This window comes from Kurthia massiliensis, assembly GCF_000285555.1.
GTDB classification, from domain to species: domain Bacteria; phylum Bacillota; class Bacilli; order Bacillales_A; family Planococcaceae; genus Kurthia; species Kurthia massiliensis.
In genome coordinates this window covers 314,860-372,530 of record NZ_HE610997.1, presented here as the reverse complement: position 1 = coordinate 372,530, position 57,671 = coordinate 314,860, and the positions used below count along the sequence as shown (strand labels likewise).

63 protein-coding genes and 2 riboswitches (1 of these 65 running past the window's edge) are annotated in these 57,671 nt (G+C 39.6%); of the genes, 53 read left to right on the top strand and 10 right to left on the bottom strand.

Annotation, left to right across the window (positions count from 1 at the left end; all coding sequences use genetic code 11):
- The 6 genes in view from KMHG_RS06200 to recO are tightly spaced (at most 32 nt apart) and all read left to right on the top strand, a layout consistent with a single transcriptional unit that may run on beyond the window.
- Positions 1-804, top strand: the 3' portion of a protein-coding gene (locus KMHG_RS06200) for a PhoH family protein (protein ID WP_010287975.1). The gene continues 156 nt to the left of window position 1, outside the view; 804 of the gene's 960 nt are visible here — the last part of the coding sequence; its start codon lies off the left edge, out of view; it ends in the stop codon at positions 802-804.
- Positions 805-836: 32 nt separating this feature from the next.
- A complete protein-coding gene (locus KMHG_RS06195; RefSeq protein ID WP_010287973.1) occupies positions 837-2,960 on the top strand; it encodes an HD family phosphohydrolase in 2,124 nt (707 codons plus the stop codon).
- A gap of 31 nt (positions 2,961-2,991) precedes the next feature.
- On the top strand, positions 2,992-3,477 hold the full coding sequence (gene ybeY, locus KMHG_RS06190) for an rRNA maturation RNase YbeY (RefSeq protein WP_010287972.1): 486 nt from the start codon (positions 2,992-2,994) through the stop codon (positions 3,475-3,477).
- The gene (locus KMHG_RS06185; RefSeq protein ID WP_026022019.1) at positions 3,464-3,814 is read left to right on the top strand and encodes a diacylglycerol kinase family protein; all 351 of its coding nucleotides are present in this window, start codon (positions 3,464-3,466) and stop codon (positions 3,812-3,814) included. Before ybeY ends, KMHG_RS06185 begins: the two co-directional genes overlap by 14 nt.
- Positions 3,815-3,835: 21 nt before the next feature.
- Positions 3,836-4,738, top strand: a complete 903-nt coding sequence (gene era / locus KMHG_RS06180; RefSeq protein ID WP_010287960.1) for a GTPase Era — start codon at positions 3,836-3,838, stop codon at positions 4,736-4,738.
- Positions 4,739-4,755: 17 nt separating this feature from the next.
- A complete protein-coding gene (gene recO, locus KMHG_RS06175) occupies positions 4,756-5,523 on the top strand; it encodes a DNA repair protein RecO (RefSeq protein ID WP_010287959.1) in 768 nt (255 codons plus the stop codon).
- A 14-nt stretch (positions 5,524-5,537) separates the two neighbouring features.
- Here the strand turns inward: recO and KMHG_RS06170 are convergent, their stop codons facing one another.
- Positions 5,538-5,936: a hypothetical protein gene (locus KMHG_RS06170; protein WP_010287958.1), complete on the bottom strand. Its 399-nt coding sequence runs from the start codon at positions 5,934-5,936 to the stop codon at positions 5,538-5,540.
- Positions 5,937-6,104: 168 nt separating this feature from the next.
- On the opposite strand from KMHG_RS06170, the gene KMHG_RS06165 reads away from it, so the two are divergent.
- The 4 genes from KMHG_RS06165 to KMHG_RS06150 are packed head-to-tail and all read left to right on the top strand — an operon-like array spanning position 6,105 to position 9,608.
- Positions 6,105-6,827 (top strand): GTP cyclohydrolase II, encoded by a 723-nt coding sequence (locus KMHG_RS06165; RefSeq protein WP_010287957.1) that lies wholly within the window; start codon positions 6,105-6,107, stop codon positions 6,825-6,827.
- A gap of 21 nt (positions 6,828-6,848) precedes the next feature.
- Entirely contained in the window at positions 6,849-7,949 is a 1,101-nt protein-coding gene (ribD, locus tag KMHG_RS06160) for a bifunctional diaminohydroxyphosphoribosylaminopyrimidine deaminase/5-amino-6-(5-phosphoribosylamino)uracil reductase RibD (protein ID WP_010287955.1), read from the top strand.
- A 12-nt stretch (positions 7,950-7,961) separates the two neighbouring features.
- Positions 7,962-9,041 (top strand): FAD-dependent monooxygenase, encoded by a 1,080-nt coding sequence (locus KMHG_RS06155; RefSeq protein WP_010287952.1) that lies wholly within the window; start codon positions 7,962-7,964, stop codon positions 9,039-9,041.
- A 9-nt stretch (positions 9,042-9,050) separates the two neighbouring features.
- Positions 9,051-9,608: a 5' nucleotidase, NT5C type gene (locus tag KMHG_RS06150; protein ID WP_010287951.1), complete on the top strand. Its 558-nt coding sequence runs from the start codon at positions 9,051-9,053 to the stop codon at positions 9,606-9,608.
- Between the two features lie 38 nt (positions 9,609-9,646).
- Here the strand turns inward: KMHG_RS06150 and KMHG_RS06145 are convergent, their stop codons facing one another.
- Positions 9,647-10,465: an MBL fold metallo-hydrolase gene (locus KMHG_RS06145; RefSeq protein WP_010287949.1), complete on the bottom strand. Its 819-nt coding sequence runs from the start codon at positions 10,463-10,465 to the stop codon at positions 9,647-9,649.
- Positions 10,466-10,759: 294 nt separating this feature from the next.
- Positions 10,760-12,148, bottom strand: a complete 1,389-nt coding sequence (locus KMHG_RS06140) for a glycine--tRNA ligase (RefSeq protein ID WP_010287948.1) — start codon at positions 12,146-12,148, stop codon at positions 10,760-10,762.
- Positions 12,149-12,487: 339 nt separating this feature from the next.
- On the opposite strand from KMHG_RS06140, the gene ccpN reads away from it, so the two are divergent.
- The 7 genes from ccpN to KMHG_RS06105 all read left to right on the top strand — a co-directional run bounded on the left by ccpN (position 12,488) and on the right by KMHG_RS06105 (position 19,726).
- The gene (ccpN, locus tag KMHG_RS06135; protein WP_010287947.1) at positions 12,488-13,126 is read left to right on the top strand and encodes a transcriptional regulator CcpN; all 639 of its coding nucleotides are present in this window, start codon (positions 12,488-12,490) and stop codon (positions 13,124-13,126) included.
- 14 nt (positions 13,127-13,140) lie between these two features.
- Positions 13,141-13,947, top strand: a complete 807-nt coding sequence (locus tag KMHG_RS06130) for a pyruvate, water dikinase regulatory protein (protein ID WP_010287945.1) — start codon at positions 13,141-13,143, stop codon at positions 13,945-13,947.
- Positions 13,948-14,155: 208 nt separating this feature from the next.
- Positions 14,156-15,973 carry a DNA primase gene (dnaG, locus tag KMHG_RS06125; protein WP_010287943.1) on the top strand — a complete coding sequence of 606 codons (1,818 nt, stop codon included), beginning with the start codon at positions 14,156-14,158 and terminating at the stop codon, positions 15,971-15,973.
- A 30-nt stretch (positions 15,974-16,003) separates the two neighbouring features.
- On the top strand, positions 16,004-17,131 hold the full coding sequence (gene rpoD / locus KMHG_RS06120; protein WP_010287942.1) for an RNA polymerase sigma factor RpoD: 1,128 nt from the start codon (positions 16,004-16,006) through the stop codon (positions 17,129-17,131).
- 125 nt (positions 17,132-17,256) lie between these two features.
- Entirely contained in the window at positions 17,257-17,796 is a 540-nt protein-coding gene (locus KMHG_RS06115) for a hypothetical protein (protein ID WP_010287941.1), read from the top strand.
- 113 nt (positions 17,797-17,909) lie between these two features.
- Positions 17,910-18,605 (top strand): tRNA (adenine(22)-N(1))-methyltransferase, encoded by a 696-nt coding sequence (locus KMHG_RS06110; protein WP_010287940.1) that lies wholly within the window; start codon positions 17,910-17,912, stop codon positions 18,603-18,605.
- Positions 18,605-19,726: a Nif3-like dinuclear metal center hexameric protein gene (locus tag KMHG_RS06105; RefSeq protein WP_010287938.1), complete on the top strand. Its 1,122-nt coding sequence runs from the start codon at positions 18,605-18,607 to the stop codon at positions 19,724-19,726. Before KMHG_RS06110 ends, KMHG_RS06105 begins: the two co-directional genes overlap by 1 nt.
- A 46-nt stretch (positions 19,727-19,772) precedes the next feature.
- On the opposite strand, the gene KMHG_RS06100 is transcribed toward KMHG_RS06105, so the two are convergent.
- Complete coding sequence (locus KMHG_RS06100; RefSeq protein ID WP_010287937.1) at positions 19,773-20,741, bottom strand: 4-hydroxy-3-methylbut-2-enyl diphosphate reductase; 969 nt, start codon at positions 20,739-20,741, stop codon at positions 19,773-19,775.
- Positions 20,742-20,948: 207 nt separating this feature from the next.
- Between KMHG_RS06100 and KMHG_RS06095 the strand changes: the two genes are divergently transcribed.
- From KMHG_RS06095 to KMHG_RS17425, 7 genes are all read left to right on the top strand, one after another.
- Positions 20,949-22,250: a DEAD/DEAH box helicase gene (locus tag KMHG_RS06095; protein WP_010287936.1), complete on the top strand. Its 1,302-nt coding sequence runs from the start codon at positions 20,949-20,951 to the stop codon at positions 22,248-22,250.
- A gap of 108 nt (positions 22,251-22,358) precedes the next feature.
- A complete protein-coding gene (locus KMHG_RS06090; RefSeq protein WP_010287935.1) occupies positions 22,359-23,243 on the top strand; it encodes a deoxyribonuclease IV in 885 nt (294 codons plus the stop codon).
- Positions 23,244-23,377: 134 nt separating this feature from the next.
- Positions 23,378-24,127, top strand: a complete 750-nt coding sequence (locus KMHG_RS06085; RefSeq protein WP_026022016.1) for a metal ABC transporter ATP-binding protein — start codon at positions 23,378-23,380, stop codon at positions 24,125-24,127.
- Complete coding sequence (locus KMHG_RS06080; protein ID WP_010287932.1) at positions 24,124-24,966, top strand: metal ABC transporter permease; 843 nt, start codon at positions 24,124-24,126, stop codon at positions 24,964-24,966. The genes KMHG_RS06085 and KMHG_RS06080 overlap by 4 nt, the downstream gene beginning before the upstream one ends.
- Positions 24,967-24,981: 15 nt before the next feature.
- Positions 24,982-25,395, top strand: coding sequence for a Fur family transcriptional regulator (locus KMHG_RS06075; protein ID WP_010287930.1), 414 nt, complete (start codon positions 24,982-24,984; stop codon positions 25,393-25,395).
- 314 nt (positions 25,396-25,709) lie between these two features.
- Positions 25,710-26,141, top strand: coding sequence for a hypothetical protein (locus KMHG_RS17430; RefSeq protein WP_010287926.1), 432 nt, complete (start codon positions 25,710-25,712; stop codon positions 26,139-26,141).
- A 5-nt stretch (positions 26,142-26,146) separates the two neighbouring features.
- Entirely contained in the window at positions 26,147-26,857 is a 711-nt protein-coding gene (locus KMHG_RS17425) for a transglutaminase domain-containing protein (protein WP_161601006.1), read from the top strand.
- 77 nt (positions 26,858-26,934) lie between these two features.
- Here KMHG_RS17425 and KMHG_RS06065 read toward each other — a convergent pair whose 3' ends face one another.
- A complete protein-coding gene (locus KMHG_RS06065) occupies positions 26,935-27,507 on the bottom strand; it encodes a 5' nucleotidase, NT5C type (RefSeq protein ID WP_010287924.1) in 573 nt (190 codons plus the stop codon).
- Positions 27,508-27,525: 18 nt separating this feature from the next.
- Positions 27,526-28,635: a flavodoxin-dependent (E)-4-hydroxy-3-methylbut-2-enyl-diphosphate synthase gene (ispG, locus tag KMHG_RS06060; protein ID WP_010287923.1), complete on the bottom strand. Its 1,110-nt coding sequence runs from the start codon at positions 28,633-28,635 to the stop codon at positions 27,526-27,528.
- A gap of 322 nt (positions 28,636-28,957) precedes the next feature.
- Between ispG and KMHG_RS06055 the strand changes: the two genes are divergently transcribed.
- From KMHG_RS06055 to pstB, 8 genes are all read left to right on the top strand, one after another.
- A complete protein-coding gene (locus KMHG_RS06055; protein ID WP_010287922.1) occupies positions 28,958-30,580 on the top strand; it encodes a Na/Pi cotransporter family protein in 1,623 nt (540 codons plus the stop codon).
- 10 nt (positions 30,581-30,590) lie between these two features.
- A complete protein-coding gene (locus KMHG_RS06050; protein ID WP_010287921.1) occupies positions 30,591-31,070 on the top strand; it encodes a DUF456 domain-containing protein in 480 nt (159 codons plus the stop codon).
- Positions 31,071-31,209: 139 nt separating this feature from the next.
- Positions 31,210-31,818 (top strand): superoxide dismutase, encoded by a 609-nt coding sequence (locus KMHG_RS06045; protein WP_010287920.1) that lies wholly within the window; start codon positions 31,210-31,212, stop codon positions 31,816-31,818.
- A 261-nt stretch (positions 31,819-32,079) separates the two neighbouring features.
- Entirely contained in the window at positions 32,080-34,227 is a 2,148-nt protein-coding gene (locus tag KMHG_RS06040; protein WP_010287916.1) for a peptidoglycan D,D-transpeptidase FtsI family protein, read from the top strand.
- 160 nt (positions 34,228-34,387) lie between these two features.
- Positions 34,388-35,344 carry a PstS family phosphate ABC transporter substrate-binding protein gene (locus KMHG_RS06035; protein WP_010287914.1) on the top strand — a complete coding sequence of 319 codons (957 nt, stop codon included), beginning with the start codon at positions 34,388-34,390 and terminating at the stop codon, positions 35,342-35,344.
- 22 nt (positions 35,345-35,366) lie between these two features.
- Entirely contained in the window at positions 35,367-36,314 is a 948-nt protein-coding gene (gene pstC / locus KMHG_RS06030) for a phosphate ABC transporter permease subunit PstC (protein WP_010287913.1), read from the top strand.
- A complete protein-coding gene (gene pstA / locus KMHG_RS06025) occupies positions 36,311-37,189 on the top strand; it encodes a phosphate ABC transporter permease PstA (RefSeq protein WP_010287912.1) in 879 nt (292 codons plus the stop codon). Before pstC ends, pstA begins: the two co-directional genes overlap by 4 nt.
- A gap of 50 nt (positions 37,190-37,239) precedes the next feature.
- Positions 37,240-38,016: a phosphate ABC transporter ATP-binding protein PstB gene (gene pstB / locus KMHG_RS06020; protein WP_390618815.1), complete on the top strand. Its 777-nt coding sequence runs from the start codon at positions 37,240-37,242 to the stop codon at positions 38,014-38,016.
- A gap of 39 nt (positions 38,017-38,055) precedes the next feature.
- Here pstB and KMHG_RS06015 read toward each other — a convergent pair whose 3' ends face one another.
- Positions 38,056-38,544 (bottom strand): MltG/YceG/YrrL family protein, encoded by a 489-nt coding sequence (locus tag KMHG_RS06015; RefSeq protein WP_010287910.1) that lies wholly within the window; start codon positions 38,542-38,544, stop codon positions 38,056-38,058.
- A 2-nt stretch (positions 38,545-38,546) separates the two neighbouring features.
- The gene (locus KMHG_RS06010) at positions 38,547-38,897 is read right to left on the bottom strand and encodes a hypothetical protein (RefSeq protein ID WP_010287909.1); all 351 of its coding nucleotides are present in this window, start codon (positions 38,895-38,897) and stop codon (positions 38,547-38,549) included.
- 189 nt (positions 38,898-39,086) lie between these two features.
- On the opposite strand from KMHG_RS06010, the gene rpmG reads away from it, so the two are divergent.
- The 5 genes from rpmG to KMHG_RS05985 all read left to right on the top strand — a co-directional run bounded on the left by rpmG (position 39,087) and on the right by KMHG_RS05985 (position 42,963).
- The gene (gene rpmG, locus KMHG_RS06005) at positions 39,087-39,236 is read left to right on the top strand and encodes a 50S ribosomal protein L33 (RefSeq protein WP_010287907.1); all 150 of its coding nucleotides are present in this window, start codon (positions 39,087-39,089) and stop codon (positions 39,234-39,236) included.
- Between the two features lie 60 nt (positions 39,237-39,296).
- Positions 39,297-39,887 carry a 5-formyltetrahydrofolate cyclo-ligase gene (locus KMHG_RS06000; protein WP_010287900.1) on the top strand — a complete coding sequence of 197 codons (591 nt, stop codon included), beginning with the start codon at positions 39,297-39,299 and terminating at the stop codon, positions 39,885-39,887.
- Positions 39,880-40,119, top strand: coding sequence for a YqgQ family protein (locus KMHG_RS05995; RefSeq protein WP_010287897.1), 240 nt, complete (start codon positions 39,880-39,882; stop codon positions 40,117-40,119). Before KMHG_RS06000 ends, KMHG_RS05995 begins: the two co-directional genes overlap by 8 nt.
- A 205-nt stretch (positions 40,120-40,324) precedes the next feature.
- Positions 40,325-42,253 (top strand): LTA synthase family protein, encoded by a 1,929-nt coding sequence (locus tag KMHG_RS05990; protein ID WP_010287888.1) that lies wholly within the window; start codon positions 40,325-40,327, stop codon positions 42,251-42,253.
- Between the two features lie 71 nt (positions 42,254-42,324).
- Positions 42,325-42,963: an MBL fold metallo-hydrolase gene (locus tag KMHG_RS05985; protein WP_010287884.1), complete on the top strand. Its 639-nt coding sequence runs from the start codon at positions 42,325-42,327 to the stop codon at positions 42,961-42,963.
- A 328-nt stretch (positions 42,964-43,291) separates the two neighbouring features.
- On the opposite strand, the gene KMHG_RS05980 is transcribed toward KMHG_RS05985, so the two are convergent.
- Complete coding sequence (locus KMHG_RS05980; protein WP_010287882.1) at positions 43,292-43,987, bottom strand: helix-turn-helix transcriptional regulator; 696 nt, start codon at positions 43,985-43,987, stop codon at positions 43,292-43,294.
- Between the two features lie 236 nt (positions 43,988-44,223).
- Here KMHG_RS05980 and comGA point away from each other — a divergent pair, with 236 nt between their 5' ends.
- The 13 genes from comGA to KMHG_RS05915 all read left to right on the top strand — a co-directional run bounded on the left by comGA (position 44,224) and on the right by KMHG_RS05915 (position 55,264).
- Positions 44,224-45,261, top strand: a complete 1,038-nt coding sequence (gene comGA, locus KMHG_RS05975) for a competence type IV pilus ATPase ComGA (RefSeq protein WP_010287881.1) — start codon at positions 44,224-44,226, stop codon at positions 45,259-45,261.
- Positions 45,203-46,273, top strand: coding sequence for a competence type IV pilus assembly protein ComGB (gene comGB / locus KMHG_RS05970; RefSeq protein WP_238984672.1), 1,071 nt, complete (start codon positions 45,203-45,205; stop codon positions 46,271-46,273). The genes comGA and comGB overlap by 59 nt, the downstream gene beginning before the upstream one ends.
- Positions 46,274-46,288: 15 nt before the next feature.
- The gene (gene comGC, locus KMHG_RS05965) at positions 46,289-46,597 is read left to right on the top strand and encodes a competence type IV pilus major pilin ComGC (protein WP_010287879.1); all 309 of its coding nucleotides are present in this window, start codon (positions 46,289-46,291) and stop codon (positions 46,595-46,597) included.
- Positions 46,584-47,039: a competence type IV pilus minor pilin ComGD gene (gene comGD, locus KMHG_RS05960; RefSeq protein WP_010287878.1), complete on the top strand. Its 456-nt coding sequence runs from the start codon at positions 46,584-46,586 to the stop codon at positions 47,037-47,039. The genes comGC and comGD overlap by 14 nt, the downstream gene beginning before the upstream one ends.
- Positions 47,040-47,077: 38 nt before the next feature.
- Positions 47,078-47,344 carry a hypothetical protein gene (locus KMHG_RS05955; RefSeq protein ID WP_026022014.1) on the top strand — a complete coding sequence of 89 codons (267 nt, stop codon included), beginning with the start codon at positions 47,078-47,080 and terminating at the stop codon, positions 47,342-47,344.
- Positions 47,331-47,768 (top strand): competence type IV pilus minor pilin ComGF, encoded by a 438-nt coding sequence (locus KMHG_RS05950; RefSeq protein WP_010287876.1) that lies wholly within the window; start codon positions 47,331-47,333, stop codon positions 47,766-47,768. Before KMHG_RS05955 ends, KMHG_RS05950 begins: the two co-directional genes overlap by 14 nt.
- A 16-nt stretch (positions 47,769-47,784) precedes the next feature.
- Positions 47,785-47,964, top strand: coding sequence for a hypothetical protein (locus KMHG_RS05945; RefSeq protein WP_026022013.1), 180 nt, complete (start codon positions 47,785-47,787; stop codon positions 47,962-47,964).
- A 136-nt stretch (positions 47,965-48,100) separates the two neighbouring features.
- Positions 48,101-48,613 carry a shikimate kinase gene (locus tag KMHG_RS05940; RefSeq protein WP_010287875.1) on the top strand — a complete coding sequence of 171 codons (513 nt, stop codon included), beginning with the start codon at positions 48,101-48,103 and terminating at the stop codon, positions 48,611-48,613.
- Between the two features lie 127 nt (positions 48,614-48,740).
- Positions 48,741-48,833, top strand: a riboswitch (glycine riboswitch).
- Between the two features lie 3 nt (positions 48,834-48,836).
- A riboswitch (glycine riboswitch) is annotated at positions 48,837-48,915 on the top strand.
- 61 nt (positions 48,916-48,976) lie between these two features.
- Positions 48,977-50,068: a glycine cleavage system aminomethyltransferase GcvT gene (gene gcvT, locus KMHG_RS05935; RefSeq protein WP_010287873.1), complete on the top strand. Its 1,092-nt coding sequence runs from the start codon at positions 48,977-48,979 to the stop codon at positions 50,066-50,068.
- 27 nt (positions 50,069-50,095) lie between these two features.
- On the top strand, positions 50,096-51,463 hold the full coding sequence (gene gcvPA, locus KMHG_RS05930) for an aminomethyl-transferring glycine dehydrogenase subunit GcvPA (RefSeq protein ID WP_010287872.1): 1,368 nt from the start codon (positions 50,096-50,098) through the stop codon (positions 51,461-51,463).
- On the top strand, positions 51,456-52,919 hold the full coding sequence (gene gcvPB / locus KMHG_RS05925; RefSeq protein WP_010287871.1) for an aminomethyl-transferring glycine dehydrogenase subunit GcvPB: 1,464 nt from the start codon (positions 51,456-51,458) through the stop codon (positions 52,917-52,919). Before gcvPA ends, gcvPB begins: the two co-directional genes overlap by 8 nt.
- Positions 52,920-53,078: 159 nt before the next feature.
- A complete protein-coding gene (locus KMHG_RS05920; protein WP_010287870.1) occupies positions 53,079-53,828 on the top strand; it encodes a hypothetical protein in 750 nt (249 codons plus the stop codon).
- Positions 53,825-55,264, top strand: a complete 1,440-nt coding sequence (locus KMHG_RS05915) for a phytoene desaturase family protein (RefSeq protein WP_010287869.1) — start codon at positions 53,825-53,827, stop codon at positions 55,262-55,264. Before KMHG_RS05920 ends, KMHG_RS05915 begins: the two co-directional genes overlap by 4 nt.
- 42 nt (positions 55,265-55,306) lie before the next feature.
- Here the strand turns inward: KMHG_RS05915 and KMHG_RS05910 are convergent, their stop codons facing one another.
- On the bottom strand, positions 55,307-55,693 hold the full coding sequence (locus tag KMHG_RS05910) for a rhodanese-like domain-containing protein (RefSeq protein ID WP_010287868.1): 387 nt from the start codon (positions 55,691-55,693) through the stop codon (positions 55,307-55,309).
- 107 nt (positions 55,694-55,800) lie between these two features.
- Between KMHG_RS05910 and KMHG_RS05905 the strand changes: the two genes are divergently transcribed.
- Genes KMHG_RS05905 through KMHG_RS05895 form a run of 3 tightly spaced genes read left to right on the top strand, consistent with a single transcriptional unit; the run spans position 55,801 to position 57,642 of the window.
- Complete coding sequence (locus tag KMHG_RS05905; RefSeq protein WP_010287867.1) at positions 55,801-56,634, top strand: lipoate--protein ligase family protein; 834 nt, start codon at positions 55,801-55,803, stop codon at positions 56,632-56,634.
- 42 nt (positions 56,635-56,676) lie between these two features.
- The gene (locus tag KMHG_RS05900; protein WP_010287865.1) at positions 56,677-57,252 is read left to right on the top strand and encodes an HAD-IA family hydrolase; all 576 of its coding nucleotides are present in this window, start codon (positions 56,677-56,679) and stop codon (positions 57,250-57,252) included.
- 45 nt (positions 57,253-57,297) lie between these two features.
- Positions 57,298-57,642: a hypothetical protein gene (locus tag KMHG_RS05895; protein WP_010287860.1), complete on the top strand. Its 345-nt coding sequence runs from the start codon at positions 57,298-57,300 to the stop codon at positions 57,640-57,642.
- Positions 57,643-57,671: the final 29 nt, after the last annotated feature.

The window sequence follows — 57,671 nt, the reverse complement described above, 5'->3', positions numbered from 1 at the left end:
GACAATAAGCAATTAGCTGCATCTTTGATTGATCAACTACTGCGTGTCATTCGTAAAAACATTAATATCGATCAACGTGATGTTGTATCTGCGATTGAACTTGCAAGAGCAGGCAATATTGAATATTTTGCTGAATTGTATAATGAAGCAATTGCAACGACAACGAAAGGGCGTGCGATTCGTGCAAAAACGATCGGTCAGCGTCAATATATTCGTGCGATGCAAAAACATGACCTCGTTTTCGGCATTGGACCTGCAGGGACTGGTAAAACGTATTTAGCAGTCGTTATGGCGGTGCAAGCACTAAAAAATGGTCACGTAAAACGTATTATTTTAACACGTCCAGCAGTAGAAGCTGGAGAGTCACTTGGCTTTTTACCAGGCGATTTAAAAGAAAAAGTCGATCCTTACTTACGTCCATTGTACGATTCGCTACACGACGTATTAGGATTGGACCAAACGACGCGTATGATTGAACGTGGCACGATTGAAATTGCGCCACTTGCATATATGCGTGGTCGTACGTTAGATGATGCATTCGTCATTTTAGATGAAGCGCAAAATACGACGAAAGCACAAATGAAAATGTTTTTAACACGTCTTGGATTTGGCTCAAAAATGGTCATTACCGGCGATAAAACGCAAATCGACTTACCGAACGGTGTCGCTTCAGGCTTAACACATGCAGAACATATGTTAAAAGGAATTAAAGATATTTCATTCCAAGTATTAGAAGCGGGCGATATCGTGCGTCATCCACTCGTAGCGAAAATTATTAAAGCTTACGATGATACAGCCAAGTAATGATTTGCTTTCTTTAGAGGGGAGTGAATGAAGTGACGTCCGTTATACAAAAGTTACAACGATTATTACCATTTCGGATGCTATTAATCGTCGTACTACTCATCATCGGCGTTTTACAATATGCGATGATGACGAGTAATGTGCAAGGTCCTCACTACAATGTCAAATTATTTCAAGTATCACCGGAAACCATTCGTGCTGTAAAGACGATTGAAGATACTGAACAGACGAAATTGGACCGTCAAGCAGCAGCAGAGAGTGTCGCTCCGGTGTATACATATTCGGAAGAAGTCGGAAAAAACCAAGCATCGGTCGTTCGCTCGATTTATGATTATGCGCTCGATGCAAAAAAAATAAAAGCATCAGGCGATGAAGCGAAAGATAAAAAAGCACAGCAAAAAAAGCAACTAAAAGCATTGAAAGCATCCCTTGATAGTAAAGAGCTCAACTTAGAGTTAACCGATGAAGATTTGAAAGTGCTATTAGCAGCTTCAGTCGCAGATTTAACAGAAGCGCGTGATGCAGTCGTCGAAAAAGTGACAACGGTATTAAACGAACCTGTTCGCGAAAGTGAAGTAGCTGAAAAACGAGAATCTATCGGTAATGCCATTCGTCTCATGTATTCGTTTCCGACTGAACTGACGAATGTGAGCATCCGCATCGGTCGCGGTGCAATGGTTGCCAATGAGTTAATGGATGAAGAAGCGACGGAGCAAAAGCGTCGTGAAGCGAGTGAAGGGGTCGACCCGACACGTATTTTACAAGGTCAAATTATCGTGCAAGAAGGCGAAGTGATTGACCGCGATGTGTATCATCAATTAGAAGTGACCGGCATGTTATCGGCACATCAATCAGCGAAGCCATTTATTGGCCTCGGCATCATTATTGGTATTCAACTGCTGTTTTTCTATATGATTTTTACGAATGCGAAAAAAATGAAAGTCGAACATAAAATTCGAAACTTATTGATCGTGTCGATCATTTATTTAGTCAGCCTCGCATTTATGGAACTGTTGAGCATTGTCGATCGTGAGTTTGACGTCTTACTCGGTTTCTTATTCCCAGCTGCGCTAGCGCCAATGCTGATTCGCATGTTAATTGGGGAACGATTGGCCATTCTTGTGACGGTCATGCTTGGCCTATGTGGCGGTGTTATTTTCCAAGAAGGCTATGCGACAGTGATGCAAATGGAAGTTGCGCTGTATATGATTTTAAGCGGTATGAGCTCGCTATATTTCGTTCGCAATATGGAAAAGCGCTCGAAAATTTTACAGACGAGTTTTGGCGTCGCAATCGTGAATATTTTATTTATCGCTTTTTATTTATTAATGACACAATCGAGCTATTCGATGAAAGAGCTTGTCTTTTATTTAGTCGTTGCCGTCGTCTCAGCGATGCTTTCAGGCGCGTTAACAATTGGGACATTGCCATTTATTGAAACGACATTCGGCATTTTATCGAGCTTACGATTAATCGAATTGTCGAGCCCAAATCACCCATTGTTGAAGAAAATTTTAATGGAAGCACCAGGGACGTATCATCATAGTATTATGGTTGCTAATTTAGCCGAAGCAGCGTGTGAGGCAGTTGGAGCTAATGGATTGCTCGCACGTGTCGGCTGTTATTATCATGATATTGGTAAAACGAAAAGACCGGGATTTTTCGTTGAAAACCAATCAAATGGCTTGAATCCACACGATCATTTGCCACCAGAGAAATCTCGCGATATAATTATTGCTCATGCAGAAGATGGGGCACGTATTTTAGAGAAGCATAAAATGCCGAAAGAAATCGTTGATATTGCACGTCAACATCACGGAACGACAGCGGTGAAATTTTTCTACTATAAAGCAAAAGAACAGGACGACTCGGTAAAAGAATCTGATTATCGCTATGCTGGACCGAAGCCACAGACGAAAGAAATTGCTATAATAACAGTAGCGGATAGTGTGGAAGCAGCCGTGCGTTCGATGAAAGATCCGACACCGGAAAAAATTAAACATTTAGTCCATGCCATCGCGCAAGACAAATTGCAAGACGGCCAGTTTGATGAATGTGATTTAACGATTCAAGAATTGCATACGATTGAACAGGTGTTTTGTGAAACATTGAATGGCACATTCCATTCGCGTATTGAATATCCAGAGCCAAACTAGTATAGACTTATGGATTGCTTAGGAGGCACATATGTTAAGTATTGATTTTTTAGATGAAACAGGAAAAGTAACAGAAACAGATTTAGAGCTTGTAGAAGGATTACTTCAGCACGCAGCAAAAATCGAAAATGTAGAGGACGGCACAGAGCTTTCTGTAACGTTCGTCACAAATGAGGCCATTCACGAAATTAACCGTGAATACCGTCATAAAGATGCACCGACAGACGTCATTTCATTCGCACTTGAAGAAATGGGTGAAGGCGAAACAGCAATCGTTGCAGAAGGCATGCCACGTATTTTAGGTGATGTCATTATTTCAATCGACCGTACGCGCGAACAAGCGGAACAATTCGGTCACTCATTTGAACGTGAACTCGGTTTCTTAGCCGTTCATGGACTGCTACACGTATTAGGTTACGACCATATGGTACCTGAAGATGAAAAAATCATGTTTGGTAAACAAGATGAGATTTTAGAATCGTACGGCTTATCACGCGATACGAATGAACGTCACTAAATTTATACGTTCATTTCGCTACGCACTAAGCGGAATGACACAAGCAGCAGCTGAACAGAACTTTCGCGTCGACCTCGTCGCTGCCGTTCTCGTTTTAGCTGTTAGTTTTTTTACAGGATTATCCCGAGTTGAATGGTGCATCATCATTTTACTTATTGCAGGTATGCTTGCGCTCGAAATGGTGAACAGTGCGATTGAGCGCACCGTCGATCTCGTCACGCAAGACTTTCATCCACTCGCAAAAGCGGCAAAAGATATCGCTGCTGGTGCTGTACTCATTTATGCGATTGCGAGTGTCGTCATTGCGTGTATGATCTTTTTACCAAAATGGTTTTAAACAATGGAGGAACTTTATTTTATGACACAATTCAAATCAGGCTTTATTTCAATTATTGGCCGCCCGAATGTTGGAAAATCAACATTCTTAAATCGCGTAATCGGACAAAAAATCGCGATTATGTCGGATAAACCACAAACGACACGTAACAAAGTACAAGGCGTATTAACACAAGATGACGCACAAATGATTTTCATCGATACACCAGGGATTCACAAACCGAAACATAAACTTGGCGAATTCATGTCAAAAGTATCGAAAAATGCATTACGTGAAGTAGATGTGATTATGTTCATGGTCAATGCACAACAAAAATTAGGCGCAGGGGATAAATACGTTATTGAAATGTTAAAAGGTACGAAAACACCTGTTTTCTTAATCATTAACAAAATTGATACGATCCACCCTGATGAAGTATGGAAAATTGTTGATTCTTACAAAGAAGAATATGATTTTGCCGAAATCGTGCCAATTTCAGCGCTACAAGGTAACAACGTCGATAACTTATTAACGACGCTTAAAAAATATTTACCAGAAGGCCCACAATACTATCCAGCAGATCAAGTAACCGATCACCCTGAACGTTTTATCATTTCAGAGCTTATTCGTGAAAAAGCACTACACTTAACACGCGATGAAGTGCCACACTCAATCGCTGTTGAAATCGAGAAAATTCGTCGCGATGAAGAAACAGGTCGCGTCAATGTGAATGCAACGATCATTATCGAACGTGATTCACAAAAAGGGATTATTATCGGTAAACGTGGTGCGATGTTAAAAGAAATCGGTACACGCGCACGTAAAGATATTGAAAACTTATTAGGTTCAAAAGTGTATTTAGAGCTTTGGGTAAAAGTACAAAAAGACTGGCGTGACCGCGCGTCTCAATTACGTGACTACGGTTACCGCGACGACGAATATTAATAAGGGAAGTGGGGCAATTGCTGAATAAATGGGAAGGCATTGTCTTAAAAACGAGACCGTACGGAGAAACGAATAAAGTTGTGACGATTTTAACGCGCGAGGCCGGTAAAGTCGCTGCGATGGCGCGAGGTGCGAAAAAGCCTTCAAGTCGTCTAGCAAGCATTTGTCAGCCATTTATGCACGGTATTTTTATCGTACAACAAGGACGTGGCATGGGGACGTTGCAACAAGGTGAAGCGGTTGAATCAATGCGCCATTTGCAAACGGACATTGAAGCGACAGCTTACGCAAGTTATTGCGTCGAAATTGTCGATCGCTTAACCGAGCAAGACCGTCCCGATGAATACGCGTACAACGTGCTTTCGCAGGCGCTTCATGCAATCGAAGAGGGGTATGACCCTGAAGCGATTTCGTTATTTGTAGAGTGGAAAATGTTGCCGTATACTGGTGTACAACCAACGCTTCATCAATGTGCATCGTGTGGCGCGACAGAAGGAGAATTTGCTTTTTCATTTTCAAGTGGCGGTTTCCTTTGTCACCGTTGTTTCCATCAAGATCCGTACATCATCCGTTTAACACCGACGCAATTAAAACTCATTCGCATGTTTTTCAGCATGCCAATTGAGCAAGTTGGTTCGTTGACATTAAAAAAAGAGACGAAGCGTTTTATAAAAAACATCGTCTCTACAATATATGAAGAGCAAACAGGAATGCGTTTTAAGTCGAAGAAGTTTATCGAACAATTAGAACGCACACCGTTGCTATTTAAAAAAGAGGACGAGTAATCGTCCTCTTTTTGCTATTTTTGGCTATACGCGTCTAAATGTTCGACTTCGCGGTAGCTCATTGAATCCCAGAAAATATTGCTTGATAATACTTTATTGTCATACGGGAATGTATTTGGTTTAATCATGATGTTTTGGCCGTTTAAAATAGATAAATGCATTTGGTGAAGCTCTTTTGTCGATAAAGGCGCCGGTGCAGAGTAGCTGAAAATCGTTTCAACCGTTAAGTTCAGCATATCAGGAGCGATTGACGAAACGACGGATGCTTTCATAATTTTTAATTCAATGTCAAAAAGGCCATTCGATACGATTAATGTTTCATCTAGATCTGTCGATTCAGTAATTGCACCTTTGAAAAGAACAACGACAGTGCCTTGCGCATAAATACGGTACAGTTTATGATGTGGAGTCACCACAATGTTCATCCTCTCTTTTTTTACATACAGTACAGTATAGAGCTTTTTATCAAAAAAATCGACGAAAAAGTTTTGCGGGTGAAATATTTGACATTCTTCACTTACTACAATATAGTAGGTTACGAAAAGTAACAAATAAAATCGATGAGAAATGGGAGACGCCCTATGGAAATGACAACTACAAATTTACACATGATTGAAGAAAAAATGACATTCGTACCGTTGAATGAAACGGAAAATATTTGTCTCGTTGGACCTGTTAAATTACCGGTCAAACAAGGAGATTTTGAAGCGATGTTTAATTGGTATTGCTGGACGACCGTTGCACGTACATCATCTAAAACTGATGTAATCGATCAGTTAAATCAAATGAATTTAGCGTTCGGTCAACAATCATCTGTTCTTATGTACGGTGATTTTGAAAACGAAGACGATGCACTCGTTCGTATGCACAGCATTTGCCATACGGGTGATATTTTCGGTAGCCAACGTTGTGATTGTGGCTATCAATTACATGAATCAATGAAAATGATCGTAGCACATGGTACAGGTGCGATTTTCTACTTAGCAGATCATGAAGGTCGTGGCATTGGTTTATTCTCAAAATCAATGGCATATTTATTACAACAAGAAGGACTAGATACAGTAGAAGCGAATCATGCACTCGGTTTTGAAGATGATACACGTTCATATGAAGAAGCGTTAAAAGTGTTAGAAGCATTGCGTACAAAACCAGTTACGCTCATTACGAACAATCCAAAAAAACTAGCAGCACTTGAAGCACATGGCATGTCAACGCATGGTCACATTCCGTTATGGGGTGGCGAAACAGAAACGAATGCCTTTTATTTAGAAACAAAACGTCAAAAATCAGGACATATGCGATAGTCGTCACAGGGGGAAAGAGTTATGTTGAAAAATGATGCATATTATATGCAATTAGCGTTAGATTTAGCGAGCAGTGCACGTGGCAATACGAATCCAAATCCGATGGTCGGGGCGGTCATTGTCAATAACGGGGTCATTGTAGGCACAGGTTTACACCGAAAAGCTGGAGAGCCACATGCAGAAGTACACGCATTTCGAATGGCAGGAGAACATGCGAAAGGGGCAACGTTATACGTGACGCTTGAGCCATGTTCACATTACGGTAAAACACCGCCTTGTGCTAACTTAGTGAAAGAATCAGGTGTCAAACGTGTGGTCGTTGCGATGAAAGATCCGAATCCGAGCGTCGCAGGACGTGGCATACAATTACTTCGTGATGCAGGTATTGAAGTGGAAGTCGGTGTGCTAGAAGCAGAAGCCTATACGTTAAATGAGCGCTTTATTCATAATATGTTGACAGAACGTCCTTTCGTTGTAGCAAAATATGCGATGACAGCAGATGGTAAAATTGCTACATCAACAGGTGATTCACGTTGGATTACAGCAGACGATGCCCGAGAAGATGTTCATTTATATCGTCACGAAATGGATGGTATTCTCGTCGGTATCGGTACCGTGCTCGCAGATAATCCGTCGCTTACGACACGTTTATTGACGAAGGAAGGGAAAAACCCTGTACGAATCGTACTAGATAGCAACTTACAAACACCACTCTCAGCAAACGTCGCGCAAACGACAGAAGCGCGTACGATGATCATCACTGCAAAAGATGCAGAAGAAAGTCGTGAACAAGCGCTCGTTGCTCAAGGGGTTGAAGTTATTCGTGTCGCACGACAAGCAGACGGATTAGACTTAGATGCAGCGTTACAAGCACTTTATCAGGCTGGTGTGACAGACATTTTAGTGGAAGGCGGCGCTGGTGTACACGCATCATTTTTCCGTCAACAACTCGTACAAAAGGCAATTATTTATATGGCACCGAAAATATTAGGTGGTGCGCACAGTATTACACCGGTAGCAGGTCCAGACGTTACGTGGATGCGTGATGCCATCGATATGGAATTCCGTACAGTAGATTTTGTAGGCAATGATTTACGCATCATTGCGTACCCGAAAAAATAGGAGGCTTTATGCGTGGATAGAAAGACAGATGTTTGTATTGTTGGCGCGGGTCCAGCAGGTGCATTGTTAGCAACATTGCTCGTGCGCCGCGGTTTAGACGTAACGCTCGTTGAAAGCGCAGCGACGCTCGGAAACTTTTTCCGTGGGGAGCATTTAAATGAGCATGGTGAAGCGGTATTAAAAGCACATGGCTTGTACGAAGATTTACGAGCGCGTGGCATTTTACCGATGACACGTCTTGAAAATTGGAAAGATGGTCATTGTTATAGGACGGTGTTGCCCGATCCGGCGATTGGACATCTCGGTATTCACGTACCTCAACGTTTTTTATTACAATCAATTTTAGCACCGATTTTAACGTCGCCGCAGTTTCATTTATATATGTCGACACGTATGCGCGATATTACGTATACGGACGGCCAAGCGACAGGCATTATCGTAGAGCGTGACCATCAACGTTTTTATATCGAAAGTTCGTTGATTGTCGGTGCAGATGGTCGATATTCGACTGTTCGAAAAAAAGCACATATTCCATATGATACGTGGGAGCACGGCTATGATTTATTGTGGGCACGTATTCCACGTCCAGCTAATTGGGAGCCGATTATTCGCATGGCACTCATTGATGGCAAACAGCTTGCGTTATTTACGCAAGCAGAAGGTCGCATACAAGTTGGGTGGAATATTGATAAAGGGAGCTTCCCGATGTGGCGGAAGCAACCGTTTGAACCGTTTATTATACAACTCAAAAAAGCATTTCCAGCGTTAGCAAGCGCTGTCGATACGCACATTACATCGTGGCGAGATTTTGTATTATTAGATGTACATAGCTCGTATGCAAATTGTTGGGGAGAAAATGGTGTCGTGTTGCTCGGTGATGCGGCTCATACGATGACACCAACGGGAGCATTTGGTTTAAATAGTGCACTCGTTGATGCTGCACAATTAGCACAACTCATCAGCATAAATGGAACATTAACGAATGAAGACATTGAACGATTCGAAAAAATGCGCGCACACGATATTCATCAGTTGCAGCACGAACAGCTCTATGAAGAACAGCATTTTGCAGATCAATTTAAAGTCATATAGGAGGCTATTATGAAGTTTGGTTTTGATATTGATGATACGTTAATTGACTTACGACGACATGCATTTCGTTTGTACAATAAAACGTATCATCAACAATTTGGAGATGATGTTTTCGAATCAATCGAACGCGTCGAAATCCATGAACCTTTTGGATTAACAGATGCGGAAGGTTATGAGGCATGGAAAGCGCATTTAGAAGCGATTTATTTTACGGATTGTCCGAGCTATCCGTATGCGAAAGAAACGCTACAACAGCTCGTTAAAGACGGTCATGAAGTGTTTTATATTACGGCTCGTCCGAAAGCTTACGGCGAGCGTACGAAAGCGTGGATGCGTGAACAAGGGTATCCGATAGATGATGCGAAGTTTTTTTATGGCATGGCTGATGAAGAAAAAATTGCGACGATTAAGCAGTTAGATTTAGATGCTTACATCGATGATAAGCCGACCGTTTTGCGCACATTACACGATGTCAAAACAACGCCGATTATTCGCGATCAACCGTATAACCGCAACGAAACATGGGCGCGTTTAACAGATTGGCGTACATTTTTAACACTCGTTTAATAACAAAATGCATCCGCATAATGTGGATGCATTTTTCGTTAGCCTTCATTCATAAATACGCGAACGAGGTGTAGTGCTGACCATTCGCCGTTAGAATGCTCAGTAATCGGATACGTATGTGAGAAAAGTGAAGCGGTAATTTCAAAGACGTCTTTTCCTTGCTGTTGCAACGTTTTGACACGATGCTGCAACGCTAATAAGTAATCCAATTTTGCTGTTAGCATGTCGCGTCCATTTTCAACGACGCCTGCATGATGACAAATCATCGTTTCAAAGTCGAACGTTAATACTTTCTTTAACGAATCAATCGTATCTAATATATTTTCATTAACGAGGACGACTTTCGGCTTTGGGGTAACAAAAAGATCGCCTGTAAATAAATAGCCATGTTGACGATTGTAAAACGACACGTGATCCGCAGTATGACCAGGGGTTTCAATAATGTCCCATATCGAGTTGGCAGAAGTAAACGTCGCATTTAGTTTTTCTGATAAAAAGGGTACTGGTGCGTCGGGGCCCCATACAACTTTACGGTACGTCGGCAAGCGCATTCGTTTTGTCGTGCGCGTCGTACTCATTTGATGAATATGTGCTTCAACACCGAAGCGCTCGATGACATGAGCTGTATTACCGATATGGTCTTCGTGAAGATGCGTATGCAAAATATGGTCAATTTTTTGATTGGAGATAAATTGTTCAAAAGGAATACGCAACGATGGGGCAGCGCTATCAATTAGCACACCGTCAATGACAAAGCTGTAAACGTTCATCGGTGCTTGTGGAATATGCACGGTTCCTTCAAATAGTTGTATTGGACCGTACGTGGAAATTTTACTCGTTTTCTCTACTTGAATCACGATATTCACTCCTTCGGTCGTTTTTAATAGTATAACAACTCCGAAGATGAATAGCTATTCACGATGATATAAAAAAAGAGACATAGCATTAACTATGTCTCTTTTTTCGTTGTTGGTCTTTTGACAGAGGAATCATAGATGGATCAAATCAATCTATAATTACATCGTACATATCATAAAAGCTATTGTTGAAAAATTCAAGTCTTTTAAAGAGAATCGACAATTTTCTCGAAAAATGTCGTCATTTCGATGAATAGACTAGCATTTTCTAGCTTTTTTAAATCAAATCGATCATTAGAATTGTAAATGTGATTCGATGTATGCTTTTACATCAGCGATTGGCATACGTTTTTGTTCCATTGAGTCACGGTGACGAACTGTTACTTGACCGTCTTCTTTAGAATCGAAATCGTATGTGATACAGAATGGTGTACCGATTTCATCTTGACGACGGTAACGTTTACCGATTGATTGAGATTCATCATAGTCTACTGGGAATGCTTTACGTAAGTCAGCCCATACGCCATGTGCTTCTTCAGATAATTTTTTAGATAAAGGAAGTACAGCAGCTTTGAATGGTGCAAGTGCTGGGTGGAAGCGAAGTACTGTACGAGAGTCGCCGCCTTCTAATTCTTCTTCATCGTAAGCGTCGCATAAGAATGCAAGTGTTACACGATCAGCACCTAATGATGGCTCGATGCAGTACGGTACGTAGCGTTCGTTCGTTACAGGATCGATGTAAGTGAAGTCTTCGCTAGAGTGTTCCATATGACGTTTTAAATCGAAGTCTGTACGAGACGCAATGCCCCATAGTTCGCCCCAACCGAATGGGAAGCGGAATTCGATATCTGTTGTTGCGTTAGAGTAGTGAGAAAGTTCTTCTTCACCGTGGTCACGTAGACGCATAGAATCTTCTTTCATAGAAAGGTTTAATAACCAGTTTTTACAGAAATCTTTCCAGTATGCGTGCCATTCTAATTCTTCACCAGGTTTGCAGAAGAATTCTAATTCCATTTGTTCGAATTCACGTGTACGGAATGTGAAGTTACCAGGTGTGATTTCGTTACGGAATGATTTACCGATTTGACCGATACCGAATGGTGTACGTAGACGCATAGAACGTTGTACGTTTTTGAAGTTTACGAAAATACCTTGTGCTGTTTCAGGACGTAGGAAGATTTCGTTTGTTGATTCTTCAGTTACACCTTGGAATGTTTTGAACATTAAATTGAATTGACGGATTTCTGTGAAGTCTTTTGAACCACAGTCTGGGCAAGTTACTTCTAATTCTTCCATTTTTGCTTTCATTTGATCGAAGCTCATACCGTCAACGACGATTTCTTGACCAGTTTTTTCTAAAGAAGCGTCTTCGATTAATTTATCTGCACGGTGGCGAGATTTACAAGATTTACAGTCGATCATAGGGTCGTTGAAGTTACCAACGTGACCAGATGCTGCCCAAGTTTTAGGGTTCATAAGAATTGCTGCATCAAGACCTACATTGTGTTCAGATTCTTGGATGAATTTTTGCCACCAAGCTTTTTTAACGTTGTTTTTAAGTTCAACGCCTAGGGGACCGTAATCCCATGTGTTTGCTAAACCACCGTAAATATCAGAGCCTGGGAAGACAAAGCCACGGTGTTTTGCTAAAGATACTACATTTTCCATTGTTTTTTCTGCCATTAGAAAAACCTCCATTTAAGTAAAATAAAAGATAAAAAGCACCCGTCTCCGGGCAACTTTTTGCCCGGGGACGAGTGCTATACATGCAACCCGCGGTTCCACCCCGATTGATTTTCCATTTAATAGAAGAAAATCCACTTTCTAACCGTTAGCTCCTGAGTGCCTTTTCACGTATGGTGTAGTCTCTCACCGTCACTACTCGCTTTTCGTATACGCTACTTATTGCTCAATCATCGCTTTATATCGTTTGGCAACATTGTACCACGCAATAGTTTTCTTCGCAATATTGAATGAAATAGTATATACTTATTAAGAATAAAGTATATAACATTTAGGGCGGTGAGCGTGATCGAACTCAACAAACGTCAAGAAGAAATAGTCGAAATCGTTAAAGAGAATGGTCCTATTACAGGCGAACAAATTGCGGAACGTTTGTCTTTAACGAGAGCGACATTGCGTCCGGATTTGGCGATCTTAACGATGGCTGGATTTTTAGATGCTCGTCCACGTGTAGGCTATTTTTATTCTGGAAAACAAACAGGGCAAGCAGTCGCAGAAAGCATGACAAACATGAAGGTGAAAGATTTCCAATCGATCCCGGTTGTCATTAGCGAAAATATTTCTGTCTATGATGCGATTTGCCAAATGTTCCTTGAAGATGTAGGAACATTGTTCGTCGTTGATAAAAACTCATACTTAACAGGTGTTTTATCTCGTAAAGACTTGTTACGTACAGCAATTGGTAGTCAAGATTTAAATCATATTCCCGTACATATCATTATGACGAGAATGCCGAATATTGCTTACTGTGTTAAAACAGATAGCTTAATCCAAGCGGCACATAAACTAATCGAAAGACAAATTGATGCATTACCTGTCGTAATCGAACATACAGATGGCCTCGAAGTCATTGGTCGTTTAACGAAAACAAATATTACGCGAGCATTTTTATCACTCGCTGAAAACCATGATCTGTGAGGTGAATACGTAAAATGGAAAAAATTTCAATTTTCATCGTATCCGATTCTGTAGGCGAAACGGGAGAATTAGTAGCGAAGGCGGCGATTAGCCAATTTCGACCAGGCATGCAAGATGTTGCAGTACGTCGTTTTCCGCATGTCGAAAATCATGAGCAGCTAAATGAAATCGTGCAGCTTGCAAAAGTGCAAGACGCGATGGTCGTTTACACGCTCGTGAAAGAAGAAATGCGAGACTTCACAAAGCGTTTATGCGATCGTAAAGGTATTCCAAACATCGACTTAATGGGGCCGACAATGGATATGTTTACAGCTGCGCTACAAGTAGAACCAATCGAAGAGCCAGGTCTCGTACGCAAGCTAGATGATGATTACTTTAAAAAGATCGAAGCGATAGAATTTGCAGTTAAATATGATGATGGTCGTGACCCGCGCGGTTTGTTAAAAGCAGACGTCGTATTAATCGGTGTTTCCCGTACGTCGAAAACGCCATTATCTCAATTTTTAGCGCATAAACGGTTGAAAGTGGCAAACGTACCACTCGTACCGGAAGTAGAGCCACCAGAAGAATTATTTTTAGTTCCGACTGAAAAATGCTTCGGCCTTGTCATTTCACCAGAAAAATTGAATAGCATTCGCAAAGAGCGTTTGATTGCACTCGGTTTAAGCGATCACGCAAACTATGCGAAAGTAGAGCGTATTGACGAAGAAATTAATCATTTCTACCGAATCGTTGAGCGCATCGGTTGTCCAGTCATTGATGTGACAAATAAAGCAGTGGAAGAAACAGCTAACGATATTTTACGTCGTTTAAAAGATTAACGAGCACCCCTTATTTAAGGGGCGTTTTTTTGTCTTTTTCTATGAAAAAAGATATAGAAAAAAATAACGTTATGTTTTATAATGAAGAATTGTGGTAAAAAGAAATTAAGTAATTCATTTAAAGAAAAAAGAAATTTTTTATTCGAGAAAGAAGGATTTTTACGTTAATATCTCGAATTAAAGAGTTAGAAGCAAAGATGGTGATGAAATGGCACAACGAATTCCAGAAGAAACAATAGAGCAAATTCGTTCACAGACCGATATCGTCGATGTGATTGGTGAATATATGCAACTGACGAAACGCGGTCGAAATTATTTTGGTCTGTGCCCATTTCACGGGGAACAGACGCCATCTTTTTCTGTTTCTGTCGATAAACAAATTTTTCACTGCTTTGGCTGCGGTGCAGGTGGGAACGCCATTACATTTTTAATGGATATTGACCATATTTCATTTCAGGAAGCGGTTGCGCAACTTGGTGAAAAGGTCGGTATTGCAGTAGATGTAGCAGAGCACAGTCATTCGCATGTACATCAAGCAAAAGTATCGCCAGAGCAAGAACGAATGTTAGAAGCACACGCTTTTAGTGGTCGCTATTTCCAACATTTATTGTTAAACACAGAAGATGGTGAAGAAGGACTTCAGTATTTAGAAAATCGTGGTTTTACGCGTGACATGATCGAAGCGTACGGTATCGGCTTTGCACTCCCAAACTGGGACGCACTAACGACACTGTTAACACGTAAAGGGTATGATTTGCGTGAAATGGCTGAGGCAGGGCTTGTCATTGAAAAGGAAGACGGTTCAGGGTTTTTCGACCGTTTCCGACGACGTGTAATGTTCCCGATTCGTAATGAGTCAGGTCAAATTATTGGCTTCTCAGGACGCGTGATCGACAGTGATGGCGAAAATGCAAAATATATGAATAGTCCAGAGTCTCCAATATTCCATAAGGGTAAAGTGTTATACAACTTAGATCAAGCACGTCCGATTATTCGTAAAGAACGCAAAGTCGTACTTTTTGAAGGCTTTATGGACGTCCTAAGTGCAAAAACAGCGAACGTACACAACGGCGTCGCGTCGATGGGGACAGCATTAACGCTTGAACATGTACAAAAGCTAAAACGTTTATCGAATGATATCATTGTTTGTTATGACGGAGACAGTGCCGGCTGGGATGCTGCAAAACGCGCTGCGGACTTATTACACGCAGAGAAACTATCTGTTGAAGTGGCAGTTCTCCCAAATGGACTCGATCCAGATGATTATATAAAGCAGTATGGTACGGAGGATTTCCAACGTAAAATTATTGGAGAACCACTCGATTTCACGAGTTTTATGATGAGCTATGCAAAACGCGGCAAAAACTTTCAATACGCAACAGACGTTGAGCAATATGTCGAGGAAGCACTTCATTATGTAGCGCTAGATTCATCAGCTGTAAAGCGAGAATTACACCTAAAGCAATTGCAAGAAGAGACAGGTATTACGCAAGAAACATTAGCGACGCAATTACGTCATAAAGAAGCACAGAAACGAACAGAGCCAGAAAGACGTACGGTTCGTGTCGAGCAAAAGGCAGCACCTGCAAGAAAGCTTACCGCAATCGATCGTGCAGAACGCTTAATATTAGCGCGTATGCTCGAAGATATCGATCTCGTCGAGCGCTTGCAAGAAGACGGGGAAGCACCGCCATTTGTGAGAGATGAATACGTAGCGATCTATATTCACTTACTCAGCTTTTATAACCACCATGACAAACCAGATTTCCAACGTTTTGCGGAAATGTTAAATGATGCAGAACTACGTAAATTGGTCATGGAGGCGGCACTCGTTGATCGTGATGTCGACCATTTAGAAGAAGAATGGGAAGACTGCGTAAAACAAGTGACAAAATATAAAGTACAACAACAAATTGCACAAAAGAAACAACAGCTAAAAGAAGCTGAAAAAATGCATGATTTTAACCGTGCTCTTTCACTTTCAAAAGAAGTTGTAGAGTTAACGAGATCTTTAGCAACGATATAGCTAAAGAGGTTAGAAGGAGGAATACACCTAATGGCAGAAAAGTCTAAACGTACTACAAAAGCTACTAAGGCAGAACAAGAACACACTTTAGAGGAAATGAAAAAAAGCTTGCTTGAAGCAGGTAAAAAAAATGGTGAATTAACGTATGCAGAAATTGCAGATAAATTGCAAACATACGAAATGGAAGCCGATCAAGTCGAAGAATTTATCGACAAATTAGAAGCAAACAACATCGAATTAAACGGTGATAAAGATTCAGATCTTGAACCACTTCTAAAAGAAGCGGAAGAAACGTTTGACTTGAATGATTTAAGTGTGCCACCAGGTGTAAAAATTAACGACCCGGTTCGTATGTACTTAAAAGAAATCGGTCGTGTTGACTTACTTTCAGCAGCAGAAGAAATTGCACTTGCAGAACGTATCGAGCAAGGTGATGAGGAAGCGCGTAAACGTTTAGCTGAAGCAAACTTACGTTTAGTTGTAAGTATCGCCAAACGCTATGTAGGTCGGGGCATGCTATTCCTTGACTTAATCCAAGAAGGTAACATGGGGCTTATTAAAGCGGTTGAAAAATTCGATTACCGTAAAGGTTTCAAATTCTCAACTTATGCTACTTGGTGGATCCGTCAAGCAATTACACGTGCAATCGCTGACCAAGCACGTACAATTCGTATTCCTGTACACATGGTTGAAACAATCAACAAATTAATCCGTGTACAACGTCAATTATTACAAGATTTAGGCCGCGAACCAACACCGGAAGAAATCGGTGAAGAAATGGATTTAACACCAGAAAAAGTTCGTGAAATCTTAAAAATCGCACAAGAGCCTGTATCATTAGAAACACCAATCGGTGAAGAAGATGACTCTCACTTAGGTGATTTCATTGAAGATTCTGAAGCACAATCTCCAGCAGATCACGCTGCTTACGAATTATTAAAAGAGCAATTAGAAGACGTTTTAGACACATTAACAGACCGTGAAGAAAACGTATTACGCTTACGTTTCGGTTTAGATGATGGTCGTACACGTACACTAGAAGAAGTCGGTAAAGTATTCGGCGTAACACGCGAACGTATTCGTCAAATCGAAGCGAAAGCTTTACGTAAATTACGTCACCCTTCTCGCAGTAAACGTTTAAAAGATTTCTTAGAATAAGCGTCTTGAAAAGCTCCCAATATGGGGGCTTTTTTTAATGATTGTTAAAGTTCAAAAGGACTATGCCGATGATATAAGTATGAAGAGAATGTCTAAAAAATCCAATCTGTAGTGGGGGAAGCACATTGCAAGAGGAAAAAAAAGAGACCATTTTAAATGAAATTGATTTTTGGAAAAAAAATAAACTCTTACCAGAGCATTATTGTGATTTCCTAACAACCCTTTACACAGGTGGTGGTGAGGCGGAAGAGACGTCGCGAACGAAAACACGCCCGAATATAAAATCGTGGTTACTATATGTCGTTTGTGCGTTTCTTGCGTTATCGATTATTGTGGCGATGTATGCATTAAGTGCAAAATATATCGCAATACCAGTTGGCATGAGCGTCTTAGCGATTGCTGTCATTTTATATGTGACGTTTAAAGGTACATCAACAAAATTAATGAAAACGTTAACGTATGCAGTAGGGGCATTGTTAATTTTTGCGCTCAGCGTACGACTCGTCAGTATGTTTGCACCAGACAATACGCTCATCATGTATAGCGTACTGATTGCCAACTGCTTGTTATGGCTCATTTCCGGTACAAAAATGCGTTTAATTTATTTTACGATTTCTGGGTACTTAGGACTTGTCGTGATCATTTTATTTGGCTTTTTCTTATAATGGTAATAGCGCCCATGTATTCGTACATGGGTTTTATTTTTTGTGACGTTGAAACGCTATGAAAACGATGTGAAATTCGTTACAATATTATCGAAGGGAGGGCACGTTTTTTTATGAATGCCCAAAAATTATCAAAACGATTAGCAACAGTTGCTGCTTTCGTTCCACAAGAAGCAGTCGTTGCCGATATTGGTTCCGATCATGCATATTTACCATGTTATTTAGTGAATCAAGGAATTATTAATAAAGCTGTCGCAGGTGAGGTCGTAAAAGGTCCTTACGAGTCAGCTTGCCAAGAAGTAAAACGAGAAGGTTTAACAAACAACATTACAGTGCGCCTAGCAAACGGTTTAGAAGCTATTGAACGAGCTGATGGCGTTACAGCAATTACGATTGCTGGTATGGGTGGTCCGTTAATCGCTTCTATTTTAAACCATGCACCGTCACGTCTTGAAGGTGTAGAACGTTTAATTTTACAACCGAATATTCATGCGATTGCAATCCGTGAATGGGCCGTTGCGAACGATTGGATGATTGTCGATGAAGCAATCATTAAAGAAGACGGTAAAATTTACGAAATTTTAGTGCTTGAACGTGGTCAACAACCATTATCATCATTAGAATTATTGCTAGGCCAAAAATTAATGGCAGAACGCAATGCTGTATTCGTTGAGAAATGGACACATGAAATGGAACAGTGGCATAATGTGTTGAAACATATGGAAAAAGCAGAGCAAACACCTGCGATTCTTGAGAAAAAAGCACAGCTACTTGCACAAATTGACGCAGTTAAAGGAGTTCTTGCATAGTGAAACAAACGAATGGTCAACAAATTATTCAAATTTTTGAAAGTTGGTCACCGAAAAAGATCGCCGCAATGGAAAACGATCCGATCGGTTTGGCCGTTGGTACGTTAAACAAAGCAGTAACGAAAGTATTAGTCACACTTGACGTCAACTTAGCCGTTGTCGATGAAGCGATTGCACAAGGTTGTGAGCTCATTATTGCGCATCACCCTCCGATTTTTAGAAAGCTTGCAAACTTGCGTACAGATACACCGCAAGGGCAGCTATTCGAAAAATTAATTAAACATGATATTGCGGTTTACGCGGCGCATACGAATTTAGACGTTGCAGAAGGTGGCGTCAATGATTTATTAGCAGATGCGTTAAACATTCAACAACGACAAGTGCTCATTCCGAGCTATGAGGAAACGATGTATAAATTGGCTGTATTCGTGCCATTAAATGAAGCGGACGCTGTACGACAAGCGCTAGCGGGTGCTGGCGCAGGCCATATCGGTCTTTACGATAGCTGTAGCTTTACTTCAAGCGGAGAAGGTCGCTACCGTGCTCAAGACGGTGCAACACCTTTTGCGGGTGCTGTTGGCAAACTCCATATAGAGCCAGAAGTAAAAGTAGAAGTTGTCGTGCCAGAAACGGCGAAAAATAAAGTATTACGCGCAATGTTTAATGCGCATCCATATGAAGAAGTAGCATTTGATTTATATCCACTAGAAACACCGGCAAAAACGATGGGCTTAGGTCGCATTGGTACATTGCCAGAAAAAATGACATTACAAGCGTTTGCAGAACACGTGAAGCAAAGTTTACACGTGCCTGCAGTACGTGTTGTCGGCGACTTACAAGATACTGTTGAAAAAGTGGCAGTACTTGGCGGAGACGGTAATAAATACGTACAAGCAGCAAAACGCGCTGGCGCAGACGTATATGTGACGGGCGATTTATATTTCCACGTAGCACAAGATGCGGAAGCAATCGGTCTTCACGTTGTTGACCCAGGTCACCACGTAGAAAGTGTGATGAAAGAAGGGGTTGTCCGTAAAATGACAACGCTTTGCGACGCACAAAAACTTGATGTGACATTTATCGCGTCGACACTTTCAACAGAACCATTCCAATTTATTTAAACAACATAAAAACAGCCTCGCAATCGCAAGGCTGTTTTTTGATGCATTAATATGGTTCGATACGTTCTACAGGTTTTGGTGCTTTAATTTTCGGTAAAATTTTATCTAATGTGACGTGACGTTCAATGACATGCGTCGCAGGATCTTCTGGGTCGAATTGGTCTAAAAATTTAATGACTTCTTTGACGATTGGTGTTGGTGTAGAAGCACCCGCTGTAACAGCGACGTTTTCAACGCCTTCTAACCATTCTAATTGTAATTCTGATAAATCTGCGATGCGGTAAGATTTTGTATGTGCGATTTCTTCAGAAACTTGTGTAAGGCGGTTCGAGTTGTTACTACGAGGATCGCCGACAACGATTAGTAAGTCTGCAGCACCAGCTTGATTGGCAACAGCTTCTTGACGCACTTGTGTTGCTAAGCAAATTTCTTCGTGTACTTCGATTGTTGGGAATTTTAGTTTTAACGTTTCCATTAAACTCATAACATCCCATTGACTCATCGTCGTTTGGTTTGTGACAAGCAATTTATCGTTCGTTAAGTTTAATTCTTCGATATCTGCTAAGTTTTGTACTAAGTGAACGCGGTCTGGTGCAACACCGATGGCACCTTCTGGCTCTGGGTGACCTTTTTTACCGATGTAAATAATGTCGTAGCCTTCAGCTGTTTTTTGTTCGATCAGTGTATGTGTGACCGTTACGTCTGGGCAAGTCGCATCGATAGACACTAAGCCTTTTTTACGTGCTAATTCGCGTACTTCTGGAGAAACGCCGTGTGCTGTAAAAATAACAGTACCTGTTTCAACTTGATTTAAAATTTCCATACGGTTTGGACCGTCTAATGTGATGATACCATCTTGTTCGAATGCATCAGTAACGTGCTTGTTATGAACGATCATGCCTAAAATGTAAATCGGACGTGGCAATGATTTATCTAGAGCGGCGTTGCGTGCAATGACCATCGCATCGACGACACCGTAGCAATATCCACGTGGTGTAATTTTTGTGACTTTCATGAGTTAACCCCTTTCGAGTAAAGGCTATAAACGTGCTATATGATAGCCTAATTCTTCAGTTCTATTATATCGAACGTTTTTCGGTTATACAAAGTTTTGTCATTTTAACTATTTTCCGACGTAAAATGTACAAAAATGCGATAATCGGTAAATGGATTATAGAGCAAAAGCATGTTACAATGAGGGAATGAAGTAAGGAGTGACGAAATGTCAAAGTATACAGATTATCAATTCCAACCATTTTTACGCGATGCCATCGCGAAATTAGGCTTTACGGAACCAACACCAATTCAAAAAGAAATGATTCCGTTAATTTTAAAAGGTAAAAGCGCCATTGGACAAGCACATACAGGTACGGGTAAAACACATAGTTTCTTAATCCCGATTGCTCAACGTGTCAATGCTGACAAACAAGAAGTGCAAGCAGTTATCGCTGCACCAACACGTGAATTAGCAACACAAATTCACATCGAACTTTCAAAATTAGTTGAAGGTACAAATATTCATACAAAACTATTCATCGGTGGTACGGATAAACAACGCTCAATCGATAAACTAAAAACGCAACCTCAAATCGTCGTAGGGACACCAGGACGTATTCGCGATTTAGTGAACGAACAAGCGTTACTTGTTCATACAGTTGAAATGCTTGTAGTCGACGAAGCAGATTTAGCCTTTGATTTAGGTTTTATTGAAGAAATCGATCAATTTGCTGGTCAAATGCCAGAAGACCTTGAAATGTATGTGTTCTCTGCAACAGTACCAGAAAGTTTACAACCATTTTTACGCAAATATATGACATCACCTGTGCACATCGAGATGAACGATAAACGCCCAGTAGCTGAAAACTTAGAGTTCTACTTAGTGCCAACACGTTCTAAATCTAAAAACGAACGTTTATTAGATATTACAAAAGTCATCAATCCTTATTTAGGGATTATTTTCGTGAATACACGTAAACAAGCAGACTACGTAGCGAACTTCTTAGGCCATAACGGTATTAAAGCAGGTCGTATTCACGGTGACTTAACACCACGTGAACGTAAAAAAATGATGAAACAAGTACGCGATCTTGAATTCCAATACATCGTTGCAACAGATTTAGCTGCACGTGGTATTGATATTCCAGGCGTATCACACGTTATTAACTACGAACTTCCACAAGATTTAGAATTCTTTGTTCACCGTGTCGGTCGTACAGCACGTGCTGGAAACAAAGGTGTTGCGATTACAATTTTCGAACCATCTGAAGAAGCACGTATCGTTGAAGTCGAAAAATTCGGCATCACGTTCCAACCGAAAGATATTAAAAACGGTGAATTCGTTGATATGAAAGAACGTCACGCACGTGAAAAACGTGAACGTAAAGAAGATGAAATCGATCGTATCGCAAAATCTAAAGTCCGCAAACCGAAAAAAGTAAAACCAGGTTACAAACGTAATATGCGTTGGGAAATGGACAAAATCAAGAAAAAAGAACGTCGTAAACGTGCGCGTAACCGAGGCTAATCGCTTACCGTCAATTGTGATAAATTGCTATAATTAAATAGAAGAAACACGAAACGGAGAATCGATTAGTGTCGATTCTCCGTTTTCGTTAGTATTGGAGGATATGATATGTTAATTGGTTCACACGTTTCAATGAGTGGCAAAAAAATGTTGTTAGGTTCTAGTGAAGAAGCGGCTTCTTATAACGCTTCAGCGATGATGATTTATACAGGTGCACCGCAAAATACGCGCCGTAAAGATATTAATGAATTAAATATCGTACCAGGACAATTACATATGGAAGAGCACGGTATTCAAGAACTTGTCGTGCATGCACCGTACATTATTAATCTTGGTAATACGACAAAACCGAGCGTCTTTGAATTAGGCGTTGAATTTTTACAAAAAGAAATCGAACGTACGGTTGCGCTCGGTGCACGTCAAATCGTTTTACACCCAGGTGCGCACGTTGGAGCAGGTGCTGAGGCAGGGATTGCTAAAATTATTGAAGGTTTAAATGAAGTGCTAACAGTAGATGCACCAGTACAAATCGCTTTAGAAACGATGGCAGGAAAAGGCTCTGAATGTGGTCGTACGTTTGAAGAACTTGCACGCATTTTTGATGGTGTTCATAACAATCACCGTTTATCTGTATGTATGGATACGTGCCACATTCACGATGCAGGCTACGATATCGTAAACGATTTAGATGGTGTACTAGCTGAATTTGAACATTACATCGGTTTAAACAATATTAAAGTGCTACACATCAACGATAGTAAAAACGAACGCGGCGCTCATAAAGACCGCCATGAAAACATCGGCTTCGGCCATATCGGTTTTGATGCATTGCACCGTGTTGTACATCACGAAGCTTTTGAAAACGTACCGAAAATTTTAGAAACACCTTGGGTCGGCGCGGATAAGAAAAAGACGAAAGCCCCTTATTTATACGAAATTGAGATGTTACGTACAGGTCAATTCAAGCCAGAACAAATTGATGCATTGCGTTAATGAACGAAGATCGAGTGAAATTACTCGATCTTTTTTTGTTACAAGAACTTTTACTTTACAAGCGATTCTTTTTTTGTTATACTAAATCGTTGTAAATCGTAACGATTCTGAATTAGAAAGAAGAGAAGTATATGATAAAGCAGCCCTTGATCGAGTTGCAAAATATATCATTTCAATATGACTATACAAAAGTATTAAGCCAGTTATCGCTCACGATTCATGAGGGCGATTACGTCGCGTTGCTTGGTCCAAATGGTTCTGGGAAGTCAACACTACTAAAAATTATGCTCGGCTTATTAAAACCAACAACAGGCCGTATCACACTATTCGGTGAAGATGCCTCAAAATTTAAAAAACGTGAATGGATCGGATACGTCTCTCAAAAAGCGAATGCTTTTAACGGAGGTTTTCCAGCAACGGTAAAAGAAGTCGTTGCAAGTGGTCTAACAAAAAAGCTCGGCCTTTTTAAACGAAAAGCGAAAAATCAAGATGCACTCATTCAAGAAGCATTAGAAGCGGTTGATATGTACCCATATTTAAATCGTAATATTGGTGAGTTATCAGGTGGGCAACAACAACGCGTATTTATCGCACGTGCGCTCATTGCAAAGCCGAAAATGTTGATTTTAGATGAACCGACTGTCGGTATCGATAAAGAAAATGTCGCGATTTTTTATGCGCTAATGGAAAAACTCAATCAAGCAGGTATGACATTACTGATCGTGACGCACGATATGAACGTCATCGAAAATGCAGTGACAGATGTCGCTTGCTTGAATGGGAAAATTCATTATTATGGCCCGAAAGAAGGCTACGAAGCGCTAACGAAAGAACAAGTGAGCGCTTGGTATAGCTATTCGGTTGAACAGGAGGACGCACGATGATCGCATCTATTTTCCAATATGATTTTTTACAGAATGCTTTTTTATCAGGTATGATTATCGGCGTACTCGCACCACTTCTCGGCGTTTTTATCGTCGTTCGAAGATTATCACTAATTGCAGATGCCCTAAGCCATGTAACGCTTGCAGGTATCGCAGGAAGTTTATATTTATCACAAACGTTTACTGCACTTGCACTACTTAATCCGCTTTATTTAGGGATTGCAGCAGCGGTCGGTGGTTCATTGTTAATTGAAAAATTGCGCGGGGTGTATAAGCACTTTGAAGAGCTTGCCATTCCGATTATTATGTCAGCAGGTCTCGGCTTAAGTGCGATTTTCATTTCACTCGCACAAGGCTTTAGCACCGATTTATTTAGTTATTTATTCGGCTCGGTATCTGCAGTAAGCCGCCAAGATTTATGGATTGTCGTTATGATTGCAGTTGTCGTCTTGTTATTTATTTTCTTATTTTATAAAGAGTTGTTCGTGTCATCATTTGATAATGAGTTTGCCACAGCAAGTGGTCTTCGCACGAAACTAGTACATATGCTATTTATGGTCATTACCGCACTTGTCATTGCGGCAAGTATGCGTATCGTCGGCATTTTACTCGTTTCATCACTAATCACATTGCCGGTCGCAGCAGCGATTCGTATGGCGAAAAGTTTTAAACAGACGATTGTATATGCCATTGTATTTGGGGAAACAGCCGTATTGATTGGTCTCGTTTCAGCATTTTATTTAAATTTAGCACCCGGTGGTACAATTGTTGTGACATCGATTATTATTTTATTAATCGTCATGCTTATGAAAAAAATAAGCACGAAGCGTACAGCTTGAAAGGAGTAGTAGACCATGAATGTAGCAAAAGCATGGGAAGTTTTAAAGGAGCAAGGCTTTAAGAAGACAGATAAACGTGAGCAAATTTTAGAAATGTTTGCAGATAGTGAAAAGTATTTAACAGCACGCGACTTATTAGATGTTATGAAAAAGGACTACCCAGGGATGAGCTACGATACGATCTACCGCAACTTATCTACGTTCGTTGGCCTCGGTATTTTAGAAGAAACTGAATTGTCTGGTGAAAAGCATTTCCGGATGCATTGTGAAACGGAACATCACCATCATCACTTTATTTGTATGGAATGTGGCAGTATTCGCGAAATTCATTTATGCCCGATGGACTTTTTACAAGAACAGATACCCGGCTATGAAATTGAAGGACATAAATTTGAGATTTATGGCAAATGTCCACAATGCCAAAAGTAATAAGAGTGTGCTTTAGGACCTGAATTTATATGTTAGGTCCTTTTTTGTATATAGAATTAAGAAAATATGACTGCGCAAGTATATTTGTTATAAAAATAGTAATTTTACTAAGATTAATGACTTAATTGTAAAAGAAAAGTGATAAAAAACGCATTATTTATTAAAAGAATTAAGTGTAAAGCTCTAATTCGGTTCATTGACACCATATGACAATATGGTACATAATAGAAATAAATTATGATTCTAAAGAAATGTTTATAAAATAAGTATGTGCTAATAGGCGTATTTTTTAATTGTTAAAGGGGTCGATCAATATGAAAAAGTCGAAGTGGCTAACGGGTTTGGCAGCCTCGGTCATGCTTATGTGTGCACCGCTCGCTTCTACTGCATCTGCTATAGATGTAAACGATAAAGATAGTTTAGAAAAAGCGATTCAGCAAGCGATGACCAATGCGGACAGTTCATTGCAAATTACATATACAGGCAGTGACGTCGAATCTATTTATCGTAATATCACGCCAATTTCTATGTCTATTGGGAGCAATAATGATGATATTTTAGGTGTGCTAAAAAGTGTTTCTACGAGTTCTTCATTGAAAACGATGAACGGGAAACCTATATCAGCAACTTTTAATTTACAAATTGACTATTTTACGACAAAAGCAAAGAAGCAACAAGCAGATGCCCAACTTAAAAAAGTAGCGGCAACGATTAAAAAAATAACAAAACTGATTTTGCACGTGTGAAAGCAGTGAATGAATATTTAGTATTAAATACGACATATGGTGGCACAACGGAAGATCGTTATACAGCGTATGGATTGTTAAAGAATAAACAAGCAGTGTGCCAAGGTTATGCAACAGCTGCGTATACATTGTTAAAAGCGATGGGCATGGACGTTCGTTACGTCGTTGGTATTGGCTACAATCGTAGTGGTGGCTCAGAGGAGCACGCTTGGAACAAAGTAAAAGTGGACGGAAAATGGTATAACTTAGACGTCACGTGGAATGATCCCGTTCCGAATCGTGCGCATACGGTATCGTATCAATACTTTTTATTAAGTGATAAAACGTTCAATAAAGACCACGTCGCGACAAATCCAAGTTTATATCCAGCTGCAACGGATACGAAATATGACTTTTTAAAAGATACATCTTCGGCAGTCATGAACGGCAATACGATTTATTATGCGAATAATAAACAAAAGCAACAACTTTATTCATACGATATGAAAAAGAAAAAACATAAGCGCGTTGCCGCAGTTCGCGTGCAATATTTAGCGTATTACAACAAAAAACTTTATTTTAGTAACTATTCAAATGCTGGTTATTTAGCAAGTATTAAAACAAACGGCAAATCATTGAAAATTTTAGATAAAAAATTTAGTACCAATTTATACGTTCAAGGTAAGAAATTATATTATGCTGCAAACGGTAAAACGTACAGCAAATCGATTAAATAATCGAATTCGATCTCTATTTAAAAAAAGAGCCTGCGCATTTGCGCAAGCTCTTTTTTCATGTATGTGAAATATGTTTGTTAAATACCGAACTCTTTAGCAACCCATTGTTCAGCTTCTTGCCAGTTATGGACGCGTACGACGTCTTTTGGCAATGTTAAGCGATTGTATGGTGCATCGAATAAAATAATTGGAATGTTTAGCTCTTCATGCAACTGAATCGCATTTTCATACTTATCCTCGAAAAATAAATCAACATGATGTTCTTTCGCAGCAAGTACTTTACTTGTATTGCCGACAATGTTTAACGTATCGATTGGCAATTTCGTTTGTTTAAACCAATTGTTCGTCACATCAAGTGAATTGTTTTGACGCGCCGTAATATAGTTTAATGAAGCATGTGGATGCCATTTTGTGAGCGTTTGTAATGCATGTTGTTGAATTGGTGGATTCGTATACATTTCAATCTCTGTTGCTAAAAACCACTTCTCGAATGCTTTTGCATCGATCGGTAAAACATTCAATAAATTGTATTCTGTAAAATCTTCAAGTGTCACATTCGTTTTAAAGTATTTATTAATATAAGGAATCATAAATTCTTGTGTTGTGACAGTTCCATCGATATCGATCCCAAAGCTATATTGTTTACTCATCGATTGCCTCCTGTGATATTACTGTTGCGCAGCTTTTTTAGCAGCTTGTTTTGCGTAATATTCTTCAGCAAGAATATCGATTTCTTTTTTCAGTTCTTCAACCATTGTTGCTTCAGGTACTTTACGAACGGTTTTACCGTGGCGGAATAATAAACCTTCACCACGTGCACCAGCAATACCGATATCTGCTTCACGTGCTTCACCAGGACCGTTTACAGCACAACCTAGTACAGATACTTTAATCGGTGCTTTAATTGTTTGTAAGTATTCTTCTACTTCGTTGGCGATTGAAATTAAATCGATTTCAATACGACCGCAAGTAGGACAAGAAATTAATGTTGGAATATTAGATGCTAAGCCGAATGTTTTTAATAACTCACGTGCAACTTTGATTTCTTCAACAGGGTCTGCAGATAATGAAATACGTAACGTATTACCGATACCTTTAGAAAGAATCGCACCAAGTCCGGCAGCTGATTTAATCGTACCAGAGAATAATGTACCTGATTCTGTAATCCCTAAGTGAAGCGGGTAATCAAATGCTCTCGCCGCTTTTTCATAAGCTTCGATCGCCAAGTTGACGTCAGATGCTTTCATTGACACGATAATGTCATGGAAATCAAGGTCTTCTAAAATTTTAATGTGGTGTAGTGCAGATTCAACCATACCATCTGCAGTAGGGTAACCGTATTTTTCTAAAATTTTACGTTCTAGAGAACCAGCGTTTACGCCGATACGAATTGGCACACCTTTTGCTTTTGCTGCATTGACGACAGCTTCCACTTTTTCTTTACGACCGATATTACCTGGGTTAATACGGATTTTATCAACGCCGGCTTCAATTGCTTTAAGTGCTAATTTATAGTCGAAGTGGATATCCGCTACAAGCGGAATATGGATGCGCTTTTTAATATCTGCTAATGCATTTGCAGCACGTTCGTCTGGACATGCAACACGGACGATTTGACAGCCAGCTTCTTCTAAACGAAGAATTTCTGCAACTGTTGCCTCTACGTCATGTGTTTTTGTTGTTGTCATACTTTGAATGATGACTTCGTTATTACCACCGATAGTTAAGTCCCCAACACGAACTGGACGTGTTTTTGAACGGTGTGTGATTTCATTCATGAAAACTCTCTCCTTCATAGGCTTTTTGCCTTCACTATCCACTATTTTAGCAGTGTTTTTTAAGAAATGACAACAAAGATACATTTCCTGTACAAAAAAGGTGTGAGATAGCATATTTCTATAGTTTTTGGACGTAAAAATCTGTTTAAATGGCGATGTACTACTATATTATTAACTTTTTTTAAAGAACGAAACGTTTTTCGTTTGAAAAAGTTGCTGAACGATGAAAAAGAAACGTTGTAAAGTTTTGGTAATAACGGTTTACAACAGATTTACAACAAGTTCATAATAATAAGTATAACGGATAAGAGGAGGCAATGACGTGTATGTAGATTGGCAACACGTATTTCAGTTTGTAGGTGGTCTCGGCTTTTTCTTATTTTCATTAAAATATATGAGCCAAGGATTGCAAAATTGGGCTGGGGAACAACTGCGCTTATTGTTGCATCGCTTTACGACACATCCAGCAATCGGTGTGTTAATTGGTATGGCGCTTGCGATGGTTTTACAATCAAGTACTGCAACAATCATCATTACGCTCGGTCTAGTGAGTGCTAATTTTATGACTTTAAGGCAATCAATTGGGCTTATTTTAGGGGCCAATATCGGTACGACGTTGACATCATTTTTACTAGGGTTTCATATCGGAAGTGTGGCTTTTCCGATTATTGCGTGTGGTGCATTTTTAATTTACTTCGCAAAAAAACAATGGCCACAACATATGGGACAATTTTTATTCGGTCTCGGTGGTATGTATATCGGTTTGAATTGGATGACGACGATGATTAAACCTGTCATCGATAGTGAAGTATTTTTAAGATGGAGTACGCATTTGAGTGAAATACCTGTTACAGGTGTCCTTCTCGGTATTATTACGACCGCTATCGTGCAATCAAGTAGTGCAACGGTCGGGTTGCTCCAAGGCTTATATGAAGCGGGCGGGCTACGACTCGATGCAGCATTACCGATTTTATACGGTGAAAATATCGGTACGACATTGACAGTATTGTTCGCATCTCTTAGTATGACGCTCGTAGCGAAACGAGCAGCGATGGCACATGTGTTCATTAATGTCATCGGCACGATCATCTTTTTCATTGGTATGCATCCGTTCATCATATATTTACAATGGCTTGAAACGACGACAACTATGACGCCACGTATGACGATTGCTTTTGCACACGGTACGTTTAATGTCGTGACGACAATTGCATTATTACCATTTATTGGTGTGCTTATTTGGCTTGTTGAAAAATGTGTCCCTGGGGCGAATGCACAAGCAACGTATGCACCGAGTCATTTAGAACATCATTTAATTAAAGCATCACCCGTTTTAGCAATCGGTCAAGCGAAAGAGGAAGCTGTACATATGGCGCATTTATGTGTGCAAGGCTTTCAAGCGATGACGACTTATATTCATACAGGGGATACACATCAACGGACGGCGGCACTTCATATAGAAGATATGATTAATCATGCCGACCAAACAATTACACATTACTTAGTAGCGATTTCTACTCATCAATTGTCAAAAGGGGAATCGGAACGACATCATACGTTGTTAGAAGTCGTCAGAGACTTAGAGCGAATTGGTGACCATATCGAAAATATGATTGAGCTTTATGATGATTTGACGAGACAACGACATGCATTTAGTGATTTCGCAAAAATTGAATTAAACGATATGTTTGATGTGACAGGCGAAGCGCTCCAAAAAGCGATTGCAGTATTTGATGACGTAGACTTATCGTTAATTTCGCACATTATGCTATTAGAAGAACGTATTGATGAAATGGAACGAGCAAATCGTAAAAAACATATTTATCGCCTCAATCATGGTGAATGTTCGGCACATGCGGGTATTATCTTTAGTGAGATGATGAGCAACTTAGAACGAATTGGCGATCATTGCGTTAACATTGCTGAAGCGATGATTGTTAAATAGGAGGGAAACGATGACGATTTTAGCGTGGACGATTATCGTATTATTATTTATTGCAGCTTTTGTAGGGCTCGTATATCCGATTATTCCTGCTGTCATTTGCATCTTCGCAGGATTTATCGTTTATGGCTTGTTTTTTAGCTTTTCTGACTTGCCATGGTGGTTTTGGACGATTGAAATTTTACTAACTGCTTTATTATTTGGTGCAGATGCTGTATCCAATTGGATAGGCGTTAAAAAATTTGGTGGCACAAATGCGGGGATATGGGGTAGTACGATCGGTTTGTTAATAGGTCCATTCGTAATTCCATTTGCTGGTATACTAATAGGCCCATTCCTTGGTGCTATCGTAGCTGAGTGGTTTGTGAGTCGAAAAGGATTTTTAGAAAGTTGTAAAATTGGTTTTGGATCCTTGATCGGTTTCTTAACATCTATTGCTACGAAAGGTATTGTACAGATTGTTATGATTGTAATATTTATAATAGTTGTTTAATACTTGAAGTTTACTAGGATTTCAGTCAAAAGGCTGAAATATACAGATTCAGTGAATTTTATTTGAACAAACGAGGACTTTTTGTTAATCTAAGAGTGTAAAAAATATTATTTACTTATCTCAAGGAGGAATTTGAATTATGGCTTTTGAATTACCACAATTACCTTACGCGTTTGACGCACTAGAACCACACATTGATGCTCGTACTATGGAAATCCACCATGACAAGCACCACAACACTTATGTACAAGGCTTAAACGCTGCATTAGAAGGCAAATCAGAATTCGACGGTAAATCTGTTGAAGAAATCATTGCAAACTTAGATGCAGTTCCTGAAGAAGTACGTACAGCTGTACGCAACAATGGTGGCGGTCACGCAAACCACTCATTATTCTGGACTTTACTTACTCCAAACGGTAAAGGCGCTCCAGAAGGTGAATTAGCTGAAGCTATCGACGCTAAATTTGGTTCTTTCGAAGCATTCAAAGAACAATTCGCTGCTGCTGCAAAAACTCGTTTCGGTTCAGGCTGGGCTTGGTTATCAGTTGCTAACGGCGAATTAGAAATTTCTTCTACTCCAAACCAAGATTCTCCAATCATGGAAGGTAAAACACCAATCCTAGGTCTTGACGTTTGGGAACACGCTTACTACTTAAACTACCAAAACGTACGTCCTAACTACATCGCTGCATTCTGGAACGTTGTAAACTGGGATAAAGTAGCAGAATTATACGCTGCTGCAAAATAATTTCGTTTTCTCTTTACGAGTAAATGATTAAAAGACGTCGCATAAGCGGCGTCTTTTTTTGTGCGTAAAATGTAAAAAGTGGCCGAAACGGCACGTTTAAATATTGTAGGATAAATGGAACAAATCATATGTGTTTCGCGTCATGAATATGCGTGCTTTTTTAATGGACGAAAAAATGCATGAACCATCTAACTCTCTATGTTTTTTAGGGTGAAAAATGATATACTACTTATTGTGAATTGAGCAGGAGGGGGGAATTTGATGCGACGGAAACAAAAAGCTAAAAAAACGCGCGCAGCGAATCCGAAAGCTAAGCTTCGTGCTAGTCTTTCATTTCGAATGAATGTTCTTTTCTTCTCGATTTTCGTACTATTTTCTGTGTTAATTTTACGACTTGGTTACATGCAGATCGTAAAAGGTGAGGAATACGTTAAAGAATTGCAAAAAACAGAGGAAGTAACGGTCAATACAAGTGTACCGCGCGGACGTATTTACGACCGTAACGGTAAAGTACTTGTCGATAACGAGGCGAAAAATGCCATTACGTATACAAAGTATGCGACAACGACACAAAATGAAATGTTAGAAACAGCAACGAAGTTATCGAAATTAATTAAAATCGATACATCTAAATTGACTGAACGAGATAAGCAAGACTATTGGATTAAGCTACATCCGGATGAAGCAGCTAAAAAAGTTAGCAAAGAAGAGCAAAAGGCGATTCAAGCTAAAGGTGGCGAAACATCTGAGATTCAACGTAAGATTGACGATTTAACACGTGATCGTATCACGAAAAAAGAATTAAAATCTTTCACAAAATCTGAATTAAAGGTACTAGCAATTTATAGCAAAATGCGTGCAGGTTATAATTTATCACCACAAATTATTAAAAGTAATGACGTGAGCGATAAAGAGTTTGCGATTGTATCAGAACGCTTAAACGAATTACCAGGCGTAAGCACAACGACTGACTGGGCGCGTAAGAAAAAATCAGATTTAGCGATTTTAGGTAGAACGACGACACCTGAAGAAGGGATCCCAGCAGACAAATTACAGTACTATTTAGCGCGTGATTATTCACGTAATGACCGCGTCGGTAAAAGTTATTTAGAACAACAATATGAAGACTTACTACAAGGTCAAAAAGCGATTGTCAAAAGTGAAACGAACTCACAAGGACAAGTCGTTGATACGAAAACTGTCAGAGAAGGTAAAGCAGGGAAAGACCTTGTTATTACAATCGACAGTAAGTTACAAGAACAAAATGATAAAATTGTTGAAAAATACTTACTACAAACGAAAGCACAAGGAACAGCTGGTCTGCTAGATCGTGCCTTCCTTGTGATGATGGATCCACATACAGGTGAAATTTTATCGATGAGTGGTAAAAAATTAGAAGCAGATGAAAATGGGAAAACGCAAGTAGTAGATTACTCAATCGGTGCTTTCACGTCTTCTTATGAGTGGGGTTCTGCTATTAAACCAAGTACGCTGTTAACAGCGTACTCATATAACGCTATTAACCCTGGACAAATTATCGTCGATGCGCCAATGCGTCTCGGCGGTACAACAAAATCTTCTCTATTCAACAAGTCAGGTTCTGTAGCGATTAGTGACTTAACAGCACTTCAAAAATCATCAAACGTATACATGTTTAAAACAGCATTACAAGTTGCCGGTATTACTTACGGTAAACAAAACATTAATAGCGTCAGCGCAGCCGATTTCCAAAAAATGCGTAATGGGTATGCACGCTTCGGTTTAGGAGTCGAGACAGGTATCGATTTACCAGGTGAATTCACCGGTTTCAAAGGTACAGAATCATTACCAGGTAAATATCTCGATTTATCAATTGGTCAGTACGATACTTACACACCTCTACAGATGGCACAATACGTTTCAACTGTTGCCAATGGTGGGGACCGTATCGCACCACACTTATTAAAAGAAGTGCATGAGCCTTCTGAAGATGGGAAACGCTTAGGCAACTTAGACCAAGAAGTTGAGCCGAATGTATTGAATCATGTTAACAACTCACAATCTGAAATTGATCACGTAAAACAAGGTATGTGGCAAGTTTATAATACGAGTAGCGGTACAGCGAATTCGTTCTTCAGCGACGCGAAATATGAAGCTGCTGGTAAAACAGGTACAGCCGAAGTAATTTACTCAGGTCCTAAAAAAGAAAAATTAGGAACGTATACAATTACAGTATCTCACGTTGGTTTTGCACCGTATGACAATCCAGAAATTGCTTATGCGATTATCGTTCCTTGGATGTCAACAACAGCTAGCCATACGACGCCAAACAACTTGATGGCACGTGAAGCGGTAGATGGTTACTTCAAATTGAAGAAACAAGAAATGAAAAGTAAAAAACAAACGGTTGGTGAAAAAATCAAGCGTTAATCGTTTTACAGAGAGACTGTTCCTTTTGGAGCAGTCTTTTTTGTCTTTACGCACAATTTACAAACCCTTCATAGTTCCTTACAAAAATCATATAGTGCCCTTACAATCATTCTCTATAGTAAAAAGTGTAAACAAACGAAACGTTCAGAGGAGGATTTTAATGAAAAAGTGGCAGTACGTTATGGTGACATCGATGGCAACATCAGCATTATTATTAGGAGCATGTGGTGGTGAACAATCAAACAACAATTCATCTTCTGAAACATCATCAAATGCAGCAGAGCAACTGCAAGGAAGTATTTCAGGAGATGGATCATCGACAGTGGCACCAATCGTTGAAGGAATCGTTGAAGAATATGCGGCGACGCAACGCAACGTACAAGTCGCTGTTGGTGTATCAGGTACAGGTGGCGGCTTCGAAAAATTTATTAATGGGGAAATTGATTTTTCAAATGCTTCACGCCCAATCAAAGATGAGGAAGCGGCGAAATTAAAAGAAAAAGGAATCGATTATACGCAATTTGAAATTGCTTACGATGGTATTTCCATTGTCGTACATAAAGACAATGATTGGCTTCAAGATGTGACGACGAAAGAACTTGAGGAAATCTGGGTCGACAACGGTCAGAAGAAAAAATGGTCAGATATTCGAAAAGGGTGGCCAGATGAGTACATTAAATTTTATTCACCTGGCACTGATTCAGGGACGTACGATTACTTCGTCAATGATGTGTTAGAAGAACAGCAATTGGATAAATCAGCGACGCTATCAGAAGATGATAACGTACTCGTGAAAGGTGTAGAAGCAGATAAATATGCAATTGGCTACTTCGGATTCGCTTATTATGAAGCAAATAAAGAACGTTTGAAAGCGGTGAAAGTCAATGGTGTAGAACCGACGCACGATACGATCCAATCAGGTGACTATACGCCACTCTCACGTCCACTATATATGTATGCGAATAACGAATCGTTAAAAGAACCAGCAATGTATGACTTTATGCAATATACGTTAGAACATGCAGGGGATTTAGCGGAAAGTGTTGGTTATGTACGCTCACCAGAGGGTGTTTATGAAGAGGATATGAAAAAACTAGAAGCTTTCAAGCCTGAATAGACAAAGCAGAAGGAGAGAAGTTATGGTTTCACAAAAGCCATCTACGCCATTGAATGTGCAGCAACTAATTGCGCAACAGCAAAAAAAACGTCGTTTGCGTCGACTTGAAAAAGGTGTTCCAGCCTTATTGTTTATCGCTGCACTTATATCGGTGTTAACGACAATTGGTATTATCGGCACACTCATTTTTGAAACGATTGAATTTTTCAGTCGTGTCAGCATTGTCGAGTATGTGACGGCACGTGAATGGCTCCCATTTGCAGGAGAACCGGTCTATGGTATTTTGCCACTCGTCGTCGGTACGTTGAAAGTGACTGCTATTGCGCTTGTTGTCGCATTACCACTCGGATTAGCAGTTGCGCTATATTTGAGTGAATTTGCGAGCGACCGCGTGCGAACAATTGTGAAGCCAGTGTTAGAAGTACTGGCGGGCATTCCGACAATCGTTTACGGCTTTTTCGCTTTAACGTTCGTCACACCGTTATTGCAACAAATCGTGCCGCAAATTCAAATTTTCAACGCCATTAGTCCAGGTATTATGATTGGCATCATGATTTTACCGACGATTGCTTCATTGTCAGAAGATGCACTTTCTAGCGTTCCTAAATCATTGCGGGAAGGGGCATTTGGATTAGGAGCAACGAAGTTAGAAGTAGCAATGAAAGTTGTACTACCAGCGGCGCTATCAGGCGTCGTCGCCTCTGTCGTATTAGCGATTTCACGTGCGATCGGTGAAACGATGATCGTATCGCTAGCAGGTGGCTCGACACCATTACTAAACTTCGATGTCGCCCAATCGATTCAAACGATGACAGCTTATATTGTGCAAGTATCAACCGGAGATGCAGGGTATGGCACGACGATCTATTATTCAATATATGCAGTTGGGTTTACATTGTTCCTCTTTACGTTTGGTATGAACATCTTAGCCCGTTGGATTTCAAAGCGATTTAGGGAGGCATATGAATGACGTATATACATGAAAAAGCAATCGCGTTGCAAACGAAAAAGCGACGTTTTCGCAATACGTTCTTTCAAGTTTTATTTACGAGTGCGACGATTTTATCGCTCATCATTTTAGTCGTATTACTGTATCGAATGGTGACACAAGGATCAGGCTATTTATCGCTCGACTTTTTACAACAATTTTCATCGCGGTTCCCAGAAAAAGCCGGCGTTTATGCAGGCCTTATCGGCTCGATTGCGATGCTTGCTATCGTCGCACCTGTCGCAGTATCATTCGGTGTCGGTGCAGCAATTTATTTAGAAGAATATGCGAAGAAAAATCGCGTCACATCTTTTATCCAAATGAACATTTCTAATTTAGCAGGTGTACCGTCGATTGTCTTCGGATTGCTCGGTTTAACGATTTTCGTTCGTATGCTTGGCATGGGGAAAAGTGTACTCGCTGCCGCATTAACGATGAGTTTGCTTATTTTACCGGTCATTATCGTTGCAGCGCAAGAAGCGATTCGTTCGGTACCTACGAGCTTACGTGAGGCGAGTTACGGTATGGGTGCAACGAAATGGCAAACGATTTATAAAGTCGTATTACCAGCTGCTTTACCAGGTATTTTAACAGGAAGTATTTTAGGACTGTCTCGCGCAATTGGAGAAACAGCACCACTCGTTGTGATTGGCATACCGGTCATTATTCAATTTTTGCCAGACGGTATTTTTAGTGAATTCACGGCGTTACCGATGCTCATTTTTGATTGGGCGAAGCGACCACAAGAAGAGTTTCAATACGTCGCAGCAGCAGGCATTCTCGTTCTGATGACATTACTCATTTTGATGAACAGCATTGCCGTTTGGATTCGACATAAATTCCAGCATCGCTACTAAGGAGGATATATATGGTTCAAGCAATTGCACAACAGCGTACAACTGAGCAGATGAAAGTCGTATCGGTAGCAGAACGATACGTATATGAGACGAAGCAATTTAATTTATGGTATGGGGATAAGCATGCATTAAAAGACATACATTTGAACATTCCACAGCATGAAGTAACGGCAATTATTGGACCGTCTGGATGTGGGAAATCAACATATTTAAAAGCATTGAATCGTATGGTCGAGCTCGTCCCAGACGTTCGAATGACAGGAGATATTTTATATCGCGATGAACATATATTGGCGAAACATTACCCGGTAGAAATGTTGCGAACGAAAGTTGGGATGGTATTCCAAAAACCGAATCCATTTCCGAAATCTATTTTTGATAATGTCGCTTATGGACCGCGTACACACGGTATTAAAAACAAAAAAATATTACAAGAAATTGTCGAACAGTCGCTACGACGTGCAGCCATTTGGGATGAAGTAAAAGACCGTCTACATGATAATGCGTACAGTTTATCTGGGGGACAACAACAACGTCTTTGCATTGCGAGATGTTTAGCGATTGAACCAGACGTTATTTTAATGGATGAACCGACATCAGCGCTTGATCCTATTTCGACATTAAAAGTAGAAGAGTTGATTCAACAATTAAAACAATCTTATACGATTGTCATCGTCACACATAATATGCAACAAGCAGCACGTATTTCAGATCAAACAGCCTTCTTCTTAAATGGTGAAGTTGTGGAGTTTGACCGGACGACACGCATGTTTTCAAATCCGAAAGATCAGCGGACGAAAGATTACATTAATGGACGTTTTGGGTAATAAAAAAGACGAAATCCTCTACGGGTTCCGTCTTTTTTGCTATTTGGCAATGACGTTTAAAATGTCATCATAACTCATGCCTTTTTTAATGTGAAATGTGCCATTTTGAAGATTTGTTGCTTTATGCTTCGCAATAATATGCTTTTCAAAATCACGTGCATTTGCAATAATTCCTGCTTGTTGCAACTGTGTTGTAATTTCTGTCGAGCCCATCGCAGATGTAATGTTTAAATCATAATCCTTTGCGGCGATATTGCCAGGCTGGTTCTTTTCATGAGAAGCCGTATCGGCTGTTTCTTTTTTTGACGATGCCGTTTTCTCTTTTTGTGTCGATAGCTGTTTTTCTAAGCGTGCGACTTCATCTGTCAATGCCGCATTGCTTTTTTCTAATTTATGAATTGTTGTTTCGTAAGTTGTTTTTGCTTTTTCATCTTGCTGTACAGCAGAACGGTTATCTACTTGTTGATAAATGGTAAAAGCAGCACCTGCAAGAAAAATGCCGATGCCGAATGCGCGTAGCGATTCCATATCTATTTGCCCCTTTGAATAATTTGTTCAATTTGTGCAGGAGATAGCGATGAACGTTCGGCAATTTGTGCGACGTTATATCCTTGGCTATGTAGTGCAAGTACTTGGCTAATTAAAATTTGATGCACACCTTGCATAGACATCGTTTTTGTCGCATTTGCTGGCACAGCTGGCCCTTCAAGCATTAATTCTTCTTCCACTACTTTTAGTCGACGTTTAATTTGTGATGTTTCTTTGTACAATGTGACTGAAAGCTCTTCTAGTTCGCGATCAGCTGTTTTCGAACGACCGATAAAAAACGACAGAATGACGATAATCACACCGACAATCATGATGATAATGGAAAAATCCACGAATCATTCACCTCAATTTGTAAAGTTATAGCGCCAATATAACGGATTCCTCGTTAAATTTGCGAATTGTCTACATTGTAACATAAAAAAAACGAAATACTTGTAGATTTTTATGCTAAATATGATATAATGGGCTAGTCGTATAAATCATGCTCACTAAAAATAAATATGAGTGGGAGGGATAACACAATGCGCGTTAATATTACATTAGCTTGCACAGAATGTGGCGAACGTAACTACATTTCTAAGAAAAACAAACGTAACAATCCAGAACGTTTAGAATTAAAAAAATATTGCTCTCGTGATAACAAAATGACACTTCACCGTGAAACAAAGTAATCACGCTTCTTGCCAGCCTCGCTTCGAGACTGGCTTTTTCTATATAAAGGGGGACTTTTAATGGAGAAAAAAGCTTTACGTAAACAGATGCAACAGCAATTACAACAACTACCTATACATACATACGAGACGTGGAGTGCAAATATTCAAACGCGTCTCTTAACATTGTCTTCTATAGAACAAGCAAATGTCATTGGCTTAACGATTTCAGCATTTCCAGAAGTTGAAACACGCCGATTGATTGAACAGCTTTGGCAGCTCGGAAAACAAGTCGCCGTTCCACGCTGTAAGCCAAAAACCCATGAGATGGACTTTTACATATTTACGAGCTTCGAACAGCTTGAAACGGTTTATATGTCGCTTTTAGAGCCTGTTCCGTCACAAACGGTGCGCGTTGATGCTTTCGAGATAGATGTGATGATTGTGCCAGGCATCATTTTTGATCAAAGCGGGTATAGAATAGGGTATGGCGGCGGCTATTATGACCGCTACTTACCAACGTTTAAAGGTGAGACCATTGCGTTGTGCTTTTCAATGCAGATGGTTGCAAAAGTACCAAAAGATTCGTATGATTATCCTATAGATCGCATTGTGACAGAGAAATCTATTATTTCCTGTGCACATATTCGAAAGGAAGAACAACATGGCTAAACGCGTAACAGATGTTGGACAAATCGAAAATTTGATGGATATCCAACAATATTTAAAACGTTTCGGAACATTTATTTATACGAAAAATCGCATCGGTGATTTGCATATGATGGCAGAAGAAGTTCGTACGTTATATGAAGCAGGCATTTTAGATATTCGCGAATATCAAAAGGCACGTCATATTTTACGTTCAGAAGAAATTCGTCTACAAAAAGAAGGCTACAGTAAATAAGGTTGCCTGACACAAGATTTCATGAAGATGCGCACATGCCGCATCTTTTTGAATTTGTCGACAAAGGCGCCTTTTTCTTCCGATTTTATGTAAGTTTCCTTCATTTTTACATAAATCGGGAATAGTTGCATCTTTTGAAAAATCATATTACGATAATGATTGTTTGAAAATGTAAAACAACTGTGTGGAAAGTGAGGATGTTTGGATGAAAAATTGGAATTGGCCAAAACATTCGATTTTATTAGTAGCGGTTGTGGCGACATGGTTACAAACGTATTTGACGTACCAAACAAGTTTTGATTTAGATATTGAAAACTTTTTACAGCAAATTATTTTGTTTTTAAATCCATTAGCATTTTTACTATTTTTTTATGGGTTTTCACTATTTTTCAAAACGTCGAAAGGTAGCAATCGTTATATTGTAGCAACTAAAGTGATACTGTCGATCGTTTTATATGGCAATGTGTTATTTTATCGCTTTTATAGCGATTTTATTACAATTCCTGTCTTGTTCCAAACGAATAATTTCGGTGACTTAGGTAACTCGGTGACGACATTAATTAATTGGACAGACATTTGGTACTTCTTTGATTTAATCGTGATTTTAATCGCCATTAAATACGTACCGAAAGCATCGCAACAATTTAATATGACAAAAAGTATGCGTAAAACGTATTTTGCATTGTCATTTGCGATTTTATTTTTAAACTGGGGCTTAGCAGAAGTAGCTCGTCCACAATTATTAACGCGTAGTTTCGATCGCGAAGTACTCGTGAAAAATTTAGGCACATATAATTACCATCTATATGACGTATATGTGCAGTCGAAATCGAATGCGCAACGTGCGTTAGCAGATGGTACTGAAGTAACGGACGTTTCAAATTATGCAAAAGCACGTCAAACGAAAAATGATGAATTATTCGGTTTAGCAAAAGGTCGCAATGTCATTATTATTTCGGTTGAATCAACACAAAACTTTGTCATCAATCGTCAAGTAAACGGTCAAGATATTACGCCATTTTTAAATGAATTGACGAAAGATAAAGACACGTTATACTTTAATAACTTCTATCATCAAACCGGTTTAGGAAAGACGTCTGATGCAGAATTTATCGTTGAAAACTCATTGTATGGCACGAACCGTGGCGCTGTATTCTTTACGAATGCCAGTAACAAGTTCCAATCAATGGCGAAACGTTTCAATGAAGCAGGTTATTCAACAAATGTTTTCCATGCGAATACAAAATCATTTTGGAATCGCGACATAATGTATCAATCACTCGGTATTCAAAATTTTTATGACGTCGAATCATACGAAGTGAATGATGATAACTCTGTGAATTGGGGCTTAAAAGATATTCCGTTTTTGGAGCAGTCAGCAGACTTAATGACGCATGTAAAACAACCATTTTATGCGCGTATGTTAACGTTATCGAACCATTTCCCGTTCGTATCAGACAAAGAGGACCAATTGATTGATGCATATGATTCAGGTGATCAAACGGTCGACCAATATTTCCAAACAGTTCGTTATACCGACGAAGCGTTAAAAGTATTTTTTAAGTCACTTAAAGAAAAAGGATTGTATGATAATTCAATGATCATTATGTATGGCGATCATTATGGGATTTCTGAAAATCATAATAAAGCGATGGCGAAATACTTAGAGAAAGATGAGATTACGCCATTTGATAGTGCACAATTACAACAAGTGCCATTCTTCATTCATATTCCACATTCTGATGTGAAACAAAAAGTCGCTGCTTCTACAGGTGCAGATACGACGAGTGAAGTATCTGGCGAATTAGATATCCGTCCGACAGTGCTACATTTAGTCGGTATGGATACGAAAAATGATATTCAAATCGGCACAGATTTATTATCGAAAGACCACGATGATTTCATCGTTTTCCGCGATGGTCGATTCATTACGAAAGACTTCGTTTATGCGGCAGAGACATGTTATGACCGCAAAACAGGAGAAGAATTAGACGTAGATGAAGATGTGGATGATGGTCAAAATGCGTGTACGCCATTAAAAGACGATGCCCAAGAAAAATTAAGCATGTCTGATAAAGTGATCAACGGCGATTTACTCCGCTTTTACGACTATCATACAGGAAAAGTAAAATAGTACGAAAAGAACTTCCAAATGAGTGGAAGTTCTTTTTTTGTGTCGGTATAATGAGCGAGAGGTGAGAGAGTATGTATAATATTAGAAGTTATGTTGTAGGATTAGCACAGGAAAATTGTTATATTATCGCAAACAAACAAAAAGATGCGTTAATTATCGATCCAGGTGACCAAGGAAGTATGCTCATTAAGGAAATTCGTAAACAAGGATTGAAGCCATTAGCTATTTTATTGACGCATACACATTTTGATCATATCGGTGCAGTTGATGAAGTACGTGATGCTTTTCAAATTCCGGTGTACGTGCATAAAAAAGAACAATCATGGTTACAAAAACCTGCATTGAATGGGTCAGGGAAATACCGTGAAATCCCAGACATGATTGTACGCGAAGCGGATGAAATATTGTCAGAAGATGGTTTACTAACAATCGGTGACTTTACGATGGATGTCCGTCATACACCAGGTCATTCGCCGGGAAGTATTTCATTTGTTTTTGAATCAGAAGGGTTTGCTATCGTTGGAGATACGTTGTTCCAAGGTAGTATTGGTCGTACCGATTTAATAGACGGCAATATGAAAGTATTATTGCAATCGATTGATGAGCAATTATTATCATTAGATGAAGATACGATTATTTACCCGGGACATGGTGCGCCGACAACGGTTGGAGAAGAAATGGTGAACAATCCGTTTTTAAATGGATTTTAGTAAACGAATAAGAGGCTGGTACAAAACAGGTTATTTTCCTTTTTTAGCGTTCGTAACAAAAAACCGGAATCGCGCTGTGGCGCGGTTCCGGTTTTTCTTATACTCATTTGAGATCGTGTTTTTGCATAAAAAAAAGAGGCGATGGATGCCTCTTCAACTTGGAAGATATGTGCAAATATCTTCATCTAGGGGATGTTTTCTCACCATATTAAATGGGAGGGATAAAGTTAAGCTACGAGATATATTATAGAACCCTATTAACACTATGTCAATAGTGTTAATACATTTTAAATAAAGAAGGTGTCCCTTGCGGAGCACACTTCTTTATTTAAACACTCACTTGATATGAACAAAATTTACAGTCATGGACCATGCTTTCTACTTGTTTGAATTCTGTAACGTCAAACAATGCTTCGAATTGGCCTTTTAAGTATGCTTCGTGTAAATCACAAATAAAACTACTATGTTTCGCAATACCATTGTGGAATGGACAGTTATACACGGTAAATTTCATTATTTTGCCTTCTGGTGTGTCACGAATAATTGGGATATATCCAATTAAAGCTGCTGTCTCTGTAATTAGATCGACTTTATGTTCGAGTGGTAAATGAACCATTTGTAAACGACGTGCACGTAAAATATTTTGAATAGATTCTAATCCTTTTTTATGGCAAATTTTCTTGCCGACTTCAATTGCTTCTTCGCCGCATGCTTCTAAAATATCCAGTAACCATTCCATAAGTTGACTGTCATCACGATAAGGAAATGACAATGAAACACCATCTTCTGTCGCGCGGTAAAGTCGACCGGGACGGCCACCTTTGCCAGTCTTTTCGAATTCAGCGTGCAATACACCAATGTCAGTTAATTTTTTCAAATGTAGGCGTGCAACATTCGGATGTATGCTGAAAACGTCTGCAATTTCTTGTACAGAAAAAGCTTCTTTATTTTTGATGATATGTTGATAAATTGAATATCTCGTTTCATCTGCGAGTGTGCTAGTGATTTTTAACGGATCGACCATATTAAATGCACCTCCATCATTGATATCTTCATTATAGAACAAACTACCCAAATAGCTATAATAAATTGAAAATCGTCACAAAAATACTATACCTTTCAAAAAAACATGTGGTAATAGGTAGATTTCTAACGGAAAAAGTGCATATGTGAGCGGATTTTCAAATATGTTTACTTGCCTATCTTTTAGATACAGCTGTTTTTATACTGAGATGTAACTTCAACTAAAGGAGGAATTGCATGGAAGAACAATCAATTGCTTTACAAGTAGAGACATTATTAAAAGAAGCGAAAGCTTTTGAAGCAAGTGATATTTTATTTTCCCCGAGTGATACGTCATATGATATTCAATTTCGGAAATTTCAGCGCCTGTTCCCCGTTATGCAGTTGTCATTCGACGTAGCTGACCGGTACATTAGCTATTTGAAATTTCAAGCAGATTTAGATATAGGAGATCAACGCAAACCGCAAAGTGGTGCTTTCACGATGGCGCAAAATGCGTTTGCCTGCCGCATTTCAACGTTACCATCAGCGTTCGGTCGAGAAAGTTTAATCGTCCGAATGATGTATCATCATGAATCAAAGCCATTAGAATCCCTTGCTTTTCATACGCATATGACGCCGATATTACAGGCGATGACGACGTTACGGCAAGGGCTTGTTTTAATGACAGGGGCTACTGGGAGTGGGAAATCGACGACGTTATATGCGCTCGTACAACAATGCGCCATGAAGGAACAAAAACAAGTCATTTCACTTGAAGATCCTGTTGAACATCCGCAGCGCCATTTGTTGCAAGTGCAAGTGAACGAGCGCGCAGGTGTGACGTATGAAGTCGGATTAAAGGCGATTTTAAGACATTCTCCAGACGTCATTATGATTGGGGAAATACGTGACAGTGCGACCGCAAAAATTGCAGTAGAAGCGGCATTAACGGGACACCTCGTCTTTAGTACGATTCATGCGAAAGATTCAGTCGGATGTATTTATCGCTTGCTTGACTTAGGCATTTCACGACAAGATTTACGCCAAACATTAGAAGCAATCGTTGCGCAACGGCTCGTCGGTGTGAAGAAAGATGACTATATCGCTATTCAAGCATTGTTTGAAATTTTACAGCCCGAGCAAATTGCTGCTATTTTATGTGACCCAACACAGTCGTACACACTCCCCGTAGAACAGACTTTGCAATATCAATATGACAAAGGAGTGCAAAGTGGTGTTATTATCGATCCAGCAAGTGTACAACGATCTCCACGAGAAGTGGCAATGTCATAGACGATTGAAGCATAAAGGTGATTTTTTAAAAAAGTTAAGCGTGTTATTACAAGAAGGTTATACGTTTTACGAGTCGATTCATATGCTAGCGCCGTACCATATCGTCGATGAAGAGGAAGGACTTGCATTCGTGGCTCAGCATTTGAATGAAGGACATACGATGACGCGTACGTTAGCTTATTTTGGCATTCCAGCGCGCCATTTAATGATGCTTCAACTTGCGGAACAGCGTGGCCAATTCGAACGAGCATTAGAAACCGTTGCACAACATATGATGCAACAGCAAAAAAATAAACAGACGATGTTTAAGTTGTTGGCGTATCCAGTGACGTTGTTCGTACTACTCATTTGTTTACTCATCGGCTTTCGTCAGTTTTTTCTGCCGCAAATGTCTGCCATGTTTTATACGACAACGACAACTTCTACAATCGAATTAACGATTTCAACGATTTTATTGCACTTGCCAGATATATTACTAGCAACGCTATTCATCGTCATCAGTGCCATTATCATTACGATTTCAATCGTCCTTCAGCGTCAAGTCTCTAGCCAAATGCAGCTCATCTATAAAATATATCCGATTCGTCGTCTCGTACAGCTCATGTTGACGAAACAATTGGCCGCATCGCTCGGTACATTACTCGCGAGTGGGTTGTCGTTACAAGATGCATTGACGATGTTAACGAAACAAACATATCAGCGCTACATTCAATATGTGGCACAGCAATTACGAATGCGCGTAAGCAGTGGTTTTTTGCTGTCTGCAGCGATCCAACAATTACCTTATTTCCAACATGATTTTTACAGTTGTGCACTGCACGGAGAACAAGGTGGCAATTTAGGACGAGAATTAATGATGTATAGTGAACTGTTAGCCGAAAAAGAACAAACTTTTATGAATAGAGCATTACAAGTCATTCAACCGATCTTCTTTAGTTTTATCGCCATTTGTATTTTAGGTGCGTATTTAGCGATATTGCTTCCGATGTATGACATGCTCGATCACGTATAAGAAAGGTGGAACATGATGAAAAGTGAAAAAGGTTTTACATTAATTGAAATGTTAATCGTGTTATTTATTATTACAGTGCTGATTTTAATTGCGATTCCAAACGTTACGAAACACTTTTCGACTGTAGACAATAAAGGATGCGATGCTTATATCAAAATGGCACAAGGACAAGTAGAAGCGTATCGGATTGATAAAGGCGAATATCCGACATCGATTAGTGCGTTAGAAACGGAAGGTTATTTGAAAAATGGCTCCGCTGAAAAAAGTTGTAAAGGAAAAAAACTAGAATTACAGTCAGGAGTTATTACGCTTGCGGGCAAATAAAGGATTTACGTTTATCGAAATGTTAATCGTACTCACAATCGCTTTAATCATCGTAACGGTCACATCACAATATGGTCATCAAAAATGGACACAGTTAGAAGCGACATTATACTTAGAACAAATATTAAAAGATATTCAATACGTCCAAAGCGAGGCAAAAAAGACGGAGACGTATACGGAAATACAATTTGAACAATTAGACAATCGCTGGCAGTACAACATTGTGACGCGCGTTGCAAACAAAGCGAACGTCATAAAAACGCGTCAATTACCTGTTCAAATTCAAGTTGTAACAAGTGATAGTACGACAAATTTTTTTCGATATACCGATACAGGACGACCTAGTTTATCAGGACATATGACATTTCGTACAGCACATCATACGTATCGTTTAACCGTTTATTTAGGAGAGGGGATTGCGAAATTAGAAAAAGAATCATAAATGAAAGAGGGACCTCTTTTGTCGAAGCGATGTTTAGTATGCTCGTCATAGTGCTTATTTTTGGGACGATTGTGCCGATGTTTACGACATTGCTGTTTTCAAAAACAGCTATCGAAAAAGATTATCACGCGTATCGCGTAGCGGATTATGTGTTGACGAAACGACTCATTACGAAAGAAACTTCATCTGGAGCACTGACATACGATGGAGAGACGTACAACTGGCGTGGTAATCAACAACAGCTCTGTGTGAGCTATCAACTGTTTAATACGAAGAAGGATGTATGTTTCCGTGCACAAAAATAAAGGATATACATTAGTAGATGCATTGTTACAGCTGACGATTTTAATGTTATGTATGACATTGTTTGTATCGTTTTATCCGATGCTTTATCGCATGCAAGCGTATATCGTACCTGAAACGCTAGAATGGGAACGGTTTGTGAAACTGCTAACAGAAGAATTAGCCCCATATGAAATAATCGAAGCAACGAATGAAAAAACGATTGGCTATCGTCATGTTGAATGGGACCAGCAATACGTTTCACTACGGAAAAATAATATTTCGTTAACAGGAACTGCTTCAAAACGTCGAAATATCGTTATTTTAACGAAAGTGAAACGTTGGCATTACGACATAAAGGAGGACGAATTGTATATTGAAGTACAGTTTGAACGTACAGGTACGACCCATTCTGCGTCGATTCCATTGCCGAATTATGCGCAATGAACGAGGAACGTTGTTTATGTTTAGCCTTATTTTACTGATGATGATGTCGCTCTATATTACGATTTATATGCAATCGTTTGAAACGTATATAAAAACGCTTGATAACTATCGCGTTATCGAGCGACAAGAAATTGAGCAACGAATGACAGAAGAAGCACCGGATGAAATAAATGAGGACGTGGAAGAACAACGATGACAAGCACTATAAATTTTGTTTGATTTTACGTTGAACTTCGAGAATATCGTTGGAATCCGATTACTTTCATGCTACTATAAATAAAAAAGTGTTGAGTAGCAACGTTGTTGTTTGTCGTCATTAAGAAGGTGAAAAGGTGCGTAAAATTTATTTAGTCGGTTTTATGGGCTCGGGAAAAAGTGCAATCGGTAGAAGGCTTAGCTATTATTTAAAGCTACCTTATTACGACATGGATACAGAAATCGTGCGTCGAGAGAATAAAACCATCCCAGAAATTTTTGCTGACGATGGTGAAGAAGCTTTCCGCAACATTGAAACGGATTTTTTGGAAAATTTCCGCGATGAATTTTGCATCATTGCCACAGGCGGCGGTGCAGCGATGAATCCTGCAAATCGAAAAATTATGCGTGAAACAGGTTTAGTTTTATTTTTAGATGCCACGTTCCCAGATATTTGGAGACGTATTCATAAAGATAAAAATCGCCCGATCGTGCAGCGTTCCACAAAGCAAGAATTAGAAGATTTGTACCATGAACGCAGAAAATACTATAAGCAATGCGCACATATCTCAGTTCGAACAGAAGGACGATCATTAAGACAAATTGTAGAATATTGTGGCTTCCAAGTGAATCGTTTAAAAGGCGAATAAAATTTGCTTTCAAACGAAAAATGTTCGTTTTTAAAATATTTTAACGAATTATATTGCAACATAGATAGGTCAATGTTAGGATATAGACAAGAAATCCTGTTAAAAGACATAATCTATATGGAAGCGGATGAAGGTATGGGGAGAGAACACTTCAATGTGTCGCCGAAGGAGCAAGTAGCTAAGCTATGAATCTCTCAGGCAAAAAGACTCGTACTGGACGCAACTCTGGAGAGCGCTACTTCGGGTAGCCACCCAAGATGACAGCCAAATATTTGGTTAAACTTTCAGGTGCATGGACAGAGAAATCCTTTTTTATAAAGGGATTTCTCTGTTCTTTTTTTTCGACAATAAGGAGGGGTTAATGTGTCAACATTAAAACGTACCCCATTATTCGATTCATACGCTAAATTTGGCGGAAAGACAATCGATTTTGGTGGTTGGGAATTACCAGTACAGTTCAGCTCGATTAAAGAGGAGCATGCAGCAGTGCGTGGGTCTGCTGGTTTATTCGATGTATCACATATGGGAGAAGTATTCGTAGAAGGTTCAGGGGCATTACAATACTTACAAAAACTCGTGACGAACGATGTATCAAAAGTTGCGATTGATCAAACACAATATACGACGATGTGCTATGAAGATGGCGGCGTTGTCGATGATTTATTAATTTATCGCTTAGCGGAAGAAAAATATTTACTCGTTGTAAATGCTGCAAACATTGAAAAAGATGTTGCGTGGATGGAATCTCAAGCATTCGGTGATGTTGTTATCACAAATGATTCAGAAAATTTTGGACAATTGGCGATTCAAGGCCCAAAAGCTATTGAAGCACTGCAACAATTAACGGACTTTACATTAACGGATGTGAAACCATTCCGATTAGCACAAAACGTTGATATTGCAGGCTATACGACATTAATCTCGCGTACGGGTTATACAGGCGAAGATGGTTTTGAAATTTATGCCACACCAGATACAGTCGTAGCACTTTGGGATAAAATTTTAGCATCAGGTGAAGTTGTTCCGTGTGGTTTAGGGGCACGTGACACGTTACGCTTTGAAGCATGCTTACCGCTTTATGGTCAAGAGTTGTCAAAAGATATTACGCCACTTGAAGCAGGGATTAACTTTGTCGTGAAATTAAATAAAGACGTTGATTTCAATGGGAAACCGACGTTACAAGCACAAAAAGAACAAGGCGTACCACGTAAATCAATCGGGATTGAAATGATTGATAAAGGTGTACCACGTCACGGTTATAAAGTGTTTAAAGGCGAAGAAGAAATTGGCGAAGTAACAACGGGTACACAATTACCTGGTTCAAAACGAAATGTCGGCTTAGCTTTAATAAAGTCAGAATATGCTGAATTAGGTGAGGAATTAGAAGTGGCTATTCGTAACCGTCGTTTGAAAGTGAAAACAGTCGAAACACCGTTTTATAAACGTCAAAAATAAATTTTACTAAAAGAGAGGTTTTTTCCAATGAAGCATCGGTACTTACCAATGACTGAGCAAGACCAAAAAGACATGTTAGAGACGATTGGCGTTTCAACAGTCGATGAATTATTTGCAGATATTCCAGAGCGCGTACGCTTCCAAGGGGAATATAATATTAAACCAGCAAAGTCAGAATCAGCATTGCTTAAAGAACTGGCACGCTTAGCAAAGAAAAATGCCAACAGCGATGAATATGCATCATTTTTAGGAGCAGGCGTTTATGATCACTACAAACCTGTTATTGTCGATCACGTCATCTCACGTTCAGAATTTTACACAGCGTATACACCTTATCAGCCTGAAATTTCTCAAGGTGAACTACAGGCAATTTTCGAGTTCCAAACGATGATTGCTGAACTGACAGGTATGGATTTAGCGAACTCATCTATGTACGATGGTGGCACAGCATTAGCAGAAGCAGGTATGCTTGCTGCAGGCGCTACACGTAAAACGAAAATTTTAGTGTCAGAAGCAGTACATCCAATTGCGAAAGATGTCGTGAAAACATATGCGTATGGTCAATCAATCGACGTCGTTGAAGTACCAGCAAAAGACGGTGTAACTGATTTAGCAGCGCTTGAAACCCAAATTGACGACAATACGGCCGCAGTAATGGTGCAATATCCGAACTTCTACGGTCAACTAGAAGACGTTACAAAAGTGTCTGAATTAGTGCACGCAGTAAAAGGTTTATCAATTGTTTCTGCAAATCCATTATCACTTGCAGTACTAACACCTCCAGGTAAAATGGGCGCGGATATTACAGTCGGTGATGCACAACCGTTCGGTATTCCTGAAGGCTTCGGTGGCCCACACTGTGGTTATTTTGCAACGACAAAAAAATTAATGCGTAAAGTACCAGGTCGTCTTGTCGGTGAAACGATCGATGAAGAAGGTCGTCGTGGTTACGTATTAACATTACAAGCACGTGAACAACATATTCGTCGTGAAAAAGCGACATCAAATATTTGTTCAAACCAAGCGCTAAATGCATTAGCAGCATCTGTTGCGATGACAGCACTTGGGAAACAAGGTATCCGCGAAATGGCGACACAAAACATTGCGAAAACATATTATGCGAAACAACAGTTTGAAGCGGCTGGCTTTACCGTTTCATTCGATGGTGCACACTTCAACGAAATCGTTGTTGATGTGAAAACCGACGTCACAGCGTTAAATAAAACATTGTTAAATGACGGATTTATCGGTGGCTTTGACTTAGGTCGTGTCGATGAAAAGTTACAAAACAATGCGCTAATTTGTGTAACAGAGCAACGTACGAAAGAAGAAATCGATGCGTTCGTTCAAGCAATTGCTGCTCAAGTAGCAGAAACGGAGGCCCAAAATGCATAAAGATAATCAACCACTCGTATTTGAACTATCACATGAAGGACGCATCGGACATAGCTTACCAGCGTTAGATGTGCCAGAAATCGACTTATCAGCTGTTTTACCAGAAGGCTTTATCCGTGAAGAAGCAGCAGAACTACCTGAGTTATCAGAACTTGATATTATGCGTCACTATACAGCACTTTCTCGTCGTAACCACGGTGTAGATTCAGGCTTCTATCCACTTGGTTCTTGTACGATGAAATATAATCCGAAAATGAACGAAACGGCAGCACGTATTGCAGGATTCGCAAACATTCACCCATTGCAAGATGAAGAAACAGTGCAAGGTGCATTAGAATTAATGTATGATCTTCAAGAACACTTAATCGAAATTACAGGTATGGATGAAGTTACGTTACAACCAGCAGCAGGTGCACACGGTGAATGGACAGCATTAATGATGATTCGCGCGTTCCACGAAGCAAATGGCGACGTACAACGTACGAAAGTGTTAGTGCCTGACTCAGCGCACGGTACGAACCCAGCTTCTGCAACGGTTGCAGGATTCGATACGATTACCGTTGCTTCTGATGAACATGGTCTCGTTGATTTAGAAGATTTACGTGCAAAAGTTGGCGATGATACAGCCGCGTTAATGTTAACAAATCCGAACACACTCGGTTTATTCGAAGAACACATTTTAGAAATCGCTGAAATCGTTCACGGTGTTGGCGGTAAAGTGTATTATGACGGTGCGAATTTAAATGCTGTTATGTCAAAAGCACGCCCTGGTGATATGGGCTTTGACTGTGTTCACTTAAACTTACACAAAACATTTACAGGCCCTCACGGTGGTGGTGGTCCTGGTTCAGGTCCAGTTGGGGTGAAAGCTGATTTAATCCCATTTTTACCGAAACCAGTACTTGTGAAAACAGAAGAAGGCACATTCCACTTTGATTACGATCGTCCACAAACAATTGGTCGTGTAAAACCGTACTACGGCAACTTCGGTATTAACGTGCGTGCTTATACGTACATTCGTACGATGGGCCCAGCTGGCTTAAAAGCAGTAACAGAAAATGCCGTGATTAACGCGAACTACATGATGCGTCGTCTGCAACCATACTATGAATTACCGTACGACCGTCACTGTAAACATGAATTCGTTTTATCAGGTAGCCGTCAGAAAAAACTTGGCGTACGTACACTTGATATTGCAAAACGTCTGTTAGACTTTGGCTACCATCCACCGACAACTTACTTCCCATTAAATGTGGAAGAAGGGTTAATGATTGAGCCTACAGAAACAGAATCAAAAGAAACATTAGATGCTTTCTGTGATGCAATGATTCAAATTGCAAAAGAGGCAGAAGAAAATCCTGAAATCGTACAGGAAGCACCACATACGACAGTTATTAAACGTTTAGATGAAACTTTAGCTGCACGTAAGCCAGTGTTACGTTACCAAAAAGCGTAAAGTAATGATGTAGAAAGGGAATCGCGAGAAGCGGTTCCCTTTTTTGTAACAGTTGTAAGACAAATATAAGAAATATGTAACGAAATACAAAAATGTATCAACTATCGACAGTTTTTGGAGAAAAAAGGGTAAAGGATTTGAAAGAAGGAAGGTGGGCGCATGAAGGCAATCGCTGTTATTTATTATGTGATTTTAGCAGGATATATTGTTGATTTTATGATGCTTGTGACAGGGATGACAGCACTCGGTGAAGATTTAACGATTCCATTCACGTTGCTCACATTGATTGGGATTATTGCTAGTTGTTACTTAATTCAGTTATTTGGCGCTTGGTTCGGGATTGGCATCATTATCGGTATAATTGCCTTAGTTTTAGGAATTGATACGATATTACAATGGCTTATCGAAGAACCGTTGTTTAGTCATAATTTTTCATCTGACTTTTGGCTAACTAGTTTGTTGCATAAGACATCTGAAGTATCGATTTGGTTATTTATCGCGGCAGTTAGCTATGCGCTAGGGTTGACAAATTCTCGAACGCTACAACCGTTAATTGCTAGTTTTGTCGCTATTGTTTTCTACGTACTCGTCGTGCCGATTGTTTATGACACAGTAACATTTACAGAAAATAATGCAAAAGGTTTGTTGTATGAAAATGTGAAAGTCGTCACGTTCGTTTGGCTTATACTTGCCTTTGTCATTGACCTCATATTATTACAATTACAACACTTTCGTCGTGTTTATTACTCGAAAAGCTGTACGCGGCGAATGCTCATTTTATTTTACGGATTAATGGTACTCATTATTAGTATGTGCGCGATTTCAGGATTATGGTTAACGAGTATTGTGGCGACGATTTTAATCGTTGCAACGCTCACATTGTTGCTTGTGAAGGAGGATATAGCATGAAAGTTGCAATCATTGGAAGTAGTGTGAGCCATTTAGCTGCAGCTATTCGACTTGCGCACAACGGAGCAGAAGTATCGATTTATGAAAAGCGGGATTATATTGGCGGCAAACTACGGACATTGCAGTTACAAGGATATGATTTTGACATTGGACCAACGATGATTACGGCACCGGAAATCATTGAACAGTTTATGCAACAAGTCGATCGACAATTAAGCGATTATGTTACATTAAGACGTGTAAGGCATCATACACAAAATGTTTTTAGCGAGCAACAAACATTTTTCTTATCGAGTGATCAGCATTTTATGCGAAAACAATTAGCACGACTGGACCCAATTGGCCTGAATAATTACGATGATTTTTTAGCGGACATTACGCGTATGAAAGAAGCATTTGAAAAAATTACAAGTTTGAAACCACTTACTTCATGGCGCCAATTGCTCGTACCACCTGTAAGAAGTGCTTATTTAACGTTAAAGCCATTTGAGACGCTCAATCATTTCGTTCGCCGTTACTTTACGAATGAAATCGTCATTCAAACATTTAATCATTATGCTTCGTATAACGGCATTTCTCCGACAGAGGCACCTGCGCTCTATATTATTCAAGCATATGATGAGTTACTAGGCGGTGTTTATTATGTCGCTGGTGGGAATTTACGACTCGTGCGCGCATTACAACAAATCGCAAAAGAAGAAGGCGTCCGTTATTATACAGAAAAAGAAGTGACGAAAATTCATACGCATGATGGGAAAATCGAAGGTATTTGTTTGAATGAAGAATTGAGTTTAGAAGCAGATGTGGTCATGATGAGTGCGATGGATTATAAACAACAACCTTATTTAATAGAAGGAAGTGCAAATGAGCAAACGATGTTGCCACCTTTTATTGGTGCATGTGTGATGCTCGTCGCATTGCATACCCATTCGGAAGTATATCATCATCACATTATTCATTCAGCAAATGCAGAGCAAGAGTTTGAACAGCTGAAAAGCGGTAAATTACCAGATGATCCGACCGTTTATGTATACAATCCAGCTTTTCAAGAAGAAGAACGATTTATAAGAGGGGATGCCTTATTGATTTTTGCGAATATGCCACATACGACAGATGAAAGTATGGTGCAACAGATGAAAAGAAATGTTTATCATAAATTAAAAGCGGCAGGGATTGATATTGTACCTTATATTGCTGTAGAACATACGTGGACACCTGGAGAATTAGTCGATTTATTTGATGCCTATCGACATGAGGGACAAGTGAAAAAAATGACGCAATTTTTATTAAATCCAATGTTAAAAGCGAAGCCACTACAAAATCTATATTTTACGAGTATGCAAATGCATCCGACAGATAGCGTGACAAAATCAATTGCGAATGGCGATCGAGTCGCACAACAAATTATCGAAGAGTTAATGACAAAAAATCGATAAAAAGAGGCTATATGCAGCGCATATAACCTCTTTTTTGACGTATTATTTTTTTGTTGATTTTGTACGACCAGACCAGTTTTTGAAACCGCCTTCTAGTGCGTATAATTGTGTATAGCCTTTTTTCTTTAAGAATAAAGCTGTACGTGAGCTACGACCGCCATTTTCGCAGTATAAGTATACTGGTAAATCTGGACGTAGTTCTTTGTAACGATTACGTAGTTGTGTTGTCGGTAAGTTACGTGCGCCTAAAATGTGGCTGCCATCGAATTCACCTTTTTCACGAACGTCGATTAATTGCGCTTTACGGTAACCTGCTTTGAATTCTTCTTCAGAAAGCATTGTTACAGCTTTTTTTGAACGCATTGACGTAATAAGTGCTGATGCCACAACGACAACAACGATAATTAAAATAGTCCATAACCAAGTCAATGTAATGACCCCTTTCTACATACATTCTCTATTATAAAAGAATGGTTGGAGTTCGTCCACAGCGTTTGCTAAAATGAACATAGTTGATAATTTTGGGAGGAATGGACATGACAACAACGTGGAATTTTATTAATTCAGGGGCATGCAGTCCGAGTTACAATATGGCTTTAGACGAAGCATTGTTAAAATGGCACGGACAGGGGGAACTGCCACCAATCATTCGATTTTACGAATGGGCACCAGCGACGTTATCGATTGGCTATTTCCAACGAGCACATCGAGATATTAATTTTGATCAATTACATAAACTGAATTTAGGGTTTGTACGCCGTCCGACAGGTGGACGTGCGGTATTACATGAACATGAATTAACGTATAGTATTATCGTTTCAGAAGATTATCCAAATATGCCGAAAACGGTTACGGAAGCATATCGTGTGTTAAGCGAAGGATTATTAAAAGGTTTTCAAAATTTAGGGTTTGATGCATATTTTTCTGTGCCAGAAACGGCAGAAGAAAAAGAAGCATTACAAAAGCCGAAATCAGCCGTTTGTTTTGATGCACCATCTTGGTATGAACTTGTCGTTGAAGGACGTAAAGTGGCAGGGAGTGCACAAACGCGTCAAGCGGGCGTTATTTTACAACACGGTGCAATTTTAATTGATTTAGATCAAGAAAAATTGATTTCGGTCTTCAATTTTAAAGATGAAGCAGCAAAACAAAAAATGCGCGAACAATTACCGCATAAAGCGGTTGCGATTAATGATTTGAGTGATCGTCGTGTGACGGTAGACGAATGTGTCGACGCGTTCCAACAAGGATTTGAACAGGCGTTACAAATTGAACTTGTACCGTATACGTTAACAGCAGAACAAGAAGCATACGTTCAAGAATTAGCACGTACGAAATATGCGTCTGACGAATGGAATTTTAAAAAATAATGACAAGCGGCCCATTGTGGTCGCTTTTTTAAGAGGTGACTTATGAAGTTATTATGGGATTTTGATGGTACGTTATTTGATACGTATCCAGCTTATGTAGAAACGGTGTTACGTTTATTTCCACAGTTAGCACAGCAATTTTCATACGACGATATTTTACGTGAAATGAAAGTGTCATTTTCACATGGCTTCCGCTATTTAGGGTTAACGGCAGAACAAGAAGCAAACTATCGACGTGAAAATTTAGCATTGCCACCAGAACTACTACGACCATTTGATGGGGTAGAACGTGTACTAGCGCAAGCAGAGCTCAATGTCATTATGTCTCATAAAGAACATGCTGTTATTGATGCAGTGTTAAAAGCGCACGGCCTTACACAATATTTCACAGAAATTGTTACACCAGAAGACGGTTTCCCACGCAAGCCAGATGCAGCTAGTTATCGTTACTTGCATAATAAATATGCGTTAGATGCTGCGATAGGCGATCGAGCACTTGATTTGATTCCTGCGAAAGCGGTTGGCATGAAAACGATTATGTTCCAAGGAATGTGTGAGGTAGCAGATGTGTCACTGGATCATTACGAACATTTCGAAAAAGTTTGGAAAATGATATAAATTGTTTTCTTTTTCATGTTATGATTTTTTTGGAGGGGAAATGTTATGAACGCCAATAAATTAGCTTGTTTATTTTTATCTGCCTTTGCGATGCTTGCGATTTCGCTCATTGCACGTCTCGGCGGATTTGGGGATACAGTAGAAGATAACGGACAGTTCGTACTGTTTAGTTTATATATGCTTTACCCAGTCATTTTCTTATATCAAGGATTCGTTTGCGCATTAAAAGGCTATCCATGGTTACATGCTGTCATCATTTCATGTTTAGCTTATGTTGTCATGATTTTAATGCTTGGCTTAACGAATTATATGTATATCGTGTATTATTTAATCGCCTTTTTCATCGCTTATGCGTTAACGACGGTTATTCGAAAATCACGTGCCCATTAAAAAAATCGCCATCCATTTATGTGGAGGCG

Excerpts from the sequence above, each read along its gene's own strand:
- ybeY (WP_010287972.1), top strand. The coding sequence starts at position 2,992 with ATGTTAAGTATTGATTTTTTAGATGAAACAGGAAAAGTAACAGAAACA.
- KMHG_RS06185 (WP_026022019.1), top strand. The coding sequence starts at position 3,464 with ATGAACGTCACTAAATTTATACGTTCATTTCGCTACGCACTAAGCGGA.
- era (WP_010287960.1), top strand. The coding sequence starts at position 3,836 with ATGACACAATTCAAATCAGGCTTTATTTCAATTATTGGCCGCCCGAAT.
- KMHG_RS06165 (WP_010287957.1), top strand. The coding sequence starts at position 6,105 with ATGGAAATGACAACTACAAATTTACACATGATTGAAGAAAAAATGACA.
- ribD (WP_010287955.1), top strand. The coding sequence starts at position 6,849 with ATGTTGAAAAATGATGCATATTATATGCAATTAGCGTTAGATTTAGCG.
- KMHG_RS06150 (WP_010287951.1), top strand. The coding sequence starts at position 9,051 with ATGAAGTTTGGTTTTGATATTGATGATACGTTAATTGACTTACGACGA.
- KMHG_RS06140 (WP_010287948.1), bottom strand. The coding sequence starts at position 12,148 with ATGGCAGAAAAAACAATGGAAAATGTAGTATCTTTAGCAAAACACCGT.
- KMHG_RS06130 (WP_010287945.1), top strand. The coding sequence starts at position 13,141 with ATGGAAAAAATTTCAATTTTCATCGTATCCGATTCTGTAGGCGAAACG.
- dnaG (WP_010287943.1), top strand. The coding sequence starts at position 14,156 with ATGGCACAACGAATTCCAGAAGAAACAATAGAGCAAATTCGTTCACAG.
- rpoD (WP_010287942.1), top strand. The coding sequence starts at position 16,004 with ATGGCAGAAAAGTCTAAACGTACTACAAAAGCTACTAAGGCAGAACAA.
- KMHG_RS06110 (WP_010287940.1), top strand. The coding sequence starts at position 17,910 with ATGAATGCCCAAAAATTATCAAAACGATTAGCAACAGTTGCTGCTTTC.
- KMHG_RS06100 (WP_010287937.1), bottom strand. The coding sequence starts at position 20,741 with ATGAAAGTCACAAAAATTACACCACGTGGATATTGCTACGGTGTCGTC.
- KMHG_RS06095 (WP_010287936.1), top strand. The coding sequence starts at position 20,949 with ATGTCAAAGTATACAGATTATCAATTCCAACCATTTTTACGCGATGCC.
- KMHG_RS06090 (WP_010287935.1), top strand. The coding sequence starts at position 22,359 with ATGTTAATTGGTTCACACGTTTCAATGAGTGGCAAAAAAATGTTGTTA.
- KMHG_RS06080 (WP_010287932.1), top strand. The coding sequence starts at position 24,124 with ATGATCGCATCTATTTTCCAATATGATTTTTTACAGAATGCTTTTTTA.
- KMHG_RS06075 (WP_010287930.1), top strand. The coding sequence starts at position 24,982 with ATGAATGTAGCAAAAGCATGGGAAGTTTTAAAGGAGCAAGGCTTTAAG.
- KMHG_RS17430 (WP_010287926.1), top strand. The coding sequence starts at position 25,710 with ATGAAAAAGTCGAAGTGGCTAACGGGTTTGGCAGCCTCGGTCATGCTT.
- KMHG_RS06065 (WP_010287924.1), bottom strand. The coding sequence starts at position 27,507 with ATGAGTAAACAATATAGCTTTGGGATCGATATCGATGGAACTGTCACA.
- ispG (WP_010287923.1), bottom strand. The coding sequence starts at position 28,635 with ATGAATGAAATCACACACCGTTCAAAAACACGTCCAGTTCGTGTTGGG.
- KMHG_RS06050 (WP_010287921.1), top strand. The coding sequence starts at position 30,591 with ATGACGATTTTAGCGTGGACGATTATCGTATTATTATTTATTGCAGCT.
- KMHG_RS06045 (WP_010287920.1), top strand. The coding sequence starts at position 31,210 with ATGGCTTTTGAATTACCACAATTACCTTACGCGTTTGACGCACTAGAA.
- KMHG_RS06040 (WP_010287916.1), top strand. The coding sequence starts at position 32,080 with ATGCGACGGAAACAAAAAGCTAAAAAAACGCGCGCAGCGAATCCGAAA.
- KMHG_RS06035 (WP_010287914.1), top strand. The coding sequence starts at position 34,388 with ATGAAAAAGTGGCAGTACGTTATGGTGACATCGATGGCAACATCAGCA.
- pstC (WP_010287913.1), top strand. The coding sequence starts at position 35,367 with ATGGTTTCACAAAAGCCATCTACGCCATTGAATGTGCAGCAACTAATT.
- pstA (WP_010287912.1), top strand. The coding sequence starts at position 36,311 with ATGACGTATATACATGAAAAAGCAATCGCGTTGCAAACGAAAAAGCGA.
- pstB (WP_390618815.1), top strand. The coding sequence starts at position 37,240 with ATGAAAGTCGTATCGGTAGCAGAACGATACGTATATGAGACGAAGCAA.
- KMHG_RS06015 (WP_010287910.1), bottom strand. The coding sequence starts at position 38,544 with ATGGAATCGCTACGCGCATTCGGCATCGGCATTTTTCTTGCAGGTGCT.
- rpmG (WP_010287907.1), top strand. The coding sequence starts at position 39,087 with ATGCGCGTTAATATTACATTAGCTTGCACAGAATGTGGCGAACGTAAC.
- KMHG_RS06000 (WP_010287900.1), top strand. The coding sequence starts at position 39,297 with ATGGAGAAAAAAGCTTTACGTAAACAGATGCAACAGCAATTACAACAA.
- KMHG_RS05995 (WP_010287897.1), top strand. The coding sequence starts at position 39,880 with ATGGCTAAACGCGTAACAGATGTTGGACAAATCGAAAATTTGATGGAT.
- KMHG_RS05990 (WP_010287888.1), top strand. The coding sequence starts at position 40,325 with ATGAAAAATTGGAATTGGCCAAAACATTCGATTTTATTAGTAGCGGTT.
- KMHG_RS05985 (WP_010287884.1), top strand. The coding sequence starts at position 42,325 with ATGTATAATATTAGAAGTTATGTTGTAGGATTAGCACAGGAAAATTGT.
- KMHG_RS05980 (WP_010287882.1), bottom strand. The coding sequence starts at position 43,987 with ATGGTCGATCCGTTAAAAATCACTAGCACACTCGCAGATGAAACGAGA.
- comGA (WP_010287881.1), top strand. The coding sequence starts at position 44,224 with ATGGAAGAACAATCAATTGCTTTACAAGTAGAGACATTATTAAAAGAA.
- comGC (WP_010287879.1), top strand. The coding sequence starts at position 46,289 with ATGAAAAGTGAAAAAGGTTTTACATTAATTGAAATGTTAATCGTGTTA.
- KMHG_RS05955 (WP_026022014.1), top strand. The coding sequence starts at position 47,078 with ATGCTCGTCATAGTGCTTATTTTTGGGACGATTGTGCCGATGTTTACG.
- KMHG_RS05945 (WP_026022013.1), top strand. The coding sequence starts at position 47,785 with ATGTTTAGCCTTATTTTACTGATGATGATGTCGCTCTATATTACGATT.
- gcvPA (WP_010287872.1), top strand. The coding sequence starts at position 50,096 with ATGAAGCATCGGTACTTACCAATGACTGAGCAAGACCAAAAAGACATG.
- gcvPB (WP_010287871.1), top strand. The coding sequence starts at position 51,456 with ATGCATAAAGATAATCAACCACTCGTATTTGAACTATCACATGAAGGA.
- KMHG_RS05920 (WP_010287870.1), top strand. The coding sequence starts at position 53,079 with ATGAAGGCAATCGCTGTTATTTATTATGTGATTTTAGCAGGATATATT.
- KMHG_RS05915 (WP_010287869.1), top strand. The coding sequence starts at position 53,825 with ATGAAAGTTGCAATCATTGGAAGTAGTGTGAGCCATTTAGCTGCAGCT.
- KMHG_RS05905 (WP_010287867.1), top strand. The coding sequence starts at position 55,801 with ATGACAACAACGTGGAATTTTATTAATTCAGGGGCATGCAGTCCGAGT.
- KMHG_RS05900 (WP_010287865.1), top strand. The coding sequence starts at position 56,677 with ATGAAGTTATTATGGGATTTTGATGGTACGTTATTTGATACGTATCCA.
- KMHG_RS05895 (WP_010287860.1), top strand. The coding sequence starts at position 57,298 with ATGAACGCCAATAAATTAGCTTGTTTATTTTTATCTGCCTTTGCGATG.